53 protein-coding genes (1 of these 53 running past the window's edge) are annotated in these 57671 nt (G+C 70.0%); 31 read left to right on the forward strand and 22 right to left on the reverse strand.

Annotated features, from left to right (window positions below; genetic code table 11):
* Positions 1-182 precede the first annotated feature (182 nt).
* The 7 genes from BLV39_RS24080 to BLV39_RS24110 all read left to right on the forward strand — a co-directional run bounded on the left by BLV39_RS24080 (position 183) and on the right by BLV39_RS24110 (position 6569).
* The gene (locus BLV39_RS24080; RefSeq protein ID WP_090797789.1) at positions 183-644 is read left to right on the forward strand and encodes a hypothetical protein; all 462 of its coding nucleotides are present in this window, start codon (positions 183-185) and stop codon (positions 642-644) included.
* 156 nt (positions 645-800) lie between these two features.
* Complete coding sequence (locus tag BLV39_RS24085; RefSeq protein ID WP_090797792.1) at positions 801-1010, forward strand: hypothetical protein; 210 nt, start codon at positions 801-803, stop codon at positions 1008-1010.
* 156 nt (positions 1011-1166) lie between these two features.
* Positions 1167-1898 carry a hypothetical protein gene (locus BLV39_RS24090; protein WP_090797794.1) on the forward strand — a complete coding sequence of 244 codons (732 nt, stop codon included), beginning with the start codon at positions 1167-1169 and terminating at the stop codon, positions 1896-1898.
* Positions 1899-2092: 194 nt separating this feature from the next.
* Positions 2093-2530, forward strand: a complete 438-nt coding sequence (locus tag BLV39_RS24095) for a hypothetical protein (protein ID WP_143049856.1) — start codon at positions 2093-2095, stop codon at positions 2528-2530.
* 254 nt (positions 2531-2784) lie between these two features.
* On the forward strand, positions 2785-5250 hold the full coding sequence (locus BLV39_RS24100) for a NucA/NucB deoxyribonuclease domain-containing protein (protein WP_090797798.1): 2466 nt from the start codon (positions 2785-2787) through the stop codon (positions 5248-5250).
* A gap of 72 nt (positions 5251-5322) precedes the next feature.
* On the forward strand, positions 5323-5838 hold the full coding sequence (locus BLV39_RS24105) for a hypothetical protein (RefSeq protein ID WP_090797800.1): 516 nt from the start codon (positions 5323-5325) through the stop codon (positions 5836-5838).
* A 200-nt stretch (positions 5839-6038) separates the two neighbouring features.
* Positions 6039-6569, forward strand: coding sequence for a DUF3592 domain-containing protein (locus BLV39_RS24110; RefSeq protein ID WP_090797802.1), 531 nt, complete (start codon positions 6039-6041; stop codon positions 6567-6569).
* A 59-nt stretch (positions 6570-6628) separates the two neighbouring features.
* Here the strand turns inward: BLV39_RS24110 and BLV39_RS24115 are convergent, their stop codons facing one another.
* Both BLV39_RS24115 and BLV39_RS24120 read right to left on the reverse strand, forming a co-directional pair.
* A complete protein-coding gene (locus tag BLV39_RS24115; protein ID WP_090797805.1) occupies positions 6629-7279 on the reverse strand; it encodes a trimeric intracellular cation channel family protein in 651 nt (216 codons plus the stop codon).
* Positions 7280-7356: 77 nt separating this feature from the next.
* On the reverse strand, positions 7357-8052 hold the full coding sequence (locus BLV39_RS24120; RefSeq protein WP_090797807.1) for an alpha/beta fold hydrolase: 696 nt from the start codon (positions 8050-8052) through the stop codon (positions 7357-7359).
* A gap of 159 nt (positions 8053-8211) precedes the next feature.
* Here BLV39_RS24120 and BLV39_RS24125 point away from each other — a divergent pair, with 159 nt between their 5' ends.
* The gene (locus BLV39_RS24125) at positions 8212-8868 is read left to right on the forward strand and encodes a GntR family transcriptional regulator (RefSeq protein ID WP_090797809.1); all 657 of its coding nucleotides are present in this window, start codon (positions 8212-8214) and stop codon (positions 8866-8868) included.
* Between the two features lie 119 nt (positions 8869-8987).
* Here the strand turns inward: BLV39_RS24125 and BLV39_RS24130 are convergent, their stop codons facing one another.
* Positions 8988-11594, reverse strand: a complete 2607-nt coding sequence (locus BLV39_RS24130) for a DUF4062 domain-containing protein (protein ID WP_090797811.1) — start codon at positions 11592-11594, stop codon at positions 8988-8990.
* A 109-nt stretch (positions 11595-11703) separates the two neighbouring features.
* The gene (locus tag BLV39_RS24135) at positions 11704-13716 is read right to left on the reverse strand and encodes a tetratricopeptide repeat protein (RefSeq protein ID WP_176985058.1); all 2013 of its coding nucleotides are present in this window, start codon (positions 13714-13716) and stop codon (positions 11704-11706) included.
* Between the two features lie 632 nt (positions 13717-14348).
* Here BLV39_RS24135 and BLV39_RS24140 point away from each other — a divergent pair.
* Positions 14349-15890, forward strand: a complete 1542-nt coding sequence (locus BLV39_RS24140; protein WP_176985059.1) for a tyrosinase family protein — start codon at positions 14349-14351, stop codon at positions 15888-15890.
* Between the two features lie 179 nt (positions 15891-16069).
* On the opposite strand, the gene BLV39_RS24145 is transcribed toward BLV39_RS24140, so the two are convergent.
* Positions 16070-16861: a leucine-rich repeat domain-containing protein gene (locus BLV39_RS24145; RefSeq protein WP_204082656.1), complete on the reverse strand. Its 792-nt coding sequence runs from the start codon at positions 16859-16861 to the stop codon at positions 16070-16072.
* A gap of 250 nt (positions 16862-17111) precedes the next feature.
* Between BLV39_RS24145 and BLV39_RS24150 the strand changes: the two genes are divergently transcribed.
* From BLV39_RS24150 to BLV39_RS24195, 10 genes are all read left to right on the forward strand, one after another.
* The gene (locus BLV39_RS24150; protein WP_143049859.1) at positions 17112-17702 is read left to right on the forward strand and encodes an RICIN domain-containing protein; all 591 of its coding nucleotides are present in this window, start codon (positions 17112-17114) and stop codon (positions 17700-17702) included.
* A gap of 79 nt (positions 17703-17781) precedes the next feature.
* Complete coding sequence (locus tag BLV39_RS24155; RefSeq protein WP_090797821.1) at positions 17782-18336, forward strand: RNA polymerase sigma factor; 555 nt, start codon at positions 17782-17784, stop codon at positions 18334-18336.
* Entirely contained in the window at positions 18333-19022 is a 690-nt protein-coding gene (locus BLV39_RS24160) for a hypothetical protein (protein WP_176985060.1), read from the forward strand. The genes BLV39_RS24155 and BLV39_RS24160 overlap by 4 nt, the downstream gene beginning before the upstream one ends.
* Positions 19019-19765 carry an ATP-binding cassette domain-containing protein gene (locus BLV39_RS24165; RefSeq protein WP_090797824.1) on the forward strand — a complete coding sequence of 249 codons (747 nt, stop codon included), beginning with the start codon at positions 19019-19021 and terminating at the stop codon, positions 19763-19765. The genes BLV39_RS24160 and BLV39_RS24165 overlap by 4 nt, the downstream gene beginning before the upstream one ends.
* Before the next feature lie 50 nt (positions 19766-19815).
* Entirely contained in the window at positions 19816-21222 is a 1407-nt protein-coding gene (locus tag BLV39_RS24170) for a hypothetical protein (RefSeq protein WP_176985061.1), read from the forward strand.
* Positions 21219-21869: a hypothetical protein gene (locus BLV39_RS24175; protein WP_090797828.1), complete on the forward strand. Its 651-nt coding sequence runs from the start codon at positions 21219-21221 to the stop codon at positions 21867-21869. Before BLV39_RS24170 ends, BLV39_RS24175 begins: the two co-directional genes overlap by 4 nt.
* Positions 21870-22054: 185 nt before the next feature.
* A complete protein-coding gene (locus BLV39_RS24180; protein WP_090797830.1) occupies positions 22055-22471 on the forward strand; it encodes a hypothetical protein in 417 nt (138 codons plus the stop codon).
* Positions 22472-22635: 164 nt separating this feature from the next.
* A complete protein-coding gene (locus BLV39_RS24185) occupies positions 22636-23691 on the forward strand; it encodes a helix-turn-helix domain-containing protein (protein WP_090797832.1) in 1056 nt (351 codons plus the stop codon).
* 3 nt (positions 23692-23694) lie between these two features.
* Complete coding sequence (locus tag BLV39_RS24190) at positions 23695-24390, forward strand: DUF6348 family protein (protein ID WP_090797834.1); 696 nt, start codon at positions 23695-23697, stop codon at positions 24388-24390.
* A 218-nt stretch (positions 24391-24608) separates the two neighbouring features.
* The gene (locus tag BLV39_RS24195; protein ID WP_143049860.1) at positions 24609-25184 is read left to right on the forward strand and encodes an RICIN domain-containing protein; all 576 of its coding nucleotides are present in this window, start codon (positions 24609-24611) and stop codon (positions 25182-25184) included.
* A 3-nt stretch (positions 25185-25187) separates the two neighbouring features.
* Here the strand turns inward: BLV39_RS24195 and BLV39_RS24200 are convergent, their stop codons facing one another.
* The 3 genes from BLV39_RS24200 to BLV39_RS24210 form a co-directional block, all read right to left on the reverse strand.
* Entirely contained in the window at positions 25188-25493 is a 306-nt protein-coding gene (locus BLV39_RS24200) for a hypothetical protein (RefSeq protein WP_143049861.1), read from the reverse strand.
* Positions 25480-26595, reverse strand: a complete 1116-nt coding sequence (locus BLV39_RS24205) for a hypothetical protein (protein WP_143049862.1) — start codon at positions 26593-26595, stop codon at positions 25480-25482. Before BLV39_RS24205 ends, BLV39_RS24200 begins: the two co-directional genes overlap by 14 nt.
* 117 nt (positions 26596-26712) lie before the next feature.
* Entirely contained in the window at positions 26713-27573 is an 861-nt protein-coding gene (locus tag BLV39_RS24210) for an alpha/beta fold hydrolase (protein ID WP_090800508.1), read from the reverse strand.
* Between the two features lie 71 nt (positions 27574-27644).
* On the opposite strand from BLV39_RS24210, the gene BLV39_RS24215 reads away from it, so the two are divergent.
* Complete coding sequence (locus BLV39_RS24215; RefSeq protein ID WP_090797842.1) at positions 27645-28592, forward strand: threonine ammonia-lyase; 948 nt, start codon at positions 27645-27647, stop codon at positions 28590-28592.
* Positions 28593-28820: 228 nt separating this feature from the next.
* On the opposite strand, the gene BLV39_RS24225 is transcribed toward BLV39_RS24215, so the two are convergent.
* Positions 28821-29858, reverse strand: a complete 1038-nt coding sequence (locus BLV39_RS24225; RefSeq protein ID WP_090797846.1) for a YihY/virulence factor BrkB family protein — start codon at positions 29856-29858, stop codon at positions 28821-28823.
* A 111-nt stretch (positions 29859-29969) separates the two neighbouring features.
* The gene (locus BLV39_RS24230; RefSeq protein ID WP_090797848.1) at positions 29970-30917 is read right to left on the reverse strand and encodes a TIGR03619 family F420-dependent LLM class oxidoreductase; all 948 of its coding nucleotides are present in this window, start codon (positions 30915-30917) and stop codon (positions 29970-29972) included.
* A gap of 145 nt (positions 30918-31062) precedes the next feature.
* Here BLV39_RS24230 and BLV39_RS24235 point away from each other — a divergent pair, with 145 nt between their 5' ends.
* The 3 genes from BLV39_RS24235 (at position 31063) to BLV39_RS24245 (ending at position 34918) form a co-directional block, all read left to right on the forward strand.
* On the forward strand, positions 31063-31524 hold the full coding sequence (locus BLV39_RS24235) for a VOC family protein (RefSeq protein ID WP_090800511.1): 462 nt from the start codon (positions 31063-31065) through the stop codon (positions 31522-31524).
* A 156-nt stretch (positions 31525-31680) separates the two neighbouring features.
* A complete protein-coding gene (locus tag BLV39_RS24240; RefSeq protein WP_275414244.1) occupies positions 31681-33948 on the forward strand; it encodes a glycoside hydrolase family 9 protein in 2268 nt (755 codons plus the stop codon).
* 10 nt (positions 33949-33958) lie between these two features.
* Positions 33959-34918, forward strand: coding sequence for a hypothetical protein (locus BLV39_RS24245; RefSeq protein ID WP_090797853.1), 960 nt, complete (start codon positions 33959-33961; stop codon positions 34916-34918).
* Between the two features lie 38 nt (positions 34919-34956).
* Here BLV39_RS24245 and BLV39_RS24250 read toward each other — a convergent pair whose 3' ends face one another.
* Entirely contained in the window at positions 34957-35382 is a 426-nt protein-coding gene (locus BLV39_RS24250; RefSeq protein WP_143049863.1) for a DUF6210 family protein, read from the reverse strand.
* 176 nt (positions 35383-35558) lie between these two features.
* Positions 35559-35753 (reverse strand): putative signal transducing protein, encoded by a 195-nt coding sequence (locus BLV39_RS24255; RefSeq protein ID WP_090797859.1) that lies wholly within the window; start codon positions 35751-35753, stop codon positions 35559-35561.
* 101 nt (positions 35754-35854) lie between these two features.
* On the opposite strand from BLV39_RS24255, the gene BLV39_RS24260 reads away from it, so the two are divergent.
* On the forward strand, positions 35855-38422 hold the full coding sequence (locus BLV39_RS24260; RefSeq protein ID WP_090797862.1) for an ATP-binding protein: 2568 nt from the start codon (positions 35855-35857) through the stop codon (positions 38420-38422).
* Here the strand turns inward: BLV39_RS24260 and BLV39_RS24265 are convergent.
* Entirely contained in the window at positions 38389-39678 is a 1290-nt protein-coding gene (locus BLV39_RS24265) for a hypothetical protein (RefSeq protein ID WP_090797865.1), read from the reverse strand. The genes BLV39_RS24260 and BLV39_RS24265 overlap by 34 nt on opposite strands.
* A 14-nt stretch (positions 39679-39692) precedes the next feature.
* Positions 39693-41291: a hypothetical protein gene (locus BLV39_RS24270; protein ID WP_143049865.1), complete on the reverse strand. Its 1599-nt coding sequence runs from the start codon at positions 41289-41291 to the stop codon at positions 39693-39695.
* Positions 41292-41492: 201 nt separating this feature from the next.
* Between BLV39_RS24270 and panD the strand changes: the two genes are divergently transcribed.
* On the forward strand, positions 41493-41906 hold the full coding sequence (gene panD, locus BLV39_RS24275; protein WP_090797872.1) for an aspartate 1-decarboxylase: 414 nt from the start codon (positions 41493-41495) through the stop codon (positions 41904-41906).
* On the opposite strand, the gene BLV39_RS24280 is transcribed toward panD, so the two are convergent.
* The 3 genes from BLV39_RS24280 to BLV39_RS24290 all read right to left on the reverse strand — a co-directional run bounded on the left by BLV39_RS24280 (position 41903) and on the right by BLV39_RS24290 (position 45275).
* The gene (locus tag BLV39_RS24280) at positions 41903-42253 is read right to left on the reverse strand and encodes a hypothetical protein (RefSeq protein ID WP_090797876.1); all 351 of its coding nucleotides are present in this window, start codon (positions 42251-42253) and stop codon (positions 41903-41905) included. The genes panD and BLV39_RS24280 overlap by 4 nt on opposite strands.
* A gap of 26 nt (positions 42254-42279) precedes the next feature.
* Positions 42280-43593, reverse strand: a complete 1314-nt coding sequence (locus BLV39_RS24285; protein WP_090797878.1) for a D-alanyl-D-alanine carboxypeptidase family protein — start codon at positions 43591-43593, stop codon at positions 42280-42282.
* Between the two features lie 188 nt (positions 43594-43781).
* Positions 43782-45275 (reverse strand): tannase/feruloyl esterase family alpha/beta hydrolase, encoded by a 1494-nt coding sequence (locus tag BLV39_RS24290; protein WP_204082655.1) that lies wholly within the window; start codon positions 45273-45275, stop codon positions 43782-43784.
* Between the two features lie 109 nt (positions 45276-45384).
* Here BLV39_RS24290 and BLV39_RS24295 point away from each other — a divergent pair, with 109 nt between their 5' ends.
* Both BLV39_RS24295 and BLV39_RS24300 read left to right on the forward strand, forming a co-directional pair.
* Entirely contained in the window at positions 45385-48096 is a 2712-nt protein-coding gene (locus BLV39_RS24295; RefSeq protein WP_275414243.1) for a helix-turn-helix transcriptional regulator, read from the forward strand.
* Positions 48097-48164: 68 nt separating this feature from the next.
* Positions 48165-48716 carry a hypothetical protein gene (locus BLV39_RS24300; RefSeq protein ID WP_090797884.1) on the forward strand — a complete coding sequence of 184 codons (552 nt, stop codon included), beginning with the start codon at positions 48165-48167 and terminating at the stop codon, positions 48714-48716.
* A 2-nt stretch (positions 48717-48718) separates the two neighbouring features.
* Here BLV39_RS24300 and BLV39_RS24305 read toward each other — a convergent pair whose 3' ends face one another.
* On the reverse strand, positions 48719-50113 hold the full coding sequence (locus BLV39_RS24305) for an alpha/beta fold hydrolase (protein ID WP_239083499.1): 1395 nt from the start codon (positions 50111-50113) through the stop codon (positions 48719-48721).
* Positions 50114-50224: 111 nt separating this feature from the next.
* Here BLV39_RS24305 and BLV39_RS24310 point away from each other — a divergent pair, with 111 nt between their 5' ends.
* Positions 50225-51367, forward strand: a complete 1143-nt coding sequence (locus BLV39_RS24310) for a sensor histidine kinase (protein ID WP_239083498.1) — start codon at positions 50225-50227, stop codon at positions 51365-51367.
* Positions 51358-52035, forward strand: coding sequence for a response regulator transcription factor (locus BLV39_RS24315; RefSeq protein ID WP_425304722.1), 678 nt, complete (start codon positions 51358-51360; stop codon positions 52033-52035). The genes BLV39_RS24310 and BLV39_RS24315 overlap by 10 nt, the downstream gene beginning before the upstream one ends.
* On the opposite strand, the gene BLV39_RS24320 is transcribed toward BLV39_RS24315, so the two are convergent.
* Genes BLV39_RS24320 through BLV39_RS24330 form a run of 3 tightly spaced genes read right to left on the reverse strand, consistent with a single transcriptional unit; the run spans position 52030 to position 53767 of the window.
* The gene (locus BLV39_RS24320) at positions 52030-52479 is read right to left on the reverse strand and encodes a DUF3291 domain-containing protein (RefSeq protein WP_090797890.1); all 450 of its coding nucleotides are present in this window, start codon (positions 52477-52479) and stop codon (positions 52030-52032) included. The two genes, BLV39_RS24315 and BLV39_RS24320, sit on opposite strands and share 6 nt — an antisense overlap.
* A 21-nt stretch (positions 52480-52500) precedes the next feature.
* A complete protein-coding gene (locus tag BLV39_RS24325; RefSeq protein WP_090797892.1) occupies positions 52501-53109 on the reverse strand; it encodes a helix-turn-helix transcriptional regulator in 609 nt (202 codons plus the stop codon).
* A 10-nt stretch (positions 53110-53119) separates the two neighbouring features.
* Positions 53120-53767 (reverse strand): hypothetical protein, encoded by a 648-nt coding sequence (locus BLV39_RS24330; RefSeq protein WP_090797895.1) that lies wholly within the window; start codon positions 53765-53767, stop codon positions 53120-53122.
* A 230-nt stretch (positions 53768-53997) separates the two neighbouring features.
* Here BLV39_RS24330 and BLV39_RS24335 point away from each other — a divergent pair, with 230 nt between their 5' ends.
* Both BLV39_RS24335 and BLV39_RS24340 read left to right on the forward strand, forming a co-directional pair.
* On the forward strand, positions 53998-54537 hold the full coding sequence (locus tag BLV39_RS24335; RefSeq protein ID WP_204082654.1) for a hypothetical protein: 540 nt from the start codon (positions 53998-54000) through the stop codon (positions 54535-54537).
* Positions 54538-54630: 93 nt separating this feature from the next.
* Positions 54631-56574, forward strand: a complete 1944-nt coding sequence (locus BLV39_RS24340) for a GDSL-type esterase/lipase family protein (RefSeq protein ID WP_090797899.1) — start codon at positions 54631-54633, stop codon at positions 56572-56574.
* On the opposite strand, the gene BLV39_RS24345 is transcribed toward BLV39_RS24340, so the two are convergent.
* Positions 56555-57671: the 3' portion of a glycosyltransferase gene (locus BLV39_RS24345; protein WP_090797902.1), read on the reverse strand. 164 nt of this gene lie beyond the right edge of the window; 1117 of the gene's 1281 nt are visible here — the last part of the coding sequence; the start codon falls outside the window, past its right edge; it ends in the stop codon at positions 56555-56557. The genes BLV39_RS24340 and BLV39_RS24345 overlap by 20 nt on opposite strands.

Genomic DNA, 57671 nt, shown 5'->3' on the forward strand with positions numbered 1-57671 from the left:
AGCAAGAAGGATGCCCAGGAGGCGGCGGACTGGCTGGTCGACCGGTTCTCTCGGCTGGTGCCCGGACTGGCGGTGACCGCAAGCGTCGACGCGGGTGGCGGACAGTACCTCGTCGCCCTGGCCACCGGCCGCCGCTGATTCGAGGCCCCGGATCGTTTGCGGCCGCCTCGTACGCTGCCGTCGTGACACTTCGGGCTTGGTGGGATCCGCAGTGGTACAACTGCGACGCGCACCTGCGGGTCGGCGACCGGGATACGTTCGCCTTCTACTGGGACGAAGACGTGGCCGTCGACGACGCGCGCATCGGGTTCGACCCGCACCCGGAACGGCTGTTCCGCACGAGGCCGGGCTTCGACCTGGTCTTCGCGAACTCGGTCGGCCGCGCGTGGCACTACCAGCGGGCCACCGTGGAATCGATCGAGCACGCCACGTTCGGCCCGCTCAACGAAGTCGATACCGCGGGGTTCGGCGAATACCACTTCCGTTTCCACGACGGCCGTTGGGTGACGCTGGAAGCCGAGCAAGGCCCGGGAGCCGTCAACGGCACCAGCGAGGGCTTTCCCGTCGAGGCAATCGATCCAGACTGGATCCACACCTCGGGGTGGGCGCTTGTCGTCGTGCTCGCTGACGTCACGGAGGCATGAGCGGAGGATCTACGTACGGCGTCCATCACCCCGGACAGGGCTGACGCTAGTGCGTGCGCCGTCCACACTGGGCAGATGAGCGATTCATCGGGTCGGGCCGTTCGACCGAGTCTCGTCGGGCGTCTCTTAGCCTGGATCGGCATCGTCGGACACGTCGTGGTCTTGTTTCTGTACATGATCAGCGGGCTGGCCGTACCGGCCTGGGCGGTGGGTGTCCTGCTCGTCATCTGGGCGGCTCTGCTGGCGGTCGCGATCGCCCTGTTCCGAACCCGTCCGCCCTGGACCTTGGCGGTCCCGGTCGCAGCCGTGGCCATCTGGATCGCCGTCGTCTCGGCCGGCGACGCGTGGCTAGGGTGGACCGCTTAGCGGCAATCCAGAAGCCCTTTCGGGTACGGGACTCCGATCGCGCAAAAGATCCGACAAGTAGCGCTCGGCAGGTGGGGCAGTCACTCTCTGGGGCGTTGTCGCGGACTCGCCAATGCGTAACTGTTGCGTCCGGGGAATTCCCACGGAGGACGACACATGCCCGACGATCTGCGCAGCCTTGCGACGGCTCATCGCGTCCTGGCCGGCGCGAGCCTGCTCGCCATCCTCCTGGTCGTGCTGGGCTCCGTCGCGGCGCTCATCGAGATCATCAACGCGCCGCCCGGAGTGCTCCGCTGGTCGGCGGCCGCGATCCTTGTGACGGTGGGGCTGTGCTGGCTTGTCGCCGTTCTGCAGAGCCGGCTACGAGGGCATACGACGGTTCTCGGCTACCTGGGCGCGGCGATGATGACTGCCGGGGCGGCCCTGGCCGGATGGAACACCGCCGCGGCACCCTCCGTGCGGCCGGCCGCCTCGCCAACGGCCCGGGGCACGGCCACCATCGACAGCCCGCAGAGTGGCGCAGAGGTCGGGCCGTGTCTGGTCGACGTCCGGTTCCACGGCCAGCCTTCCCCTGGGAAGACGTTCGTCGTCGCGGCGCAGAACGCACGGTCCGGTTACTACTTCGAGACCGACCTGACACCGTCACAGGGCCACGTGTACTCCGGGCGTGTCCAAGCCGGCGCCAAGGCGCTGTCCACCGACGAGAAATACACCGTCAGCGTGTACGAGCACGACGAGGACCAGGTCGCCTATCTCGTCGGAGTGGTCACCGAAGTCGAGGACGAAGCCACGTACTGGCCGAGCCTTCGGCCGCCGCCTGGTCTGACCGCGCCGCTGGACAGCATCATCGTCCACCGTGCACGGGCCGATCCCGGTTGCGACAGCTGATCACCCTCCCGCGTGTTCGCGCTGGAAGCCAACTGCGTGCCGGTATGAGGCCGATCCAGGGCCGGCGCGGGTCGCCGATGATGACCGTGCCGGCATCGCTTACATAGCAACGCGATCCCGTGTGTCATCCTGCGGATATGGACGCTGATGCTGTTCGACCGGGATCGGAGCGCTCGGCCGTGGTGGAGGGTCTGGTGACGCCGGAGCGTCGCATGATCATGGTGCTGGGCGGGATCGGCGACTGGGACTTTCTGCCGGACTTCCGCGAAGACCGGTTGTGCTACGCGGGCAAGGACGTGCTGTATCTGATGAGCGAGTCGCAGTGGAGCCACGACGCGGTGGTCGTGTTGGAGTCATGGACGGGGGAGCCGCCGCCGGACACGGACGCGGAGGCTGTCGAGGAGACCACCATCTCGTTCACCGACGGCCGGGCGTATCTGACAATGATGGGAGTCCCGATCGAGGGCGACGTCCTGCCGCTGCCCGGCCCTGGGACCTACCGTGTGCGGGTGGCGGCGAGCGGCCGCGCCGAGCTCGTGCGGCGCCACGCCGAGGTCAGTCCGCCGCTGTGGTTGACGGGTGTCGAGCGGTTCCGAGTGTCGTTCTGGCTGGACCCGATGTTTCGAAATTAATGCATCTCCATGTGTGAAGATGACTGACCGTTCAGGGGATGGGACGGTCGGTGGGCGTTGGGACAGTGGGCTGGTCCGTCTGACGGACCGCTCAACGGGGGAGCTGCGGCGGTGTTGACCGCCTGATTGCTGAGTCGTGTTCACCTTCGTGGTGCCTTCCTGGGCGTGTCGCTGCTGCGGCACGCCTTTCTCGTCGTCCCGTGCGGGGCGAGACGCATCGAGGAGTGTGAGGCACCTTGCGTACACATCGGATAGTGCTCGCGGCCGTGGTGGTCGCGGCGCTTGCCGTGACAGCGGCGCCGTCGCCGGCGAACGCCGCCGCGGTGGCCGAGCCGTCGCCTGCGGCGCCGTCGCAACCGCGGCCGAAGCTGCCGCCAACGACGGTGTCGGCGACGCCGGATGGCGGCACCCGGATCACCGGCGTGCTGCCAGCGAACCGGGCCGCCAAGGCCGCCGACTACCCGGCGGCGATGGGCGACTACCGCGCCGACCGCGACAGGGCCATGGTCGACGACGCCCGGCAGGAGGCTTTGCGGCGGGCGGCAGAGTCGGGTAACGACTCGTTCTGGGACGCGGCGGCCAAGGACGGTCCAGGGATCCTGCGGGAGCGGTTCACGCCTCCGTCATCGCCGGAGAGTTCGTTCATCGAGGACTGTCACCAGCAGTCCGCGGCCGGCAGCGACACCGGATTTGTCAAGAACCGCATCGAGTGGTGCATCAGCGCCCAGGCGTTCGACCTGTGGCTGGACTCCTCCGGCAAACGCACCGGGTACATGATCATGGACTATGACCTGTTCGGGTACGGACGAGACGACGGGATCCGCAGCATCGTCGTGTACGCCCGCCCCACGTTGGTCCTCTTCGGCGAGAGCTACACCCCGCTGACCACGGTCGCGATGCGGATCGGTTGCGACGGCCGCAGCGAAGCGGGCTGCTTCGGCGGCGGTGTGCATCGCGCGACGATGGCCGAGTGGAAGATCCGCTCCTTGAACTCGGACCTGTGGTTCGGGTGGGAGATCGCCTCCGACGAGACCGTCTCGTCCCGCGCGGACCAGGCCTCGTACCACTGGTTCGACGAGGATTTCCTGTTCATCGACGGCCGTTCTGAGGAGCTCGGCGACTTCGGGATCCGCTGCGATTCCGCCACGTACTTCAGCGCCCGCGCACAGGCGTGCGTGTTCAACGATGTCGTCCCGCACCTGCAGTACTCGATCAAAGACGCCGACGGGAACTACACCAACCAGCGTGAGGTCGCCGAGCACATCCGTCAGGCCCAGGACAACCCGAACAGCACCGACCCACCCAAGCCCGACGGCGACAAGAACATCCCCGGCAAGTACACCGGGCGGTTCGATCTGAACTATCTGTCGCGGATCGACCCCAACAGCCAGAACTACCGGGACAACACGGCCGCGAAGAACGCCGCCTGCGCGCCGCTGACACCCGATCCGGCCATCGAACGTCCACAGTGCGACGAGTACCCCTTCGCCAGCACCCGCCAAGGTGCCGCGCACCCACTGTTCGACTTCTCCGTCAAGTACATCTCCGGGTCGCAGAACCAATCGGCCGGGGCCTTGCTCATGCAGTACTACCGCGACGACCGGATCCTCTTCGACGACGACGCCTTCTACGTCGAGATCCGTGACCAGGCCGGCGGCCCGGTCAGCGGCGCACCGATCGTGCGCGTCCTGCCCGAGGTCCACGGCGACGAGGGCGAGGCCATCCCCTTGCTGGCATCCGCGTCCGGTGCGGACCTGTCCGTGAACTGGACGGCCGAACCCGTCGCCGGCGTCGACGCCGGCGCTACCTGCTGGTTCAGCAAGGAGACCATCCAAGCGCCGACGATCACCTGCAACGACGACGGGGAGTTCCGGGCGACCGTGACCGTCAGCGACGGCATCCACGACCCGGTCCAGGCGTCCAGCCGGGTCATCGTCCGCAACGTCGCCCCGACGGTGCGGATCACCAACCCCCGCGACTGGGACCTGTTCCGCGTCGGCGCGCCGATCATCTTCGACGCCCCGATCACCGACCCGGGCACCAACGACACCCACGACTGCCAGTACTGGCGCGACGCCGGCGGCGGCTGGGACGACGGGTTCTTCACCGCCGCGAACAACTGCGGCCAGGTCATCAGCTACGACCACGCCGGCATGTACACCACCGACGTGGTCGCCACCGACGACGACGGCGGCCAGGGCGGCGGCGACCCCGTCATGATCGTCGTCTACGACCCGCTCGAAGGACAGGCCAACATCGACGGGTCGACCGCGACACCCTCCGGTGCCCTGGTCGCGAACCCGACGATCACCGACTGGACCTGGTTGCACTACGCCGGCGCCTACCAACGCCTCGGCGGCACAATCCCGTCCGGGGCCAGCAAAGCTTGGGTCGGGAACACCGCCTTCCGGCTCGAGGCCTCGGCGATGGAATGGCTGGTCATCACCGAGGACGGCAAGGTCGCCTCCCGCGGCACCGGCGCCGTCAACGGCCAAACCGGCTACACCTGGGTCCTCTACGGCTGGGACGCCTGCACCGGCTCCAACCGCCCCGGCTGCCAGAACATCAGCCAGGACCAGGCGCGCCTGGTCGTGTGGCGCACCGCCACCGGCCAGATCGTGTACGACCACTTGCCTGGCAGCAACGAATTCGACGTCGACCGCATCGAACCGAAGACCATGACTTCCGGCGCCGTCCAGATCCAACGCTGGCCCCGCTAGAGGAACCCACCCTCGTCCCGGGCCCGCCACGCGGGCCCGGGACGCACCACGGACATGCGGAGCCCATCACCGATGCGGACCATCGCACGAACCCTCACCACAGCCATCGCCGTCGCCGCGATGGCTGCGACCGCGTCGTGCGCGACCACCGCAGACGGGCAACCGCCGGCCGGCGACGCCACCACCTCCAGACCCACCCGATGCGTCTACAACCGGCCCGCGAACGCCACCGGCGACCCGTGCCAACCCCGCCCGACCAACGGCCCAGCACGGGCCGCGCTGACCACCAGCCAGCAAGCGTCCGCCGAACCCGCCCGCGCCGCGGCCGAACGGGCCATCACCGGTTGTGGCGGCTGCGGTGCCGGGGACCCGGTCGCCCTCGCCGAGAACATTCGCGCGGCACTCGCCGGTGCGGGGTTCGCCGACGCCATCGTGCGACCAGCCGGACCCGCCGACCCGGCACCCACCGGCAGCGTCATCTACGCGGTACCCGCCGGTGTCGCCTGCCTGCTCGGCTCCTACGAACCATCCACCAGACGACAGCAACTCGAGATTCAGGGACCTCTCACCCACGGCGGCTGCCTATGACTCGTGACGAACCTGAAGCCGGACCGTTGGAGTTCCTTTAGCGCTGGGCAACGGGCAGCCTGGAGCTGGTCCCCGACATGATCCGCGACGCCCTGCGGGTCCTCACCGCATCCTGGTCCGTCGCCGTCGAGTCCCGCGGCTGGTACGAGAGCGCGTACGTCGATCTAGTCGATCCACCGTCAACTCACTAGAGTCTCGCCATGATCGAAAAGCTGACCTGGTTGCCGTACCTCGTGACGGCCTTCGTCGTGGGTGTTCCGGCCCTGGTCGGCATTGGCTTGATCGTCACCACAGCGCTGCGCTGGAACAAACTGCGGACACTCGCCGGGTCGGGCCAGCGAGTGACCGCGCAGGTCGTGGACAACCAGTTGGAGTCGTGGTCCGGCGGGAGAACGAGGTTCCGGCCCGTGGTCAGGTTCCAGCCGGGCGCAGGGCCGGAGGTGACGACGGTGCTGACTGATCTAGTCGGGTTCCGATCCCACGTGGTTGGCACCAAGATCGAAGTGCTCTACGACCCGCAGAACCCGACCAAGGCGGCGCCGGTACGCGCGGGCGGCTGGACACTGATGATCCCACTGGCGTTCGGCCTGATGTTCCTAGTGTTCGGGTTTTGCGCGTACCAGATTGCCGACTCAGTCCTCGGCGTGTTCCACGATGTCGGCTTCCTCGACCCCGGGGGCCCGGGAGGTTTCTCAGGCCCAGACCCAGGCTTCAACTTCGACGAGTTCTGAGCGCCGTGATTCAAAACGTACGTGCTCGTCGGGAACTCGCTATCCCGACCGTTGGAAGGTCAGTTCGGACGTCGGGACTGGAGCGCACGCTGTTCGGGGAAGGTCCATCCGAAGTGGACTGCGGCCAGACGCACGGCGGTGGTCACGCCCAGGCAGGCCAGACCCGCGATCAAAGTGGGTGTGCCGAGTTCGGCGAGCAGGACGAAGGTCCCGGCGCCGGCCCCGGCGGCTACGGCGTAGAGGGTGCCGACCTGGAGGAACGAGATCGGCAGGTTCAGGATGACGTCGCGTAGCATCCCGCCGCCGATGGCTCCGATGACGCCGACGACCAGTGCCCCGGCTTCGCCGACGCCAAGGGATAGGGCCTTGGAGGCCCCGATCGCGGCGAAGAGTCCCATGACGACCGCGTCGAGCGTGGTGATGAGCCAGGCCGCTCGCGCGAACGCGGGGTGCAGCAGCATGCCGAGGATGGCGGAGGCGCCGGCCACCAGCAGGTACGAGTTGTTCCAGACCACGACAGGCGGCTGGTTGAGCATGATGTCGCGCAGGAGGCTTCCCCCGAGCGAGACGGCGAGCCCGATCACGATGACGCCGAGCACGTCGATCCGTCGGTGTCGTCGGCCTGCGGCGAACAGGGCGCCCTGTAGGCCGCCGAGTGCTGCGGCGAGCAGCTCGATCCACAGCGTCACCTGAAACGGGGTGATGGACATGCGGTCACACTCCGGGAAGGTCCGGGGCCGGCTCACGTACGCGTGCGAACCGGCCCCGGGGGTGGGATGTGGGTGTGTCAGCGAGCGCTTTCCGCGGCGGTCACGATGACGTCGGAGACGACGCCGGGCTGTGTCACGTAGAGGGCGTGGCTGGCCGAGACGTTGGTGATCTTCGCGCCGATGCGAGTGGCCATGTGCTGCAGCATTGCCTGGTCGAACGCCATGTCCTCCGTTGCGATGACGGCCCAGCTCGGCTTGTCGCGCCAGGCGGCGTTCTTCACGGGCGCCGCGAACACCGCCATGTTGATGGGCACCTGGGTGTCGCGGAGGAAGGCGGCGTCGGCGTCACTCGCGTCAGCGGCGAAGCCGGCCTTGAACTTGTCGTGGTTGAGGAAGCCATATCCGTCCTCGACGTCGATGACGAACTCGGGCGTCGGGGCGAATCCCTCGTACTGCTGGGCGGTGGTCTCGCCCGCGTCAGGCGCCAGCGCCGACACGTAGACCAGCCCGGCGACCTTCGGATGAGCTCCCGCTTCGGTGATCACGGTGCCGCCCCAGGAGTGGCCGACGAGGATTGTCGGGCCGTTCTGCCGATCGAGTACTCGCGTGGTCGCTGCGACGTCGTCCTCGAGCGAGGTGAGCGGATTCTGCACGATCGTGACCCGGTATCCGCGGTCTGTCAGCTTGTCGTAGACGCCGCGCCAGCCCGAACCGTCGGCGAACGCGCCGTGCACCAGCACGACGTTCCTGATCTCGTGACCGTTGGTGCTCATGAGGCCCGTCCTTCCGCTGCCGCGCCCGGCGCCAGCCGGAGCGGGGTTGAGGTGAGTCGGCGGTCGCCGCCTCCGATGTGCAATATATTGCACATCGCGGCGGTCATCAAGGCTGGGCGCGGAGTTGTGTAAGGACGCACAATGTGTGCAATATGTTGCATGCCGATTCCCTCGGGTGTCTCCGCCGTAGACCGGACGCTGCTTCGCGACGACGTCTACCGGCGCCTTCGCGATGCCATCGTCGACGGCACCTTCCTGCCCGGGGAGCAGCTCAAGGACGGCGAGCTCGCGGAATGGCTCGGTGTGAGCCGCACTCCCGTGCGCGAGGCACTGCTGCGCCTGGCGGGGAGCGGACTCGTGGTCGCCCTGCCCGGCCGATCGACAAAGGTCAGCACCATCGACCCGCGGGCGGTACGGGATGCCCGCGACGTCATCGCCGCCATGCACGAACTAGCCGTGCGCCATACCACCGGCCGGCTTTCCGAAGACGACATCGACCGCATGCGGGAAGCGAATCACCGCTTTGCCGAGGCAGTGACCTCCGGTGACATCGCCGCGGCTCTGGACGCCGACGAAGAAATACACCGGATCCCGGTCGCCGCGCTGGGCAACCATGCCCTCGCGGCCGTGCTCGACCAGTTCGATCCACTAGTACGCCGCGCGGAACGGCTGCGCTTCAGCACGGACGGACACGCGTCCGTCGAGCTGCACGCGAGGCTGATCGACATGATCGCAGCCGGTGATGCGCGGGCAGCCGCATCGGTGGCGTTCGACATCTGGCACACACTTGCGGCCGAAGACGGCGCCGACGGCTAAATCGCCAGGTCACGGGGGTTACGCGGACCAGGCCGGGATTCTCAACCGACGCAGCCGTACGCCATGCGATTGCGTCGTTTGCCGCAGCGTCATGAGCGCTCGTCGAGCGGCCGGGGGAATCAGCGATCCGCCTGCCAGGACTCGACACCGGATGTCCGGCGCGCAGCGGGTGCGGTGCTGTGCGGCTGATCAGCGAGCGAGTTTCGGCCGGCCCCCAAGCGGTTAGCCGCGGGTCGGCGCCAGCAGTTCTTCTGCCTCCGCCAAGGCGTGCTCGATGGAGAGGTCGCGGCCACGTCGATCATGGCGGTGAGATCCGCCTCGGCCACGGCTTCCGTGACTGCGTCAGCGGTTCGCTGTTCCAGTTGGAACACCGACGGCCAGGGAACCAAACCGATGGCGTCGCGGGCTGCGGCGGCCGCGCCGATGAGGCGGGCGGCGAGTTGGCTATCGCCAGTGTGCAGGGCGAGGGTGCCGAGGGCGCCCACGCATCGGATGAGTCCGTCGACGTGGTCGATGTCGCGATAGCCGTCGACGGCTGAGGCTAGGTGCGACCTTGCCGATCCACGGTTGTCAAGCACTAACGCGTCCATGGCCAGGTCGTAGTGCGCTTCGGCGCGAAGGTTTTGGTCGGCGAGCGCGTCGGCGATCTCGAGGGCGTCGTGGTGACGTTCTACCGCCTCGGCCGCGCGGCCGTCCAGGTTCAGCGATAGGCCATAGTGCGAAAGGACGTAACCGGTCACATGCGGGTCGTCTGCCTGTTCCGCCACCAGGAGGGCCTCCGCGAATTCCGCGAGCGCCCGTTCGTGTGCGCCGTGTGGGCGCACGATCGCGCGGGCCGAGAGAAGCAGGGCCATCCGGGCTGGCGACTCGATCGGCCGGCCGATGGGAATCATCTCGTCGAGTACCTCGGCGGCGGCCGGGAAGTCTCCGTCGTTGAGCAACCGGCTGGCGGTCAGCCACTGCCGGGCCAGCCGGTCACGCGGCGACCCCGTGTGCGGCAGCGCCTCGATCCGTTGCCAGAGCCCGGACGCCTGCCGCAGCAGACCGCGGGCCAGCAGCCACACCCAGACGTCGCCGAGTGCGCGCAGCAGTGGGCCGGCATCGTGTCGCGTGCGAGCCAACCATTCCAGCACGACCTGCAGGTTCGGTAGCTCGCTGTCGAGCCGTCGCAGGATCAGCTCCCGAGAGCCGAGGCTGGTGTCGGCCGCCCGGAGCACATCGAGGACGTGCTCGTGCAGCCGGCTCAGGGTGTCGTCCGCGGGGTCCCGGCGGGCGGCGGCGAACCGACGGATCGGTTCGAGAAGCTGGAAACCGCCCTCGCCGTCCATCCGCTCGACCGGGCTCACCATGCTGCTGTCCAGCAATGTGGACAGGTCGCGAACCGCATCGTCGGCGCCATCGCCGCAGACGGCGACGACACCGTCCACAGTGAACGGCGCCGCGAACACCGACAGCCGTGTGAGCAGCCGCCGTGCGGAGCCGGGTAACAGGTCATAGCTCCACGAGACCGTGCCGGTGAGCGTCTGTTGCCGGTGCGGCAGGTCGACGAAGGCGCCCGGTCGCTCGAGTCGCTCGTACACCTGGGTGAGCATCTGGTCGGGGGTGAGCAGGCGCATCCAGGCCGCCGCGAGCTCCAACGCCAGTGGCAGGCCACCAAGCCGGCGGCAAAGCTCGGCCAACGCGGACGCATTCTCGGCAGTAAGTTCAAACCCGGGCCGCACATCGCGTACGCGGTCGACCAGTAGCCGCAGCGCCGCAGGCTGGGCCAGCGCGGACACCCGATGCTCGCGCTCGCCGCGGATCCGCAGGCTCACCCTGCTGGTGACCAGCAGAGACAGTCGCGGGGTCCGGCGTAGCAGATCGGCCAGGGCGGGCGCCGCGTCCACCACGTGCTCGACGTTGTCGAGCAGGACCAGCAGGTGCCGGCTCGACAGTGCCCGTTGGAGCGCGTCGAGCGGACCTTCGTGGCCCTGGCCCACCACGCCCAGCGCGGACGCGATGGCGTCGGGCACGAGCCGGCCGTCGGTGACCGGGGAAAGGTCGACGAAGGCAACGCCGTCGCGCCAATGTGGCGCGGTGCGTTCCTGCGCGGCCAACGCCAGCCTGGTCTTGCCGATACCGCCGGCGCCGGTCAGCACCACGAGCCGGCGGTCGCCTGACACGAGGTCGTCAACAATCCGGGCGAGGTCCTCGTCGCGTCCGACCAGGGATGTCGCCGGTGCCGGCGGGATCGCGACGGCGCGGCCGTCTCGCGGCCCGGCGAACCGTTCCGCGAGTAACGTGGCCAGGTCGGTCAAGATCAGCTCATGGAGCTCATCGGCGTCGGTGAAGCGCTTGTACGCGGTCTGCCCGCGCGCCCTGATCTCGTCGAGCATCCGGCTCAACGCGGCGTCGCGGCCGGGCGCCGGTGACTTGACGTACAGCAGCCGGGGCAGCCCCGCTGCCCGCTCGAGCTCGTCCTGCAAGCCAGAGACGATCATCCCCGGACCGACCCATCCGTAGCTGTCTGCGTAGATGCCGACGAAGACGTCGGACTGCGCCACATAGGCCTGATAGACCGCTTGCGCGGGGTGCGGACGCGCGCCGGACTCGAACATCACGGGAGACAGCCGCAACTGCTCGATCGCAGCCCGGGCCGCGCGGCGCTCGGCGGCCAGCTCCACCAGAGTCGAGGACACGAAGACCCGCAGCCGATGGTCGGGCGTTCTGATGGCGGGTTCGGCCATACCGCCAAGACTTACCACGAAATCCTGAACCGACACATCGAGGCGCGGGTGTGTGTCGCCGATTGACCCGCCATGCTGCGGCGTCGTTTGGACGTACCTGGACCGGAGATCAGGATGGGTTGGCGCCGGCCGTAGACGCGGTGGCGGCTTCTCGGTAAAGCGGATGGCTCGATCCGAACTCCCGCTCGCAGTCTGCTGTCAGTGATCGTCCTTCGGCGAAGGCCAACGCCGGTTGGCCGAGCCGAGCAAGGAACCGAACGAGCGTCAGCCTCGTCGCCAGCGTGCGCCGGTGATGTGCTCCGAACAGTTCGGTTCGCTCGTTGACCAAAATGCGCAGCATGGTGACGGCAGCTTCGAGATGACCTAGTTCTCCGGTGGCCAAAGCGATCTGATGCCTGGTGCTGAAGATCCGTGGTTGCCTGCTGCCCAAGATTCGTATCTGGTCGTGGAGGAGCTCCTCGAACAGTCGCAGGGATCGACCCCAGTCGCCAGACGCGCCGATCGCTCGGGCGTGCTCGTACCTAATGTTGAGCCCTTGCGGCACGTCCTGGCCATACACGTTGGTCATGCGGAGGGCCAGGTCCTGTAACTCTTCGGCAGCCACGGTGGGTTGGCCGTTGTTATTGGTGTACTGGGCGGCGTGCATGCAGGTGACCATTGTTTGTAGATAGTCACGGCCCCACAACCTTTCCTGATCTGCGGCAACGGCGCGCAGGAGGTCGACGGCTGCTCGGGGATCTCCCGCCTCGCCGGTGTACCGGCCGTGGAACTCACGCGATGCCAGAGTCGATGGATGGTCTGGGCCGAGCGTCCTGGCGCGGTCGGGGATGATCTCGTTAAGTTCTGCGACGGCCGAGCCGAAGTGCCCGGCTTCGCCAAGGTAGCGCGCGTAGTCGTGGCGGGCCTGCAAGGTGTCTGGGTGGTCTGCTCCCGCCGCCGCTGTTCGTTGGCCGATGATCCCGTGAAGTTCGGCGGCGGCCTCGGCGGAACGGCCGGAGTTGCCTAACGCGATGACGTAGGCATAGGAGGCGTTGGCCACCTGGTGGTCACGCGCCCGGGCAAGCGCGACCATGCCGTGGTCGGAACGGTGGAGGTCGACGGCGGCCCAGCCGATGTCGTAGGCCTCCACGGGTTCGACTTCGCTGAGGAGTGCGGTCCAGCTCGAGTCTGGGACGGCGGGTAGGAATGGTTGGTCGATCAAGTAGTCGAACGCAAGAAAGCCGCCGTCGGCGTGGGCGGTCAAGAGGCTGCTTGATCCATAAACGGTGGTCGTCGCCCATGCGAGTGCTTCATCCATGGTCTCGAGCCGTCGATCCCGGTCCTCTGTCTGAAGGTAGAACACGTGGAGCTTGCCGAGCAGGTCGGTGGAGACGGGTCGGTGGAGACCCATGCGGCGGCAATCGACCGCGGCGGAGACGATCGCCGCACCACGTCGATGCTCGCCCATCGTGGCCGCCCGTCTCCAGTCCAAGACCAGCTCGGGCCCTGCGGCGAGCATCTCCGCTACGCCGTACCGGCTCGACATTTTCGCGGCATTTGTAACGCGCGGGTCCGCAGCCGATGAAGCACGCCGCAGTTCCTTGTCCGACCATGAGCGCGGGACCTCTATTGGATTCTCGGCCATGAGAAGGACCGCTCGACCTGCCCGCCAGGTTGCCGCATCGGAGACGTCCCGGTTGCGGGCGCTGTATCGGTCGTACTCGCGGACGCGCATCGTGGCGAGCACAACGACCTCTGCGCGCCGCCGGCCGTCGAGCAACGACCGCAGCGTCTCGACCGTCAGGCCGGTCGCGCCGAGGTACAGGTCGAGCTCGTCCAACCAGATCACATGACGCCGTCTCGGCGAGATCGCTTCGCGCAGGTCGTGAAACTCGTCGCCGGGCGAGGGAATGTGGAGCCAGTAGTCAGGCAGTGCCACGCGCATCGCCTCGTACGCCAGGCGAGACTTGCCGGCGGTCGATTCACCGACGATCAGGACAAAGCCCCCGCCGAGCAGTCGTTCGCAGACAGACTCCATGACATCCCGGGCCACGAACTCCGGAACACGATCCGGGCGACCCTCCATTTTGGCGACTTGGGCTGGGTGGACGCCGAGGCTCAGTGGATCACTGGCGTCGCGCACCCGGATCCGTGGCAGTCTCCGGGGCCGACGGCGGCCTCGCCGCACGACATCCTCAGCCCGAGCAGTGAACGCGCCAGCTAGCCCAGCACCTGCGGCCGTGGCTACCGCCGCGGCCCAGGGAGGAAGCCATGCCGCCGCGACAACGCCCACGCCGCCACCAGCTCCCGCAGCTGCCGCCAACGTGAGCCATGCCCGCAAATGTCGAGCCATTCCCAGGCCTCCCGACGATCGGTAGCCCTCAATGCCAGATCCTCAGGGTACGACGCTGGCGCCGGTGGGTAGCTTGCCAAACATTGCACAAGGGTTGTTATGGTGCGTGGTGCCGCGGCTCGCAGGTCCTGCCCAGCAGCTAGGCAGGGAGCCGATTGCTGATCGCGTGGAGTGCGCCGCGTCGGCTGATCTCCCTGATGAGGTCATCGCAAGGGGTGCCGAAGACCTCCAACTCGTGGACCGTGATGTCCGTCAGCAGGTGATCACCGGGCCTCCCGTTGGGCATGGCCCCAGATCTTGCCCGATACCTGCGTCCAGCGCTGGCGGCGAGCATCTCGCCGTCGTGCGGTCAGATCTCGGACCCAATCGCGCCGCAGGCGGATCGATTCCGCTAGAACGCTCGTATGGGCAGGCGTCGACTCTTGCACACACTGCCGCCAGCCGAACGGCAGCAGCTGGCCGAGTTGATCGCCAGCTACGTCAACGACACCATCGTGGAGATCCATCGCGCGGGACACAGTTGGCATCACGCCGGCAGCGAACAGTTCTTCATTGGGCACCGCGGATACCTCGACGGGCTCGAGTCCTACCTGCGGCAATCGGGAAACGCCCGGTTCGTGCCGCTGCCTGCGTGGGATCCCGACAGTTCGATCCCGGCGGAGTTCACCGCCGTCAAGCCAACCGACCGAGGTGCCACACGTCCAGCGTTGGCCGACCTCAGCCCCGGCCTCCCGAAGCCGGCGAACCTGGCCACTGGCGCGGTATGCGCGATCGCTACCGTGCGGGAGCTCTCGTTGTTGACCCAGCCCTGGCACGGCGCGGTGCACGGCCAGATCGGCGGCACGATGGCCGACGTGAACGTTTCGCCGGCAGCGCTAATTTTCTGGTGCTGGCACGCGTTCATCGACGACATCTACGACGACTGGCTGTCGTGCACCATCGAGGCGGTGGGCCGGCCTTGGGGCTACCCAGGCGGTGCGACCGCACGGGTCGTCTTCCGCGGCCACGACGCCCACCTGCACGAGATCGCATTGACGCAACAGTGGATGCACTTCGACATGACCGGCGTGCCTGGGGCGGTCCCACCGGCTGGCAACCCGATGGGTTATGCCAGCAACGTTCCGCGCGTTGTCTATCGCGGTGATGACGGCCGGCTCCACGAACTCGCGATCTACCCGGAGACGGGCGCTTGGGGCGATTTCGACATGACGGGTGTGCCTGGGGCGGTCCCGCCGGCCGGGGATCCGATGGGCTACGTGTTCGAGGTACCCCGGGTCGTCTACCGCGGTGATGACGGCCGCCTTCACGAACTCGCGATTTACCCGGAGACGGGAGCCTGGGGCGACTTCGACATGACCGGCGTGCCTGGGGCGGTCCCGCCGGCTGGCAACCCGATGGGTTATGCCAGCAACGTTCCGCGCGTCGTCTACCGCGGTGATGACGGGCATCTCCACGAGCTCGCGATCTACCCGGAGACGGGCGCTTGGGGCGATTTCGACATGACGGGTGTGCCTGGGGCGGTCCCGCCGGCCGGGGATCCGATGGGCTACGTGTTCGAGGTACCCCGGGTCGTCTACCGCGGTGATGACGGACGGCTCCACGAACTCGCGATTTACCCCGAGACGGGAACCTGGGGCGACTTCGACATGACGCGTGTGCCTGGGGCGGTCCCACCGGCTGGCAACCCGATGGGTTATGCCAGCAACGTTCCGCGCGTCGTCTACCGCGGTGATGACGGGCATCTCCACGAGCTCGCGATCTACCCCGAGACGGGAACCTGGGGCGACTTCGACATGACGGGTGTGCCTGGCGCGGTCCCACCCGCCGGAGACCCGATGGGCTACGTCGACGCCAATGGCACCGCCCGCGTTGTCTACCAGGGCACAGATAACCACCTGCACGAGCTGTGGCTAGCTGACAAGTGGTACCACTTCGACATGACCGTCACGACAAGACGCGACTGACCAGGACTCCTGCCGCCGCGTTCGGTACGACGCGCCAGAGCTCCTCCAAGGACGCAGGGACCATCCGCAGCTCGGCGACCTGATCGACCGCATCTGGCACCGGACCGCGGACCACGGTGGCGCCCTAGGCTAACGAAGATGATCAATCCGTGCTGCCCCGCGATGGTCGGATGCCGGGTTCACCAATCTGGCTTCGGCTGTTGGACGGTGCGGCCGCCCTGGTGCGGGATGGGTACGTAGCCGTCGGCCGGTTTCGGTAGCGCTCGTACGCAGGCGGTGGAGCACGCGTTCACCAGTAACGGAAGCACGTCCGTGGCGACGCACAGAGAGATCCACAGTTGCTGGAGTCTGGCCGGGTCGATCTGGCCGTCGCAGACGCTGCACGCGCGGATGGTCTCGACACCCCACACCTGCGGGTCCAGATCGTCGGGTGTTTGCAGCGCGGCCAGTGCCCCTCGCGGTTGCAGCCGAGGGAATGGAGGACGGTTCTTGAAGTTCCCGTACAGGGCGCGGGTGCTGACGGTGCTGTCGCGCAGGTTCGGGCATCGGGTCAGCTCGTACGGGAGCCAGTGCAGCGAGTACGAGGTGTACGGTTCGAACACTTCGAGGCTGGTCATCGCGCCGATCTCGGGTGGAATCCGTACCAGCGGGCTGCTGTAGAGCAGGAAATGTTTGACCCGGTCGAGCTTCGCGATCGTGGGTGGCAGCGTCACCAGGTCCGTCCGCTCGCTCGGCGAGAGGTCGAGCAGCGGTCGAAACACTTCCCGCCCGTCGCTTGCGGCCTCCTCGATCAGCTCGAGCAGCCGCCGCCATCCAGGCGAAGACGTGTCCTGGCGCTCACTGTGGAACCTGACCCGGGCACCCCGCTGGTCGAAGCATGTCTCCGCGGCTCGCACCGGGCTGCGGCCGGCCGCGTCGGTGGCAAAGCGGTTCGGGAGCAGCTGCGGGGTCGGCTCGGGCTGGTGGTCCATGGCCGCAACCTAACCAGATCTCGCCCACCGACCAGGCATGGATCAGCGGGCGGCGGCGAGCCAGGCAGTCGAGACTGCCGAAGCACGCCCGCCGACCCGCCGGTGATTGCGCCGGTCGTGTGTCACCCGGCGGCGCGATATCGCAGGTCAGTGGGTCGTTCGCCGGTCCCGGTATCGATCAAGCGGCGCTGGGGTCGCTCCTGCGTACGGTCCCTGGAAGTGCGATCGGCGACCCTAAGGAGAATCCCACGTGCGTAGGAACAAGGCAGTCCGCCGGGCGGTGACCGTCGTCCTGGCGGCCGCCGCGACCGTGGTCGCGACCCAGGCCCCCGCGCAGGCGGCACCGGTGATCGTGAAGACCACCCCGCTCATCAACCTGAACACCTACGAGTTGGGCAAGACCAAGGTGATGGCGGTCCTGAACGCCTCGACCGGGAACACCGCGCCGATGATCCAGGCGCCCTGGACCGACGACGCGCCGGACAACGACTGGATCGTGGTGGAGAAGGAGTCCACCGCCAACGTCTACCGGCTCAAGCCGCTGCACACGTATTCGCCTGACGGCAACGTGCACAACGACAAGTGCCTCGCGGTGAAGAACGCCGACGGCGGGAACAACATCCCGATCGTCAACGCGACCTGCACGTACGACGACACCGACAACGACGTCTGGTTCATGGAGTGGATCAAGCTCGACGCGCAGCGGGGCACCTACCAGATCCGCAACCAGATGACCAAGAAGTGCATCACCACCAAGAACGCGGCCACCGACAACGCCCCGCTGATCACTTTCGACTGCAACGGCGGCCACAACGGCTACTGGAACTACGGACAGGTGTGAGGAGAACCCAACCTGCGTAGAAACAAAGATTTTTGCGGCAAGGTGAACCGGTACGCGCCGGAACGCAACAGAGAAGACGATGGACGACGACGACTTGGTCGGTGCGATCGCCGGCGGTGATGACGGGGCGTTGCGGGAGCTGTTCTCGCGGCACGCATCCTGGATCGCCGTCCGGCTGCGTGCCGTGCTGCCCGCCGCCGATGTCGAAGACGTGCTTCAGGAGACGTTCGTGGCGGTATGGCGAGGCGCCGGCGGCTACCGGTCGGAGGGCGCCGGCGCCTGGCTCTGGGGGATCGCCCGCCGGCAGGCCGCGCTGTGGCTGCGCCGCAAGCGGCCCGCCGACTCACTCCTGCCCGCGCTGTTGGCGGCAGGCCAGGGTCGGACGGTGGACCAGACCGAGGCCGCGTTGCTACGAGCGGAGCTCGCCGACGCCGTCGCGGCGCTCGGCCCGGCGGGCAGCCCGCAACGCGAGACGTGGCGACTGATGTACGTCGAGGACCGGCCGGTGGCCGAGGTGGCCGAGCTGATGGGCGTTCCGGAGGGGACGGTCAAGAGCCGCGCGTATCACGTCCGCCGGCTGCTGCGCGCGGCGCTGCGGCGCAACGATCCGATGGCGCAGTGGGGTGGGCGATGAGCGACGCCGGCGATGTCGATCTGGATCGGGTGTGGGTCGGGGTCGCCGCGGAGGTGTGGCGGCGCCGTCCGGGCCCGGTGGAACGGCTGGCCGGCCGGCTGCTGCGCTCGCCAGGACTGGCGCGGGCGCTGGTGACCACGCCGTCACTGCTGCTCGGCTGGGTCGTCGCCACCGGGGTGGTGCTGCTGGCCGGGGTGCTGGCCACGGTGGAAACCGGGACGCCGTACGTCGCGCTGCTCGCGCCGGCGCTGGCCGCGGCGGGCATCGCCTATGCGTACGGGCCAGGGATCGACCCGGCGTGGGAGCTGTCGTGCAGCGTCGCCGTCAGCGATCGGCTGGTGCTGCTGGTCCGTGCGCTGGCGGTGTTCGGTCTGAACGCGACGCTCGGGGTGCTGGCATCGGCCGCGTCGGGCGCCGCCGCCGCGGTCACGTTCGGCTGGCTGCTCCCGATGACCGCGGTGTGCGCGCTGGCGCTGGCGGTGGCGACGGTCGCCCGGTCGGCGAACGTCGGCGTCGCGGCCGGTGTGGCCAGTTGGGTGATCGTGATCCTGGTTGGCCAGGCGTCCACCGGGCGGATCAGCGCCGCGGTGACGACCTCGGTGTTGTGGCTTCCCTACCTGACCTTCGCCTGCTGCTGCGCCGCCACGGTGCTCTACGCGACCCGGATCCCGAGAGGAACCCCATGAACGTCGTGACCGCCGATCTGACCCGCCGGTTCGGCCGGACCGTTGCCGTGGCCGGAGTGACCCTGGACGCGGGTCCGGGCGTGGTCGGGCTGCTCGGACCGAACGGCGCGGGCAAGACCTCGCTGCTGCGGGTGCTGGCCACGGTGATCCCGCCGTCCTCCGGCCGGATCCGGCTGCTCGGGCAGGACCCCGGCTCCTATCGGCAACGGCGGCAGATCCGGCGCAGGCTCGGCTATGTGCCGCAGAACCTCGGCTTCTACCCGGGGTTCACGGTCGTGGAGTTCGTCGAATACTTCGCGTTGCTCAAGGAGGTCCCACCGGCGGTCGTGCACCGCGCGGTCGCGTCCGCGGTCGAACGCGTCGACCTGGGCGACAAGGCCAAGGCGAAGCTGCGTACCCTCTCCGGAGGCATGCTGCGCCGGGTGGGCATCGCGCAGGCGATCGTCAACGAACCAGAGCTGCTGCTGCTGGACGAGCCCACCGCCGGCCTGGATCCCGAACAGCGGGTGGCGTTCCGGGCACTGCTGCGCGACCTCGGGCAGCGCGCCACGGTGATCGTGAGCACGCACCTGGTCGAAGACGTCGGCGCCGCCTGCGGGCGAGTGTCCTTGATGGACAAGGGGCGGATCGTTTTCCAGGGTACGCCGGACGAGCTCACCGCGCGCGGCGAAGGCACGGCAGCAGCCGGGGACGCCCCGCTGGAACGCGGATACAGCGCAGTGCTCGCGGCGGCTCGCTCGTGACCGCGGCCTCGGTCCCGCAGGCGCCCGCAGGTCCGGCCCGCCTGCCGCTGGTGGGGTCCATTCGGCTGCTTCGGCTGGAGTTGCGCCGCAGCATCATGCTGTGGCTGTTGCCGGTCATCGCCGCCCTTTTCTGGTTGATCACTTACCGCTCCGCGATGAGTAACCCTCCGATGTGGAACATCCGAGCGATGTCCATGCAGACCAGCATCCTGGCGGTCTTCGTGCCCACGATCGTCGGCGCCGCGGCCTGGCTGGGCTCGCGGGAGGCCCGACACGGCCTGACCGACCTGCTCTCCGGCACCGCCCGGACCCGGTGGGTCCGCCAGTTGGCAACCTGGGCCGCCACCACATGCTGGGCGCTGGTCGCCTACCTCGGCTGCGTGGCCGTGCTCTACACCGTCACCGCCCGCCAAGCCACCTGGGGTGGCCCGCTGTGGTGGCCGGTGGCGGTCGGCGCCGCGAGCCTGCCCGCGTCCGCGGCGCTCGGATTCGTCGCCGGGACAGCGCGACCCAGCCGGTTCACCGCGCCAGTGGTCGCCGTCACCGCGTTCCTGGCGCTCGAGATCACCGCCAACTTCATCCACGGCGACAACTCGCCATGGCAGGTGTCCCCACTGGTCGCGGGCCCATGGGAGATCGGACCCGACCAGGGCGTGGCGACGTTCTACCCCTACCTGCGCGACCTGCCGATCGTCCAACTGATGTTCCTCGCCGGCCTCAGCGTGGCGCTGCTGGCCATGCTGGGCCTGCCCGCCGGGTCCGGCAGCCGACGGATGCGCTGGTTCGCGGCCGCCCTGACCACAGGGGGCGTCCTCGCCACCGTCGCCGCGACCGCATTGGCCGGCACCGGCCGGCTCGACCCGCACGGCATGATCGCCATCCCCGCGCTGCACCGTGCCTCCAGTGACCGCCCCGTTCCCTACACGCCCGTGTGCGCGGACACGAAGATCCCCGTCTGTCTGCACCCGGCCTACGCCGTCCACCTGCCCACCGTGGTGGCGGCGCTCGATTCGGTCCTCGGCGAGCTCGCCGGCCTGCCGGGTGCGCCGGTCCGGATCGAGCAGGCGGCGGCCAGCTATCAGCAGGAGTCGCCTAACGGCGTACGGATCGGGCGGTCCGGCAAGGTCATGAGTGGCAACCCGCCGACCCTTCACCTGCTTTTGCCGATGCAGGGCGGACGGTCGATGACCGTCGGCGAGCTGAGCTCCGCGTTGCGCACGGAAACCGCACACGACATCGTCAACAGCGTCATCGGCGGCGACCGCAGAGACCTGAGCCCGGCTCAACAGGCGGTCCTCGACGCGATCCTGAAGACGTCGACACTGCGGCCCGGCACGCCCGCCGCCACGGCCGCCCAGCGGCTCGCCGCCCTGCCACCGGCCGCCCGCCACGCCTGGCTGACGCAGCACGTGGCCGCGTTGCGCGCCGGGCAGATCGCGCTCGCGGACCTGCCATGACCGTCGGCACCGCGTATCCGGAGACCACCGTGCCCGCGTTGCTCCGCCTGGCCCGGCTGCACCTGACCAGCCGCCGCGTCCCGGCGGCATTGGCCGCGATCGTCGCCTGCGCCGTCGTCCTCCGGATCGCCCTGCATTGGCGATGGAACGCCTACGGCGCGTTCCAGTTGCCGCTGATCTTCGAAGCCGGTTGCGCCGCGGTCATCGCCACCGCCAGCACCGGTCCGTTCGGCGAACCGGAACGCGTCGCCGGCCGATGGCTGCCTCTGCTGCGCCTGGCCACCACGCTGACCTTGACCGCCGTCGCCGCCGGCGCACTCGCAGCCGCCGGACTCGGCACCGACCTCGCCGGCGGCACCGGGGGATTGCTGCGTAACCTGGCCGGACTGACTGGCATCGCACTGCTCTGCGCGGTCTTCTTCGGCGGCGCGTTGGGGTGGACCGGGTCAACCGCCTACCTCGTGATCGCCACCTACGGCCTCTACACCCAGTGGCACGGGCCCGCACTCACCACACCGTGGATCTGGCCTGCCCGGCCGTCAGCCGACATTGGTGCCGCCCTATGCGCCGGCCTGGTGTTCCTCGTCGGCGTGGCCGCCATCGCATTCCGTGGCGCCCGCGACGCCAGCAGCGACCGTGACACCTGAACGACTCGGCAGGGCCTAACCCCGCGCCGCCTCGTCCGGCCCTGACCAGGCGGTGTGGCTGGCCGTGTTCGTATCCTGTTCGGCCCTGTTCGGGGCTGTTCGTAAACCTTTCAATCAGAGGCGAATCGCGCCAATCATCGTCGGCATCGACCACGTTGGTCGTCCTCGACGGATGGAGATTGCCGATGATTCGCAAGACGTCGCGCTGGCTCGGTGGTGCGCTGATGGCGGGGGTGCTTACCGTCGCCGGGCTCGTGGCCGCCCCGGGCGCCGCCTTGGCGGGGTACCCCGTGATGGTGTACTCGGCCGACCCCTACGAAGCCGGCAACGGCTTCGCGATCTACAGCAACTCCGGGAGCGGTTCGGTGTTCAGGGCGTGCGACGAGGGCGCGGCCGACGGTCGCCGCACCATCGGTCGGATCTGGTGGGGGTCTGGTCTCGCCAAGGTCACGGTGCATGCGGCGAACGGCAGCGGCACCTGCTCCGAGCCCTATTACGTCACCCTGGTGCCGGGCTCGAGGGTCTATGTCGAGGCATGCGAGCGCAACGGAGCCAACGGCGCCGACCAGAAGTGCCGAACGACCTGGGACATTGTGGCCTGACGGAGGACGGCCGGCCGGGGTTCCGTTCGCCCCGGCCGGCCGGGGTCCGCAGCCAGCGCGCCAGGTTCGTGCGATGGGCGCTGACGGGGGTAAGTAGGTCCAGAACCTTTGTGGAAAGATCGACGTTCGCTGCCGGCCGGTCGATCTCCTGGGGTTCCTCTTCGATGCCAGATTCCGCTACGCCCGACCCCACCCTCGCCCGGAGCGCCGCGGAATACGTGGCGTTGCTGCGTCAGGTCAGGGAACGGTCGGGCCTGACCTACCGGCAGATCCAGCGTCGGGGCCAACTCGCTGGTCGGCCGCTTCCGGCGAGCACACTTGCCACCATGCTCGGCCGCGAGACGCTGCCCAGGCAGGAGTTGGTGGTCGCGCTGCTGACCGCCTGTGGGGCAGGGCCGGACGAGGTGTCCAGGTGGATCGAGGCTCGCCGGCGGCTGGCGGCCCAGGGTGCCCGCACTCCCAAAAGCGATGACGCGCCGCGTCGACAGGATGACGGCGACCAAGAGCTTGAACAGGCGGCCTCCGACGAGCAGGTCGCCGCCCGCGACACAGGGGCACCGACCAGCGACAGCGGCGCATCGGGCCGGACGGGCGGAAGGCAATGGCTCCTGGTGGCCGCCGTCGCTGTCGCGGTAGCAGTGACCACCGGCCTCGCGCTGGTCGTCCGTGCCGTCGGCGACAATGGCGCAACCCGCGCGCCCGAAAGCGGGGCGCGGGCAGGCGGGACGAGCCTGCCGCCCGCCGGCTACTACCGCATCCGGGCCGTGCACTCCGACCGCTGCCTGTCCGAGCGTCACGACGGCCAGAACGGCAACGTCTACCAGACCGACTGTGACCGGATCTTCGTCGATCGCGCTCTCGACCCGGTGGGCGGCGGCTACGTGGTCCGCACCTTCCACCCGATCGAAGGGCCGGGCTGCATGGGCGTGCAGGGCCACAGCGAGGAGGTCGGCGGCATCGTCGCCGACGACTTCTGCGGGAGCGGCGCGGAGGAGTTCACGATCGAGGCGGTCACCACCCCACTGCCCGGGTTCCGGATTCGACCCACCCACTCCGGGCATTGCATCGGCGTGCTGGGCGGCGCCACCCAGGACTGGGCCCCGTTGCGGCAGGAGGCCTGCGACCCGGAGGCGAAGGGCCAGGTCTTCCACTTCGATTCAGTGCCGACACCGACTTCGTCAGGGACGAAGAGCAATGCGTCGATGCGGGTACGCTCATGAGCTATGGCCGAGCCCCAGCCGGTGTACCTGTCCGCTGAGCGTGTGCTGGAGATCGCCGCGCCGATGCTGTCCACAATGGGTCGGGAATGGCGGCTGGTCGACGGGCCGATGGTACGGTGCGGGTCGATTGGTGTGCGGATCTTGCCGCCGGACAGCGACCCCCATGGCCGCCTCGATTTCGAGATCCTGCTCGACGCGGACCGGCCGGGGGCGCCGACGATCGTCGACTGCGCCGGCGGCCTCGGCGCCGATCCATTGCAGGCGGTCCGCCGGGCGATCGGTGGTTTCATCTGCACGTCCCTGGCGACGGTGATCGAACTGTTCGAGCGGCAGGGGCGGCTGGCGAACCACTACCAGTCCGGCGAGGCGGGCGGGTTCCCGGGCTGGCACGCGATCGTCAGCGGCATGTACGGGTTCGCGGCGGACGGCTCGCAGGTGAAACAGGAGTGGTTCTACGACGCGATGCCGTGGTCGACTCTCGCGCCTGTCATCGCGACGGGCCTCGACCGGCCGTTGCTCAACGGCGTCAGCCTCCTGGTCGCTCAGGACGGTGATGCTGTCGACTGCGAGATCCGGATCAACGGCCAACGCCACGAACCGTCGTGTACGGCGCTCGCCGCGTTGGACTGGCCACGTACCGAGCGGTTCGGAATGGCGCGGACCTTCGTCCTGCTGGTCGGCCCGGAGCAAGCGGTCTGACCGTCGGCCACCGCCACCGCCGTCATCCCGTGGGCCGCTACCGCAGACGTACAACTGCCGGGATTCTGCCGGTCGCGTGCCGTTTGGTGAGCCATTGTCGCTGCTCAACGCGTCGCCCGTACCCTCCACTGTCGATCAAGCGGTGATGTGGTCCTCCGCCGTACGGTGCCCGAGAGTGCCTCCCAGGCACGACTCGTCGACGTCAAGGAGATCCCGACGTGCGTATTGGCAAAGCAGTCCGGTGGGGGACGACCGTTGTCCTGGCGGCTACCGCGACCGTGGTCGCGCTGGCACAGCCCGCCTCGGCCGCACCGTGGGTGGTTTATGCCGGGCCGCTCTTCAGCCTGCACACCCAGCAGGCGGGCACGCCTAGGGCGATGGCGGTGCTGAACGCCTCGACCGGGAACACCGCGCCGTTGATCCAGGCCCCCTACACCCCGGCTGCGCCGTACAACGACTTCATGATCCTGGAACGGGACGACACCACCGCCAACCAGTATCGGCTCAAGCCGCAGCACACCTACAGCAACGACGGCAACGTGAACAACGACAAGTGCCTGGCGGTGAAGAACGCCGACGGCGGCAACAACGTCCCGATCGTGAACGCCACCTGCACCTACGACGGCATCAACAACGACGTCTGGATCATCCAGACCGACTACGCGAGGGGCGCGGACCTCATCTGGAATCTGATGACCGAAAAATGCATCACAGTCCAGAACGCGGACCTCGGCAACGTCCCACTGATCACCTTCGACTGCAACCGGAACCCCAACGGCCTGTGGCGCCGCTAGGCGCTACGCCGACCGTTGCAGCTCCCAAGCGGCGTGGATCGCTGCGGTCACGGCGGCGGGGTCGGCGTCCGGCAGCCTCGCGACGACCATCATGTGTGCGTCGAACCGAGGTGGCACGAAGAACGTGGTCGGGTGCGCCCGCAGTACTTGTTCGCGTTCGGCGAAGTCGGTGCGGATGACGACTGACTCGTCGTCGATCTGTCGGGCCACCAGCCTTCCGTCCAGCGCCCATTTCAACCGGCCCGCCCGCGACGACTCGCGTACGCCGGCCAGTGACAAGGCAGCCCTCGACACCTCATCGATGTTCACCTGTGTCAGCGTACGGGTCCTGACGGGACCGGGTGGTGATGGCGTAGCCCACGGCGGTGACGCCCAGTGCCACCCCCCAGCCGACGAACACCAGCAAAGTGGCGGTCACCGCCCACCCCTGCCGCACCTCCGACCAGAGCGTGTCGCCGGCGAGCACCTGCCGCACGAGCACCGCGGCGCTCAAGATGCCGTAGGTGACCAGCGTCAGCGCCACCGTCCCGGCGGGGATCACCGCCAGGAGCCGGGGGACCGGTCGCCCCCGCAGCCCCGGGACCCAGCGTGGGAACTGCTGCCCCCAGCGCTGGATCAACCCGAGAACCAGCAGGCCGGCGACCGGCGGGACGAGGGTGATCGCCACACCGGTCCAGTTGGAGAGGCTCCGGTGGATGTCGTCCAGTTGCCGTTGCGGAATCCCGAACGGAACGCCGAGCACCCACAGTCCGTGCGGCACGGCCCAACCGAGCAGGGGCAGAGCGATCGCCGTGTACGCCCAGCGGCGCGTCCACCGCGGCACCGGCTGGTATTCGGCCTTTCGCGCTGCGCGGTGCGGAGCGCAGGCGTTGGCTAGCCCGGCGAACAGGAGCCCGCCCGTCGCCAGCGCGATTCGTGCGCCGAGGTCGCGCCAGTCCGAGGGGCGTCCCGCCAACGCCGCGGGGAGCTCGAAGAACAGGTGCAGCGGGAACGCGAGGACCAGGAGCAGCGCGGCCGCCAGCCAAATGCCGGCGATCGGGTATCGGCCCCGGAACCGGACCGCGCACACGACAAGCACCGCCAGTGCGGTGCCGACTCCCACCGCTCCCCACCCCGCCCAGAACGGCAGCGTCTCGACCCGGTTCGCGCCGCACCCGCCCGTCGGGTCGCCCAGATCGGTGCGGTCGCAGGCGGTGTACACCCACCGGCCACCCGCGATCCAGTGCGCCCGCAACGTCACCTCGGCGACGACGAACACGACGCAGGCCACCGCCCACCGCCGGACCCGAGGAGCCGTGCGATCCGGGACCCGTACGCGCTCGGGCCGTCCCCATTCCCGCGACGTCAGGTCGAGGAGATTGCGACGACGGCTGCCGGTGACCGGCGATTTTGGTCCTGCGGTGCTGGTCATCGCGGCTCTCCCCGACAGAGTTGGTGGCAAAGCGACCGACGTCGCCACCCTCCCAAGCGGCCCGCTCGCGGCCTTCCCCTGACAGCGGGAATCGCCTCCCCCGCCCGGGGGAGCGGGCTACCGGGAAGCCCTTGCCAGGAACGTGGTCACGGCCTGGGCGAACTCGTCCGGACCGTCCACCCACGGGCTGTGCGCGGCGCCTGCCTGGACGATGTGCTCGCCACGGGGGAAGAGCCCAGCCACCTCCGCCGCGGAGTCCGGTCGCGGGGAGCCGTCCAGCTCACCGGAGATGACCAGCACGGGCACATCCAGCTCAGCCAGTGCGGCGCGGGCGGCGTCCGCGCCATCAAAGGCGCCCGGTGCCAGGTATGCCTCCGCCAGCTCCGGGTCGAACCACTGTTCGCACGCGGCGGCGTGCGCCTGGGCGGCGGCATCCCAGCGACCGTAGGCCAGGCGGTCCAGCAGCACGAAGTCCGCGTCGCTCGCCTCGCCGGCCATCGCCCGATCGAAGGCGGGCTGGGCCCGCTCGTACCAGGGCTCGTTTCGGCGCAGCTCCAGCGCCTCACGACGCCGCTCGACGGGGAAGTCGACACCGGCGGTGCGAGCCCGGGCGCAGATCAGGACGAGTGAGCGCACCCGCGCCGGGTAACGGGCGGCGTAGGCCAGCACGAGGTCACCGGCGGCCGAGTGGCCGAGAAGATCCAACTGCTCCAGTCCAAGAGCGACGCGCAGCGCCTCGATGTCCTCGGCCTGCCGGTCCACCCGTACGCTGGCGAGGTCGGCGGGCTTGGCCGAGTCGCCTGTGCCGCGCAGGTCCAGCAGGACCAGCTCCCGCTGCGCGGCCAGCCCACCGAGGTCGCCGAAGTAGGCGGAGCGCATCATCGGCCCACCGGGCACACAGACGAGCGGTCGGTCACCCCCCGAGCCCTTCCGGTGGTACGCGAGGCGGGTCCCGTCGGGCGCGTCGAAGATCGGCATGAGCGGCATGCTTGCAGTCGGCGCGACAACCCGCCAGGCAATAAGCCCTTCACCTCGAGCGGAGCTGATCCATGACATCGCGTACGGTCGCCACTCCTACCTGGGCCGACCTCGAACGGGCCTGGGCGGTCGTCCACGCGACGCTGCCACCCACCCCACTCCTGGACGAGACCGGCACCGGCCCGGCGCTCAAGCTCGAAAGCCTCCAGCCGACCGGCTCCTTCAAGGTCCGCGGCGCGCTGGCCGCCCTCTCCGACCTGGACCCTGACACCGCGGTCGTCACCGCCTCCGCGGGCAACCACGGCCTCGGCGTCGCCTGGGCCGCGCGCCGCCTCGGACGCAGGGCCACGATCGTCACCGCTACGACCGCCTCGCCCGCCAAGGTCGCCGCGCTGCGCGACCTCGGTGTCGACCTGGTCCAGGTCGGCACGTCATACGACGACGCCGAGCAGCACGCTCTGCGGCTGGCGTCCGATGGGGGCCATTTCGTGTCCGCCTACAACGACACCGCCGTCATCGCCGGCCAGGCGAGCATCGGCTTCGAGCTCGCCACCCAGACCCCCGGCCCCGTCACCGTGGTCTGCGGCGTCGGCGGCGGCGGACTGGCCTCCGGACTCGGGCTGTGGGCATCCCGGCAACCCGGCACACGAGTCGTCGGCGTCGAGGCCGCGGCGTCGCGGGCCATGTCCGCGGCCGTGAGCGCCGGACGTCAGGTGACCGTCCACGTCGGAGACACCCTCGCCGACGGGATGGCCGGCAACATCGAGCCCGGGGCCGTCACCGTCGACCTGGTCGCCCGCCACGTCGACGACCTGGTCGCCGTCACCGAGGAACAGCTTCGGCACGCCGTACGCCACCTCGCACTCGACCGTGGCGTCGTCGCGGAAGGATCCGGCGCGGCCGCCGTGGCCGCGGTGCTCGCCGGCCTGGTCCCGACGACGAACCCGGTCGTGGCCGTCGTCTCCGGACGCAACATCACCGCACGGGAACTCGGCGACATTCTGCACGGGTCAGCCTGAACGAACGTGGTCAGCCGGACGCCTATTCGGCGAGGAACTACCAGCCGCACGACGTCGCCGGCCATCGCCCGCTTGCTCGACTGGGCGTGGCCCGGCGCATCCGGCGGCAGCGTCGACTGCCCGTACCCGCGTAGGTCCGGTGTCACGACGACGTGCTGTGCGGCGAGTCTGCGGGCGACCTCGTGCCAGGTCGTGTGCGTCCGGGGATGGCCGCGGCGAACATCGATGTCAGCCCCGGTCGAGCTTGCGGGTGTCGCGCAGGTCGACGTACGGCTCGTCGGTCTCGCCATGGCCGGCCCGGATCGCCCGGCTGCGCTGCAGCTCGGCGTCGAACTCGGCGCCGAGCAGGATGGCGATGTTGCTGATCCACAGCCAGATCAGGAAGACGATGACGGCCGCGAGGCTGCCGTACGTCTTGTTGTAGGACCCGAAGTTGCCGATGTAGAAGGCGAAGGCACCGGAGGCGAGCAGCCAGATCACCACGGCCAGCACGCCGCCCGGGCTGACCCAGCGGAAGCCGCCGTGCTTGGCGTTGGGGGACGCCCAGTACAGCAGGGCGAACAGCAGGCTGATGATGAGCACCAGCACCGGCCACTTCGCGATGTTCCACACGGTCACCGCGGCCGATCCGATGCCCAGGCCCTGCCCGAGCTGGTCGGCCAGCCTGCCGGTGAACACCACCATCAGCGCGGACAAGGTGAGCAGCACGCCGGTGAGCACGGTCAGACCGATCCGGATCGGCACTGTCTTCCAGACCGGGCGACCTTCGGGTACGTCGTAGATGACGTTGGACGCCTTCATGAACACCCCGATGTAACCGGACGCGGACCACAGCGCGGCCAGGAGGCTGACGACGGCGATCAGGCCGGCGGTGCCCTGCTGGCCCTGCTGGAGACTCTCCGCGGCGCCGCGCAGGATCGAGGCGACCGCGCCGGGCGCGATGTCGGTGACGTTGTCGGTCACGGACTGGACGGTGTCCGGCCCGAACAACCGCAGGCAGGTGACGATGAGAAGCAGGCCGGGGAAGATCGACAGCACGCCGTAGTAGGTCAGCGCGGCCGCCCACACGGTGATCGAGTCATCGCCGAACTCCTTGACCACCCGCTTGAACACCGCGAGGTAGGACTCCTTCGGCAGATCGCTGAGCTCGTCCGGCCCGCGGCTGGCGGTCGGCTGGCGGGGGAGACGAGCGCGGCTCGTGTCCGCCGGAGTGCGACCTTCCTCGGTCACGTGCCTCTGCGGTGAACTCTCACGATCACGGGCCATCGGTCCCACCTCCAGGCATGGCGATGCCCAGCCGGACGCCCGACAAACCCGATCACGTCACGAGTCGACTCTCCCAGTGGACCGTGGCAGGACGAGCGCGCCGCGGCCGGGTCAGGCGCGTTCGCGGATCTTCACCGCTGTTTCCAGCATCCGCGAAGTGTTGGTGAACCAGTCCTGCAGGTTCAGGTCCACGATGAGCTCGTCCGCGCCCGCCTCTTCGGCGGTGTGGATGTCGTCCATGACCTGGTCGAGAGTGCCGACGAACGCCGATCGGTCCGGTCCTGCCGGGCGGTCGGTGAAGGTGACGTTTCCGACTACGACGAGCTCCATCCGGCTGGTGTCCCGGCCATACCCGGAAGCCATCTCGCGGATCCGGTCCCAGTTCGCGCGCAGCTCCGCGGCTCCCGCCGGCCCGGGTGTGGTGAGCAGGGGCAGCCAGCCGTCCGCACGCCTGGCGATGCGTTGCATGGCCTTAGAACTGCCGCCGCGGCCCAGGTTGCTGGCGCCGCCGGCGAGCATCACGGGGATCTTCGACACGGGCTTGGGCAGCACCGCGGCGTTGTCGATGATGACGCGAGGGCTCCGGAAGGTGACCGGGTCCGGCCCCCACACGGCATCGAACACATCCAGCGTCTCGTCGAGGAACGGGCCGCGATCGGCTCGGGTGGCGCCGGTGGCCTGGAGTCCGTCGGTGGACCAGCCGGCGCCCAGACCCGCGACCACGCGGCCGCCGCTGATCTGGTCGATTGTGGCCAGTGCCTTCGCCAGTTGGACGGGTGTGTGGAGTGCGGCGATCAGCACGGCGGTGCCGAGGCGCACCTCTTGGGTCACCACCGCCGCTGCCGTGAGGACGGCCAGGGGGTCTGCGGTCTGCCGCCCGCTTTCCGGCCACGGCACGTCCGGTGGTGCGTACGGCTCGAGGGGTGTCTCGGCGAAGAGCAGTTGTTCGTACGTCCACACACTGGCGTAACCGGCCGCTTCGGCCGTTCTGGCCGCTTCGACCAGGTCGTGTCGCAGGTCGACTCCCAATCTCTGGGGCAGACGAAGTCCGAGTTTCACCCTGAAGCCTCCGATCTAGTCGCCATTGTCGTGTCACCGCGACAGGCCGAACCTCGAATCCGAAATAGTTGGGCCGCGGTGTCGATCCGGGAGGTTCTTGTTCGACGCGTTGGGGACAGGCGCCATCACAGGACAGGAGCAGGCGATGCAGAAGATCACCCCGTACCTCTGGTTCGACGGCAAGGCAGAGGAGGCCACCGCCCACTATGTGTCCATCTTCAAGAACGCGCGGGTCGTCGATGTGGCCCGGATGGGTCCGGACGGGCCGGTGATCACCGTGACGTTCGAGCTCGACGGTCAGCGGTTCGTCGCCCTCAACGGCGGCCCGCAGTTCGCGTTCACCGAGGCCGTCTCGCTCTACATCGGCTGCGCCGACCAGGCAGAGGTCGACGAGTTGTGGGAGCGGTTGTCCGAGGGCGGCGAGAAGGGTCAGTGCGGCTGGCTCAAGGACCGTTTCGGCCTGTCATGGCAGGTCGTCCCGCACGTGTTGGGGGAGCTGATGAGCGATCCCGATCCGCGAAAGGCGGGTGCGGTCGGGCAGGCGATGATGACCATGACCAAGATCGACATTCAGGGACTGCAGGACGCGTACGACACGGTCGCATAAAGGCCGGGAGGCGGGGCGAACACGGGGGCCCCGCCGCCTGACTGATCGAGCCATTGACATACGCAATGCCGGGTGCCAACATCGCAGGCAATGGGAGCGCTCCCAGTAATCTTATGACTTTCGATGTACCGTCCCCTGCCATCGGAAGGAACACCCGTGTTCTCGTCGAACCGTTGGCGGCGCCTGGCCGCCGTCGTCGTGGCCGTGTTGGCCGGCACCGCGCTGAACGGCTCACCGGCCGCGGCCGAAGGCCCCGAACAGATCGTCAACGGCACCTTCGGCAGCGGCCACGCACCCTGGTGGGCGACCGGCAACCTGACCCTGGACTCCAGCAGCGGGCAGCTCTGCGCCGACGTGCCGGCCGGCACGGTGAACCCCTGGGACGCCATCATCGGCCAGGACAACGTGCCGCTGGTGGCCGGGGAGACCTACGAGTTCCGGTTCTTCGGCACCGCCACGCCGGCCCGGGTCGGCAAGGCGCTCATCCAGCTCCCGGTCGACCCGTACACCCAATACCTGTCGGCGACCCCGGAGCTCAGCGTCTCCGGCAACGACTACACGTACACCTTCACCTCGCCCGTCGACCTGCCCAACGCGCAGGTGGCGTTCCAGATCGGAGGCAGCGCGACCGCGTGGCGCATCTGCCTGGACAACGTCTCGCTCCAGGGCGGCGCCGAACCCGAGGAGTACGTGCCCGACACCGGTCCACGGGTACGCGTCAACCAGGTCGGCTACCTGTCCAAGGGCCCGAAGAACGCCACGCTGGTCACCGATGCCACCACGCCGCTGCCCTGGCAGCTCCGCAACGCCGCCGGCGCCGTCGTGGCGCGCGGCACGTCGACACCCCGCGGCGTCGACGCCTCGTCGGGGCAGAACGTGCAGAGCATCTCCTTCACGTCGTACGCCAAGAAGGGCACCGGCTACACCCTGGTCGCGGACGGGGAGACGAGTCGGCCGTTCGACATCGGGACCGACTTCTACGAGCGGCTGCGGATCGACGCGCTGAAGTTCTACTACACCCAGCGCAGCGGTGTCGCGATCGACGAGGCGCTGCGCCCCGGCTACGGCCGTCCCGCCGGCCACGTCGGCATCGCGCCCAACCAGGGCGACACCGCCGTCCCGTGCCAGCCCGGCGTCTGCGACTACACCCTGGACGTCTCGGGCGGCTGGTACGACGCGGGCGACCACGGCAAGTACGTCGTCAACGGCGGCATCTCGGTGCACCAGCTCATGAGCGAGTACGAGCGCTCCCTGTACTCCCGCACCGGCGAGATCCGGACCCTGCGCGACGGCACGCTGGCCCTGCCCGAGAGCGGCAACCGCGTCCCGGACATCCTCGACGAGGCCCGCTGGGAACAGGAGTTCCTGCTCAAGATGCAGGTCCCGGCCGGCCGCCCGTACGCGGGGATGGCCCATCACAAGATCCACGACGCGGCCTGGACCGGCCTGCCGCTGTTGCCCCACGTGGATCCCCAACGGCGTGAGCTGCACCCGGTCTCGACTGCCGCGACGCTCAACCTGGCCGCGACGGCGGCGCAGGCGGCCCGGGTCTTCCAGCCCTACGACCGACGCTTCGCCCAGCGCAACCTGGCCGCGGCCAAGGCGGCGTGGGCCGCCGCGAAGGCCAACCCGGCGATCTACGCGGACCCGGCCGACGGCGTGGGCGGCGGCGCGTACAACGACGACGACGTGACCGACGAGTTCTACTGGGCGGCCGCCGAGCTCTACATCTCCACCGGCGCGCGGGAGTTCCGGGACGCCATCCTGGCCTCGCCGCACCACACCGCCGACATCTGGCGCGACCGCGGCTTCGACTGGGGCCACACCGCCCAGCTCGGCCGGTTGGCGCTCGCCACGGTGCCGAACGCGCTGCCCGGCCGGGCCAAGGTGCGGGCCTCCGTAGTCGCGGGCGCCGACCGCTACCTCACGACGGCCCGGGCGCACCCCTACGGCATCCCGTACGCGCCCGCGGAGAACACGTACGACTGGGGCTCGAACAACCTGGTGCTCAACAACGCGGTCGTGCTCGCGGCGGCGTTCGACATCACCGGCAAGGGCAAGTATCGCGACGGAGTGGTGGAGACCATGGACTACCTCTTCGGCCGCAACGCGCTCAACCAGTCCTATGTGACCGGATACGGCGAGGTGGCCTCCCACAACCAGCACAGCCGCTGGTATGCCCGCCAGCTCAACCCCGACCTGCCGAACCCACCCACGGGAACACTGTCCGGCGGCCCGAACTCCTCGATCCAGGACCCGGTGGCACAACAGAAGCTCCAGGGTTGTGCGCCGCAGTTCTGCTACATCGACGACATCGAGTCATGGTCGACCAACGAGCTGACCATCAACTGGAACGCCCCGCTGGCCTGGATCGCGGCCTTCGCGGCCGACCAGGACAACGGCGACGCCCGGGGCGGCCGTTAGCATCCCGACCATGACGCGCACCACGCCACCGCGGCCGGTGGACATCGCGGAGCTGTTCCCCGAGCTACGGGAGCATTCGGCGATGGCCACCCGGCTGCATCCCCGGCCCGGTGCGCCCACCGCCGCGGACAGCTCGGTGGGCGGTCCGCTGCTCTGGCCGGCCGACGAGCCGTGGCCCGTGTGCACGGACGGCGCCGCCCACTACATCCACGCCCTCAGGTCGCCGGCGACGGTCCGGCGCAGCCGCGAGATCTACGCGGCCGCGCGGGGCCGCGCCTTCACCGAAGAAGAGCGCGCGCAGCTACCCCGGCACGACTTCTCCGAGCCGCACCACCTCGTCGCGCAGCCGATCCCGTTCGTCCCGGTCGCGCAGCTCTATCGTCGTGACATGCCGGACTTCGCCGGTCCCGACGGGGCCGACGTCTTGCAGGTCCTGTGGTGCCCGCTCGACCATCCCGAGGACAACTACACCCCCCGGGTGCGGCTCTACTGGCGGCGCAGCGCCGACGTGGTCGCTCCGCTGGAAACGCCGCCCGAGCCGCCCGTGGTCAACGACGCGTACCTGCCGGTGGCGTGTGTGGTTCATCCGGAACGCGTTCGTGAGTACGAATACGACGGCCTGCTGCCCGAGGAGGTGTGCGAGCGGATCGCCGCCTGGGAGAAGGACGACGGGCCGAGCTACGCCGGTGACCTGTCCCTGGCGCCTGGGTTCAAGGTGGGCGGCTTCGCCAGCTGGTCGCTGAGCCTGTCGGAGCCGATGAACTGCGCCGAATGCGGCGCGGCGATGACGCTGTTGTTCACCGTCGACTCCGCCGAGTGGGACCGTGACCAACCCAGCTGGCGGCCGCTGGAGGAACCGGCGGACGCGTCGGCTGTCTTCACCGAGGTGGTGATCGGCCGCGGCTACTCCCTGTACGTCTTCCGCTGCCCGGCCTCGTTCGGCCACCCGCCGGCGACCGCCATGGAGTGAGGGGCTAGGGCCTGTGTCGAAGTCGGTTGGCGCCCCGTTTAGTCCGAGTTGATCCAGACGAGTAAACCGGGGCCGTCCGGAGTGATCACCGGTATCCATGCCTCGTCGGCCTCGCGGATCCGGCTCTCGTCCAGCCGCAGGGCGTGTGGCTCCTCGTTGTGTCCATCACACGCCCAGTAGGAGATGCCGCCGATGATCTGGTGGAGCCTGTTCCGCTCCTCGTTCGGCCATGGATAGTTCCACGTGCCGGCGCCACGGAAGTCCTTCTCGAACATCTGGCGAAGTGCGGTCAAAGCGTCGGCGCCTGCTATCGGAACGAGGAAGCCCTCCACCTGCCCTTGTCGACACGCCGTGCCGCCGTACTGCTGCTGGTAGAACACGCCAGTCTGGGCTTCCACGACCACGTGAAGCCACTCGCCGGCCATCCCATCAGGGTCCAGGAAGACGAACCGTCGAGAGCTCATGGTGCGAGTCTTCCTGGTAAGCGGTCATACGCCGAACGACATTCCAAACGGACGGACCGCGCCATGAAACAGGGCCGGAGCCTGCGCCAAGTGGATCATGGCTATTCGTTGATGGCGGCGAGGTGGATCGTGGCCTCGCGCCAGTTCAAGCCCTGGCACCGACTTCGGCGCACGCCCTAGTCGCCGACGTCCGCCAGAATGCGGCGGGCGTCGGCCTCGTCGTCCGGGGCCACCAGTACGCGTACGCCGTCCTGCTGAAGCTGTGGCTCCTGGCCGCCCGCGTCATCCGTCACATACGTCGCCCGCAGGCCGTGGCTGCGCAGCAGGCCCACGGCCAGCTCCGCCTCGACACGGCTCCTGACGATCGACACCGTTACCGGCACACCTTCCACGACAGCAACAGTAGGCCGCGCCGGGCCGGGCGTCTGGGCGAATCGCGTTCCGGCACCCGGGCCGGTGGGAGTATCGGGGGATGCGCAGCCGGATCCTCACGCCGGACCAGCGGCTGCGCGTGTTCGTCAGCTCGTCGCTGACCGAGCTCGCCGAGGAGCGGCAGGCCGTGGACTCCGCCGTGCGGCGGCTGCGGCTGGTGCCGGTGATGTTCGAGCAGGGCGCCCGGCCGTACCCGCCGCGTGAGCTCTACCGGGCATATCTGGGGCAGAGCGACATCTTCGTCGGCGTGTACGGCGAGAGCTACGGCTGGATCGCGCCCGGCGACGACCTTTCCGGCCTCGCGGACGAGCTCGACCTCGCGCGCGCGCTCCCGAGACTGATCTACGTCAAGGAGCCGGCGCCCGACCGGGAACCGCGCCTGGCGACGATGCTGGAACAGGTCCGTCGCGACGGCGGCATCGTCTACCGCCGGTTCGACACCGCGCACCGGTTGCGTACGCAGGTCGAGGAGGACCTGGCGGTGTTGCTCTCCGAACGCTTCACCGTGACCCCGCCGGCCACCTGGCCGGAACCGGCCGCGTGCGTTCTCCCGTCGCCGCCGACCCCGCTGATCGGCCGCTCGGACGACCTCGCCGCGGTCGAGGCGTTGCTGACCGACGCGCACGTGCCGCTGGTCACCCTCATCGGCCCCGGCGGGATCGGGAAGACCCGGCTGGCCCTGGCGGCGGCCGACCGGGTGCTGGACCGGTTCCCGGACGGCGTCCGCTACGTCGACCTCTCCGCGACCGCCGACCCCGCTCTGGTGGGCGAGACCCTCGCCCGCAGCCTGGGCGTGCGCACCTCCGGCAGCGTGCCGCCGGTCACCGACATCGCGTCCTGGCTGCGCTCCAAGCGCCTGCTCCTCGTCGTCGACAACTTCGAACAGCTCACCGACGCGGCACCCCTGGTCGCCGACCTCCTGCGTGCGGCACCCGGGGTGACCGTCCTGGTGACCAGCCGGGCACCTCTGCGGGTGGCGGGCGAGTGGGTGTACGCCGTCCCACCGCTGCCGACGACCGGCGACGACCCGACGACCTCCTCGGCGGTGCGCCTCTTCGTCGACCGGACGCGTGCGGTCTCCGCCGACTTCGCGCTCACCCCGGACAACGCCGCCGCGGTGGTCGAGGTCGTACGCCGGCTGGACGGCCTGCCCTTGGCCATCGAGCTCGCCGCCGCGAAGACCAGGCTGCTCTCGCCCGCGGCGATCGTCGACCGGCTCGGCGACCGGTTCGACCTGCTCACCGGCGGCGCACGCGACGCGCCCGAACGGCACCGGACGCTGCGGGACACCATCGCGTGGAGCTACGACCTGCTCGGCAAGGGCGAGCGGACGCTCTTCGACCGGCTCGGCGTCTTCGCCGGCCCCTGTGACCTGTCGGCGCTCGAAGAGGTCGCCGGCCCACATCCTGACGTGTTCGCCGGCGTCGAGGCACTGGTCGAGTCGAGCCTGCTCGTGCAGCGGGCCACCCCGGACGACGAGCCCCGGTTCACGATGCTCGACTCCATCCGCGCCTTCGCGCGCGAGAAGCTGCGCGACAGCGGCGACTGGGCGGCGGTGTCCACCGCGCACGCGGGCCACTACCTGCGGTTCGCCGGCGACGTGCAACCTCGGCTGAACACCTCCGCGGCCCCGCTGTTGCTGCGCCGGCTGGAGTTCGAGCACGACAACGTGGTCGCGGCGATGGACTGGTACCTCACCCACGACGACCCCGGCGCCGCCCTGGAGATCATGTGGGCGACCTGGGTCTTCTGGTGGCGGCGCGGGCACGTCGAGGAGGGCAACCGCTACATGTCCCAGGTGCTCGACCGCGTCGACCTGCTCGACGAGCCGCAGGTCGGGATGGCGTTGATGCTGGCCGGCGGCGTCGCGCTGGTGTCCGGGCAGTTCGAGCGCGCCGAGGGCGTACTCGAGCCGGCGTTGCCGCGGCTGCGGGCCGGCGGCGAGGGCCCGCTCGCGGCGCTCGCCGCGGTGACGGTCGCCCAGCTCGCCCTCGCCCGGGGCGACCAGGAACGTGCCGACCGCTATCTGCGCGAGTGCCGCGAGCTGGAGCCCGATGTCGGCGCGGGTTGGGAGGCGAGCCTGTTCCACAGCCGGCTCGCACTGATCGCCCTTCGCCGGGGCCGGCTCGACGAGGTCGAGGACGACCTGCGCGCGGCCCTCGGGGAGGCGGTCATGGACCAGCTGTCCATGGTCGTCGCCGAGTACCTCTACGCGATCTACGCGGTCGCCCGCGGCCGGATCGAGGAGGCACGGCAGCACCTCGTCGCCGGACTGTCGGTCGCCGCGGCAGCCGGCGATGAGGGAGGGCTCGGCACGTTCCTCACCGCGGTCGCGGACCTGGACACCCGCACGGGCGACCTCGAGCGGGCGGTCCGCCTGGGCGCCGCCGCGCAGGCACTGCGTACGCCGTCGAACGAGATGTGGATGCGCGGGTTCGTGTCGCCGTGGCCGGTCACCGGCCTCGACGCCGCCGCCGTCCGCGCGCGGCTGGGTGCGGCCGCCTACGACAGCGCCTGGCAGGCCGGCGAACGCCTCGGCACTCCGGGAGCGGTGGCCGAGGCGTCCGCGGCGGGTTACGGCCGGACCACGACGCGGTCGCAGCCGTAGAACGCCACCATGGCACCGGCGACCCGCACGCGTCCGTAGACGCAACCGGACGTGTCGCCCACCTGGAAGGCGTCGGATATCGGGTCGAAGTGCAGCATCGCGTCGGTGTCGCCGTCGCGGGTACGGTCGTCCGGCTCCTGCACGTTCTCGGTGTGGATGCGGCCGTGCTTCTCGCGCGCGCCGAGCCCGGCCAGGATCCGGGACGGTGAGCCGAGTCGCAGCGTCGACCAGTCGATGGTCGTCGCGTCGATCGCGACCGGGTTGCCGTACTCGCCGGCCCCCGTGCTCAGTACGCCGACCGGCAGGACGCCGGGGTTGATGTTGACGATGTTCTCGGCGCTGCCGGGCTTGATGTTGACGGTCGCCGGCACCGCGCAGGTCACGGGCAGCGTCGCGGACCGCACGTCGTTGCCGGGAACCGCGTCGACGACGGTCGGCAGCTTCGGCGCCACCCGGGTGGTCGCCGTCAACGTGGCCGTGCCGGGCTGCGTGCAGGTGACCGTGTACGTGCGGGTCAGCCGCTGCGGTGTGCCGACCGCGACCGGCACGTCCGTCGTGACCGGCGCCGCGTCGCCGATGGTGAGACCGCCGCCCGCCGACACCTCGCGGCGCACGCGGGCGTCGCTCGGTCCGTCCGAGCCGCCGTTGGCCACGGTGCTGGCCACCGTCACCGTGATCGGTTGCCCGAGGACGCCGAACAGCGGCGCCGACGGCTCGACCGCGGTCACCGACAGGTCGCTCTCGCGGCAGTCGGGGTCGGCCGGGTTGTCCTTGCAGAACGTGCGGATCGGTGCGGCCAGGTCGACGGTCACCACCTGCTGGTTCAGGCGTACGTCGGTGACGGTCATCGCGGCCAGGGACGGGCTGAACGGCACGATGAAGTTGCCCGTGCCGTTGGGTCGGATGCCCTTGCTGCCGTTCGGCCCTCCGTCCAGGCGCCACAGTGGACTCCAGGCGTTGATGCGGTCGAGCTCCGCACCATCCACATCGGTCAGTCGGAGGCGCAGGATCGGTGGTTCTCCGGAGTGCCCGCGGGCCCGCTGGGTGCTGACCGTGGTCGACAGGACGTGGGCCTGGGTGCGGCTGTCGAACCGGACGCGGGCGACGAGCGCCTTGGCCGGGTCGGTGTCGTAGTCGAAGACCGGCACGGGGATCGTCGCCGGGTCAGGTGGGGGAGCCTGTTCGGCGAACGCACCGCCGGCGGCGCCGACCAGCAGGATTCCGGCGGCCGCCGCGAGCAGGATTTTGCGTATCATCGCTGTCTCTCCTCTCAGCACTTCGCGATGCGGCAGTCGCCGAAGATCAGGTTGAACCGCCGGATGTCGGCCGCGTTCGGTGGACCGTTGTCGTTCATGACGTCGTCGTTCATGAGCCCGGTCGTCAGGTCGCCTGGCTCGGAGGTGTAGTAGACGTCGCCGTCCTCCTCCAGCGCGCGGCAGGCGTCGCGCACCCGGCCCAGGTTGGGTGCGTCGGCGTCGCAGCCCTCGTCGCCGGCCAGGTCCTCGTAGACGTTCGGCGCGACCTCGTTGTAGAAGTAGGCCGCGTCGCAGCAGTACTCGTCGGCGAGGCCGAACGGCACGTGACCCATCTCGTGCCGGACACCGCCCATCGCGTCCGGGCGCACCAGGTTGACGGAGGCGATGTGGTCGTCGGGCATCCCGAAGTCGCGCAGCGGGCCCTTGCGGTGCAGGATCACGCCGACGTCGGCGAAGGCGAAGATCTCGTCCCACAGCACCGGCAGGTCGTGGTCGTCGTCGCTGGAGAAGTCAACCGCCTTGCCGGAGTTGTCCTGCAACAGCCAGAAGTTGAACAGATCCTGGTTGGTCAGGAACGGGTCGAATCCGAAGACCCCCGTGTCGATCACCGTGGAGACGTCGGTCTGGAACATCGGGTTGAGGCCGATCGGACCTGGACCGGTGTACGTCTCGCGGTCGGCGATCAGTACGACGTCGATCCGGCTTCCCGGGCCGCCCGTGTAGAGGATCGGCACCGCGGGCTTAGGGAACGTGAAGTTCGGCGTCGGGTCACCGACCGTCGTGCGCCGCCAACCGGAGAAGATGGTCGTGGCGCCCGCGGTGAGCCGGCACCCGTAGGTGAAGTTCGGCGCGGCCGCCGTGAGAGTGCGGGTGAACGTGCCCACCCCCGATGTCGTCTGCCGATCTGTCGGGCTCAGCCAGATCTCCAGCGAGCTCGGCACCACGGTCGGCATGAGCGCCCCGTCGAGCGCCGTCGCGGTGATCGTCACGGTCTGGCCGGGCTGCGGCCACGCGGGTGAATGGGTGCAGGCGATCCGCAGCCCCGGTGCGCTGGCCGGCGGGTCGACGGCGATCGTGACGGTGAGCTCCGCCCGGTCGTCGCCGTTGCCGGAGCGCACGATCGGCGTGCCGCAGGCGACCGGAGCCTCGCCCTCGACTGACGCCTGGCAGGGCGCCACCGTCACGTCGGCGAGCAGGGCATTGGCGCCGGTCGGTGAGACGTCGTACTGGTTGTCGTCCAGACAGAACCCGCCGTCCTCGTCCCAGGCCTCGACGACGACGGGCAGGAACGCCGCGCCGTCGCGCTGGGGGAGCGTCGCCACGTCGAGGTTCGGCACGGAGAACTCCCAGTCCGGCTCGATGTCGCTGATTCCCTCGCGGTCGTCCTGGTCGTCGGTGTCCTCGTTGTTGAACGCCACCCCGTTGATCCAGACCTTGACGTACCAGTCGACACGGCCGCAGAGGCCCTCGTCGTCACTGGATATCGCCCTGATCCGGTTGACCGTGACCTTCGCGTTGACCAGCGGCACGGCGCTGGCGGGCGGGCTCACCACCACGAACAGTCCGGTTACGACGGCCAGCGCCGTCAGCAGGGTCATAATGCGTCGTCGCACGTTTTCCCCCTCCTCGTCGGGATCCCCGATGGGCCCCGCCCTGCGGAGGAGGTGGTGCGATCGATTGATACGGATCGTCGCCCGATCGTGGCGCGTGTCCTAGGTCACTGCCTCGCGGGCCGTGGACGGCGGGCGGAAATCATGCCGGAGCATTCAGCGTTCGTACGGGTGAAGTGATCAAGTGGGGAGAGGTCCGCAGCGGTGTTCAGGTCGATGATGAAGTCCAAGATCCACCGTGCGACGGTGACCCAGGCCGACCTGCACTATGTGGGCTCGGTCACGATCAGCGCGGACCTGATGGAAGCCGCCGATCTCCTGCCGGGTGAGCGGGTCGACGTGCTCGACATCGACAACGGATCACGGCTGACCACCTACGTGATCGAGGGTCCCCGCGACTCGGGGGTCATCGGCATCAACGGAGCGGCCGCCCGCCTGATCAGCCCCGGCGACAAGGTCATCATCGTCGCGTACGCGTGGCTGCCGGACGCCGAGGCGCGACAGTTCGCACCCCGGGTGGTCTTCGTGGACGACACCAACGCGATCGTCACCACCGGCGCGGACCCGGCGGACGTCCCTGACGGCTACGGCCTCGTCCCCGGCAACGAGCTGGCCTAACCGGTCACCCGCCAACCGCGGCGCCGCAGCTCGGCCAACAGCCTGCCGGGGCGCGCGGCCCAGAAGACCACGTCGTCGTGGTGACCGCGTACGACGAACTTGACGCCGTTGGTCAGCCAGGACACGCGACCGAACCGCGAGATCGAGATCAGGGTTTCGGGCGTGACGTAGAGCTCTCCGAGCAGGGACGAGATCGTGATGTAGCTGTCCGCGAAACGGATGCGGGCGAACGGCCACGTCGCGAACCGGTTGGTCGCGGGACGCCGAGGATCGGTGCCCCAGTGCTCGATGTGCGAGACGCTTCCCCGGACGCTGTACTCGTCGTCGGAGTCGCGCTGCGCCGTCATCCTCGGAACGTACCCGAGCAGCGCGGTCAGCGGTGGTGGCGAATGCGTTGCCAGACGCTCGGCGGCACCAGGTCGCTGCTGGTCTTCAGTGCCGTCTTGGTCGGCTTGCCGGTGCCGGCCTGGATGGTGAGCTGGCCGTGTGCGGTCCCGGCGGCCATGCGCGTCGGCACGGCCGGTAGCTGCGCCTCGACCTTGACCTTCAGGCCGGGCCAACCGACCACTTCGAGCTTCTCCGCGGTACGCAGGGTGGTCCCGGTGCCGAGCGGTCCCCGGACGGTGGCGACGTCGCGGCCGGCCTCGACCAGCGTGTGCGGGGCGAGCGCCTTCGTGGTGGACCGCAACACGGTGCGGGTCACGGCGAACACCCGGTCGAGCTGTTCGGGGGTCTGGGCGCCGGGCTGGCCGAACACCGCGCCGACGACGGTGAGCTTGCGGCCGGCGACCGTGACCACCGCCGCGAAGACCAGGCAGCCGAGCGCCTCGTCCGTCGAGCCGGTCTTGATGCCGACGACGCCGTTGTGGCCGACGAGCTCGTTGTAGTTCTTGACCTCGCCGGCGACCGGGATGACCGCGGTCTTCTGTTTGACGATCTCCGCGAACGCCGGCAACGCCATCGCCTTGGTGGCCAGGATGACCTGGTCCTTGGCGGTGCTGACGGTGTCCGGGTCGAGTCCGGACGGGTCGGTGTAGTGGGTGTCGGTCATGCCGAGCTCTTCGGCGGCCGCGTTCATCTTGTCGACGAACGCGTCGACGCTGCCGGAGTCCCAGGCGGCCAGGATGCGGGCCATGTTGTTCGCCGACGGCAGCAGGACGGCCTGCAGCGCCTGCCGCACGGTGATCTCCTCGCCGGCCTCCACCTTGACGAGCGACTCGCCACGGGCCCGCTCGCCCGGGTACGCGGCGGCCTGCTCGGCGCTGACGGTCAGCGTCGGCCCCTGTTCGCCGGCCTTGAGGGGATGCTCGGTGAGGATGACGTAGGCGGTCATCACCTTCGTCACGCTCGCGATGGGGACCGGTTTGTTCCCGCCGAACGAGCCCAGCGTCCCGAGCCCGCTGACCGCGATCACCCCCTGGCCCGACTTCGGCCAGGGCAGCTTCGGCGTCTTGCCGGGGATCGTCAGCGACACGGGCATGGCCAGCTCGACCGTCGGACCCGGCAACGGATGTCGCAGCGGGGCGACCGTGAAGAGTCCGCCGCCGAGCACGACCGCGAGCGTCAGCAGGGAGCTGAACAGCAACCCTTTGCGGCGCCGGCGCGGTTGCGGCGGGTTCGGCGGGGCGGGTGTGGCTGATGGGATCCGACTGAACACAACGGTCGGTGCCTCGGTCGAACCATCCATCGCATTGCCCTTTCCCTGACGAACGGCGGCACGGTAGCAGGATCAGGCAATGCCGCGAGATCCCGAACCGTTGCACGATGCTGCCAGGGCCCTGTCCGGAAGCCATCCCGGGAATGTCACGAACCAGTAATAGCCGGCGGCGGTGCCCCGGGCGCGTTCCCGGGTCACCGCCGCCGCATTGTCAGTGGTCAGTTCGCCTTGGAGGTCGCCAAGGCGTCCGGCGCCTTGCCCTTCTCGACCCAGGTCACCAACGCGCCCAGCGGGTCGGTCGGTGCGGGGCCGGGCCCACCACCGCAATGCGCGACGCCCGGGAGCAGGAAGAGGCGGTAGAAGTCGTCGACGTTCGTGTGGCCCATGAACCGTTCGACCCGCTCGCGGTAGTCGACGCTGCCCTGCGTGGGAATGAGCTCATCGGCCTGGCCGTGCCAGCTCAGCAGCTTGCCGCCGGCGTTGCGGAATGCGTACAGGTTCGGGTCGTCGGTGCCGATGACGCTGTTGAACTCCCGCTGCGACTGCCGGAAGATCTGCGCGAACCGCTGGTAGGTCAGCTTTGTCGTGTCGAGCCCAGGGTCGCGCTCCACGAAATACCTGACCCAGTTGTCGGCGACGAAGAACGGCGTGCCCGCCTTAGCCAGCCAACCGAAGCTCGCGCCCTTGTTCGGGCCGTACCACAGCTTTTCGCCGTTCGGCGAGACCGGTCCTTCCCAGATCTTGTTGACGACGGCGGCGTCGGCGGGCGAGATGGTGATCTGGTGACCCTCGCAGAGGACCTTGGTGCCGACCAGGCGGCGGGCGTCCCAGTGGCAGTCCCGCGGGTTGTCGATGATCCCGTCCGCTACGCCGTCGAGGCTGTCACAGGCTTTGACTGCGGCGGTGTTGAACGCTTCCAGCTCGCACTGGGTCGGGTGGTTGTCCTCCTCGTTGAAGACCACCTGCGGCCAGAGGGTGGCGACGGCGAATCGGTCCCAGTTGGTCGCGGGCGCGCCGGCGAGGATGCCCTGGAAGTCCTTCGGGTATGCCTGCGCTTCCTCGAAGCCCTGGCGGCCGCCGGTCGAGCAGCCGTTCCAGTACGCGTAGCGCACCGGGCTGCCGTAGAACCTCATCGTCACGTCCTTGCCGACGACCGCCATGTCGTGCGCGGACCGCGAGGCGAAGTTCTCGAGCAGCGGCTTGTCGACCTTGCCGTCGGCGGTCAGGGCCCAGCCGCTGACGTCGACGGGTGACTGGCCGACACCCGCGTCGGTGGCCGCAGCCACGTAGCCGGCCTTGACCGCGGTGACCAGCGGGGCACCGAAGTCACCGGCGAGGTACGCGCTTCCGCCGGTGGCCTGGAACCGTCCGGTCCAGTCGCGCGGTTCCTGGGGCAGCGAGATCTTGACGTTGACGTGGTCTTTCGCACCGGGGTGGGTGAGCGTGACGGTGATGTCGCACCAGGCCGGAACGTCCGTGATCGGAGCCGGCTGGGGCAGCGGCGGAGCGGCCGGGAAGGTGACCGTCCCACCGGCATGTGCGACCGCCGTCACATGCTCCACCTTCGCGCCGGGCGGGGCGGAGACCCGAACTGGCGCACACCGCGTCGCGGCCCCGTTGTCGTGATGCCGGGCGACGGCGTCGGCCGCGACCGGCGTCAGCGCGGCGGACAGCGGCACGACCGCCGCCATCAGCATGATCAGTCGTTTCATGTGCTTCACGGTCCCGGAAGCGACGCCGCCTCCGCGCCAGGGAGATGCCCGGGCATGGTCCCTGGGGATACGGGTCCCACGGTGTAGCTTTGCCTGCCGGGGGGCAGAGGTGGGGGGTTTCGAGCTACGCGGTCGGCAGCGGGAGCGGGGTGTGCTGGACCGCCTCCTGCGTGAGGTCCGCGATGGCCGGAGCCGGGTGCTGGTGTTGCGTGGCGAGCCTGGCGTCGGCAAGACCGCGCTGCTCGAGGATCTGCTCGACCGCGCGGCGGCCTGCCGGATCACCCGCACCGCCGGCGTCGAACCGGAGTCCGAGCTCGCGTTCTCGGCACTGCAACAGGTGTGCGCGCCGCTGCTGGGTCACCTCGACCGGCTGCCCGAGCCGCAACGGGTCGCGCTCTCGACCGCTTTCGGTCTGACCCCCGGTGACCCGCCCGACGGCCTGCTCGTCGGCCTGGCTGTCCTTGGGCTGTTCGCGGAGGCCGCGTCGACCCAGCCGCTGGTCTGCGTCGTGGACGACGTCCAGTGGGTCGACCGGATGTCCGAGGTGATCTTCACCTTCGTGGCGCGCAGGTTGGACGCCGAGTCGGTCGCGATGGTGTTCGCGTCCCGCAGTCCGGGCGACGAGCAGTTGCTCGCTGGCCTTCCGGAGCTGCGCGTCGACGGACTGTCCGATGCGGACGCCCGGGCCCTGCTGGGATCGGTGCTCACCGGCCCGGTCGACGCCCAGGTCCGCGACCGGATCGTCGCCGAGACCCGGGGCAACCCGCTGGCCCTGCTCGAACTGCCCCGCGGCCTCACCCCGGCCCAGCTCGCGTTCGGATTCGGCGGGCCGACCACGACGTCCCTGGTCACCCAGGTCGAAGCGGGCTTCCAGCGACGGATAGCGGCATTGCCGACGCAGACCCGCCGGGTCCTGCTCACCGCCGCCGTCGAACCGGTCGGTGACGTGACCCTGCTGTGGCGGGCTCTGGGGCAGATGGGTATCGAGCCGGATGCCGTCGCGCCCGCGCAGGCCGCCGGGCTGATCGAGGTCGGCACCCGGGTCCGGTTCCGGCACCCGCTGGTGCGCTCGGCCGCGTGGCGGTGCGCCGAACCGGACGACCTGCGTGCGGTGCACCGGGCGCTGGGCGAGGCGACCGACGCGCAACGGGACCCGGACCGCAGGGCCTGGCACCGGGCGCACGCCGCGCTGGGACCCGACGAGCAGGTCGCCGGTGACCTGGAGTGCTCGGCCGACCGGGCCCGGGTTCGTGGGGGCCATGCCGCTGCGGCCGCCTTCCTCGAACGCGCGACCGAACTGACCGCGGACCCGGCCCGACGCGCGACGCTGGCCCTGGCCGCCGCGCACTCCCGGTTCGCCGCGGGAGCCCCGGCCCTGGTCCCGGATCTGCTGGCCGCGGCCGACCTGGGCCCCCTGGATGCGCGGCAACAGGCCGACGTGCAGCGCCTGCGGGCCAAGGCCGCGTTCGCGCTCAACCCTGGCCGTCAGGCAGGTCCGCCGTTGCTCGAAGCCGCCCGCCGCCTGGAAACGCTGGATCCCGTGGCTGCCCGGGCGACCTACCTCTCGGCGCTGGGCGCGGCCGTGCACTCCGGCCGCCTCGGCGACGGCGACCTGCGCCGGGCCGCCGAGGCCGCCCGCGCGCTCGCGCCCGGCCAGGACGCCCCGGGCCTGCTCCTGGCCGGTCTGACGGCATGGAGCCTGGACGGGTACGCGCGGTCGGTGCCGATCCTGAGCCGGGCGCTGGAGGCACTGACCGCGAACGAGGATCCGCACCTGCTGTGGCTGGCCGCACCGGTCGCGCACGAGGTGTGGCAGGACGCGGCCTGGCTCAGGCTCACCGAGCAGGCAGTCGCGTCCTCCCGGGGCACCGCGGCGCTGTCGGTGCTGCCCGTCGCGTTGGCGTTCCGCGCCGGCGCCCTGGTGCACGCGGGACGTTTCGCGGACGCGTCGGACCTGCTCGACGAGGCCGACGGGCTGGAACGCGCGACGGGCCTGGCGGCCGGCCCGTCGGCCGCGCTCGCCCTGGCTGCCTACCGCGGCCAGGAGCTTGCGGCACTGGAGTTGATCGAGGCCACGGTCAAGGACGCCGACGCCCGCGGCGAGGGCCGACTCCTCGGCATGGCCGGCTATGCCAAGGCGGCCCTGTGCAACGGGCTGTGCCACTATCCGACGGCGCTGTCGGCCGCGCGGCAGGCCGCCGAGTACGAAGATCTCGCCGTGTTCCACTGGACTCTCGGTGAGCTGGTCGAGGCGGCGGCGCGCGCCGGGGAGCCGGCGGCGGCCGCCGAGGCACGCGAGCGCCTCGGCGAGCGCACCGCGGCCGCGGGGACGAACTGGGCGCTCGGCGCCCAGGCGCTGGCCGACGCGCTCGCCGGCCCGGCACGGCAGGCGGAGGAGCGCTACCGCGAGGCCATCGAGCGGCTCTCCGCCACCGACCTCGCACTGCCGCTGGCCCGGGCGCGCCTGTTGTTCGGCGAATGGCTGCGCCGGCAGAACCGACTGGTCGACGCCCGCACGCACCTGCGGCCCGCCCACGACGCGTTCACCACGATGGGCGCGGAGGGCTTCGCCGACCGGGCCGGCCGGGAACTGGCCGCGACAGGAGAGACCGTCCGCGGGCGCACCGCGGGAGCACGCGACGATTTCACCCCCCAGGAGGCCCAGATCGCCCGCCTGGCCGGAGCGGGTCGCACCAACCCCGAGATCGGCGCCGCGATGTTCCTCAGCCCCCGCACCGTCGAATGGCACCTGCGCAAGATCTACATGAAGCTGGGCATCGGGTCACGCCGCGAGCTCGCCGCGGCGTTGCGCGAGCGCTAGGGGACCGGGGATCCTGCCAGGGTCTTTCCCTGGGGTCTACGGGCGGGTGGTCGAGAACAGTTGGACCCATGTCCAACCTGTTCCGCATCTACCTTGTCCGTGGCCTCGTCGCGATCGCCTGGGCGGTGGCGTTCTCGACCGCGCACGAGTCCCTTTCCGCCACGTCGGTCGTCCTGCTCGTCGCGTACCCGTTGATCGATGTCGTGGCCACCCTGCTCGATACCCGACAGACTTCGGGCAGCCCGGCGCGAACGTTGCAGGTGTTCAACACCGGGCTCAGCGCCGCGGCCGCCGTCGGCCTGGGCGTCGCCGCGATCAGTGGCATCGGGGCGGTCCTGGCCACGTTCGGCGTGTGGGCCGTCGTCTCCGGTGCGGCGCAGTTCACGGTCGCGCTGCGCCGCCGCGCCGAGCTGGGTCGGCAGTGGCCGTCGCTGACCGCCGGCGCCCTGTCCGTGATCGCGGGCGCGACCTATCTCGTGCAGGCCGCGGACGCGCATCCGAGCCTCCAGGCCCTGATCACCTACACCGCCGCCGGCGGCACGTTCTTCGTCCTGCAAGCGGCCGGGCTGGCCTGGCGGCAGCGTCGGATGCGCTCGCGGGCCCTGTCCGCGCGAAGCTGACCTCACCCTTCGGCGAGGATCTGGGACATCGTGTCGACGAACCGGTCCGGCTGCTCGAACATGGGCCGGTGGCCTGAAGTGTCGAAGACGAACAGCCGTTTGCGTGGTGCGTCGAGCAGTGCGTACCACTGCGCGAACGGCTCGGCCAGGCCGCGCATCTCGTGGGCGCCCTGGACGAAGTACGCGGGCACCGCCAGCCGCGGGACGTCCTCGCGCAGATCGACGCTCTGCATGGACGGGTACTGCGTATGCCAGGTGTCCATCATGGAGTTGAGTGTGTGGACGCGGGCCAGCAACGAGTACTCGGCGGCGTTGACGTCGTCGATCGAGCCGCCCGAGCCCTCGTACACCGCGCCGGTGTTGGCCACGATCGGTTCGTAGGAGTAGAAGTCCTGGTACGGCGGCGGGCCTCGGTCGACCAGCTTCTGCTCCAACCCCTCGTTCCGCGTGCTGCGCGCCCAGGCCAGGATGTCGTCGTAGCAGATGCGGTCGCTCTCCGGCAGGTCGACGGCCTGACCCGTGCCGATGTACGCCCGGTACAGCTCCGGGTGCCGGGCCGCGGCGAGGGCGCCGAGCAGTGAGCCGCCCGAGTGCGCCAGCAGGAAGATCCGGTCCTGGTGGAACCGGGTACGCAGGTAGTTGGTGACCGCGAGCGTGTCGGCCACGCCGGTCTCCGTGCTCACCGGCGGGCTCCCGTCGAGTGCACCGTAGGATCCGCCGCCGCCGCGCCGGTCGAGGGTGGCGACCACGAACTGCCGTTCGAGCCCGCCCAGGCGCCGCCGCATGGAACCCATCTCCATGGCGCCCGGCGACCCCGGCACGAAGAGCAGCACCGGCGCGGTCACGTCGTGTCCGCGGATCAGCACGCTCAGGTGGTACGCGCCGGCGTCGACGGTGGCGAGCTCCGCGACGCTGCCGGGCAGGCGACTGCCGTCCTCGCCCACGATCGGCGCGGTGCGGGCGGGAATCGCGACCGCCACCGCGACCAGTGCGACGACGGCAGCCAGGAGCGCGACGGCGGTGTGCCGCAGCCGCCCGGTGAGTCCCGCACCGTACGCGGCTCCGACGATCATCGGCAGCACCGTCAGCAGGCCGTGCACGCCCCGGCCGGCGACCAGCGCGACCAGGCCGAACGCGCTGAGGTGGGGAGCGTCGACCGACGGCCCGCTGACGGGCAGGCGGGTCAGTTCCACGGCGGCCATGAAGGCGACCGGCGCGACCAGCATCGCCCAGCGTGAGCGGGTCGCCCTCCCCACGACCACGCCGACGGCCGCGCTCAGCGCGATCGACCACAGCGCCTGCGCCGGCGTCAGCGGCCCGCGCGGCGTCCACAAGGCGGCACCGACACCCCAGCCGATGGGCGCCGCGAGGACGATCCAGGGGTTCATGCGTCTCATGGGTTCCGAGCATGGGTGGGCGCCGGCGCGGGCACATCGGACAGAGGATCTGGTCGGACCCACGACTTTGGTAGGGGGACGGCGTCGATCCCTGACCCGTACGCTCGGCGCATGTCCGGTCTGCTCTTCGAGTTGCTCGTGCCGGGCAGCCCCGGATCCGCGAGCCGGGACCGGCTCGCCGACGGGATCGCGATCGGCTGCGCGCTGGCGTACGGAGGCCTGATGGTCTCGATCGGCGACGCCACCCGGCCGGGTGCCCCCGTGCCGTTGCCGGTCGACGTCGCGATCGGTGTCGTCGCCGCCTTCGGCCTGCTGGCCCGGCGACGTCGGCCGGTCGCTGTCGCCGCCGCGGTCATCCCGTTGACGGCGGTGTCGGTGCTGGCCACCGGCGCGGCCGTCGTCGCGCTGTTCACGGTCGCCGTGCACCGCCGGGCCAGGATCGCGTTCCTGCTCGGCGCGGCGTACGTCGCCGTCGTGGCCGTGTACTTCGTGCTGCACGACCGGCCGAGCTTCCCGCTCTGGGTGGACCTGGTCGCCCGCGCCGGACCGGCCTCGGCGGCCATCGGATGGGGTCTGTTCGTCGGGTCGCTGCGGGAGCGGGCGGCGCGCGTCGAGGCCGACCAGCGGCTACGGGTCGAGCAGGCCCGGCTGACCGAACGCGCCCGCATCGCGCGGGAGATGCACGACGTGCTCGCGCATCGGTTGTCGCTGGTCAGCCTGCACGCCGGTGCGCTGGAGGTGCGCACCGACGCCCGCCCGGAGGAGATCGCCCTGGCGGCCGGCGCGATCCGCGGCAGTGTCCACGACGCCCTCCAGGAGCTGCGTACGGTCATCGGGGTCCTGCGTGAGGGCGCGGCGGGCCGGCCCGAGCCGCCGCAACCGGGCTTCGCCGACCTGCCCGAGCTGGTCGACGGCGCGCGGGCGACCGGGATGACGGTCGGCTACACCTGCCGCGTGCCGGAGCGCGGGCCGTCGGTGGTCCTTGGCCGCACGGTCTACCGGGTCGTCCAGGAGGGCCTGACGAACGCCCGCAAGCATGCGCCCGGCGAGCCGGTGGAGGTGCTGCTCGACTGTGCCGCCGATGCGGAACTGCGGGTGCGGATCACGAACCCCGCCGGTCCAGTTTCGCCGCCGGGCGGTGCGGGGATGGGCCTGATCGGGGTCGGCGAGCGGGTCGCGTTGGTCGGCGGCCGGGTCGAGCACGGCCCGTCCGCTGGCGGCTTCCGCCTCGAGGCGTGGCTGCCGTGGACGTGAGCCGCAGGCGTCCGGGTCCGATCCGGCTCGCGATCGTCGACGACGACCCGCTCGTGCGGACCGGTCTGCGGATCCTGATGGGCGGGTCACCGGACATCGCGCTGGTGGCGGAGGCCAAGGACGGCACGGAGGTCGACGCCATGGTCGACGCGCACTGGCCCGACGTCGTGCTGATGGACATCCGAATGCCCAAAGTAGACGGACTCGTCGCCACGCAACGGCTGCGGTCGCGGCCGTCGCCCCCACAGGTGATCGTCCTGACCACGTTCAACGCCGACGAGCACGTGCTGGACGCGCTGCGGGCCGGCGCGAGCGGCTTCCTGCTCAAGGACACGCCACCCCTGGAGATCATCGCCGCGGTCCGCACGGTCGCCGCCGGCTCGGCAACACTGTCGCCGGCAGTGATCCGCCAGCTCATCGACCACGTCGCCGACCCGATCGCCGGCCCACGCCGCGACGCCGCCAGGGCCCGGCTGGCCACGCTCACCGATCGCGAACGCGAGGTGGCGGTGGGGCTGAGCCGGGGCTGGTCGAACGCCGAGATCGGCACGGAGCTGTCGATGAGCGTACCCACGGTGAAGGGACACGTCTCCCGGCTGCTCGCCAAGCTCGACCTGAACAACCGGGTCCAGGTGGCGTTGCTGGTGCACGACGCCGAGCTTCTATAGCTCCGGGGCGGGGTGCAGGTCGCGGAGCGTGAACGCCTCGGGCGACGGGCCGTTGCGGCGCAGCAGATCCAGCCGTTTGCCGGCCTCGTCGATGGTCGGCAGGGTGTCGGCGGGGATCCACCACAGCACCAGGTGATGGTCGCCTAGCGGGACGAACCAGTCGCGCCGCCGGCGCATCGGCTCCAGGTGCGCGCTCCGGTAGAGGAAGGCGCGCAGCGACTCGACCGACTCCCACACGGTCAGGTTCACGATGACGTCGGCGGCGAAGGGCCGCAGCGCGGTCGCGTCGCCGGAGTCGTCCCGCAGGCGCCAGACGTAGCCGGGTGTGCGCTCGGCGAGGCCGTTGACCTCGGGCAGCAGGGCGACGAAATCGGCGAGCGCGGGACTGTCGATTGGGGAGCGCAGCCGGGCGATGTTCAGTTCCGCGAGGTGATGAACGGCCATGCGGCGAGCGTACCGTCTATGTCAACGCTCGTTGTTTTTAGAATCGATCACGACGCAGCACCCGGTCGGACCCGGATCGAGCCGCACGTGCCCGCCGACCAGCCCGTCGAGCAGCGCCAGGTTCATCCCACAGACCAGACCGGGGTGCGTCTCGGCGATGGCGTGGAACGGGCAGTTGCGCAGCCGGATCGTGCGATCGGCGTCTTCGAACGGCTCGTAGCCCAGCGCCTCCAGACTCGGGATGACCTCGCCGCCGGCGAGCTTCGCACCCTGCTCGCGGGCCGCCGCGTAGGCCGCCGGCTCGATGCCGGCCCGATCGACCGCACTGGCCAGCACGTCGGCCAGCAGCCGATAGTCGCGCGGCGGCAACGTCACCGCGTGCTCGGCGGCCGACCGGCGGTAGAGCTTGGCCGGCCGTCCCGCCCCGGGACCGCCGCTGCGCGCGGCGTTGGCGGTGTCCAGCAGCCCGGCCTCGGCGAGCTTGTCGAGATGGAACGCCGCGAGAGTACGGCCGATCCCGACGGCCTCGGCCACCTCGTTGCGGCTCACCGCCGCGGCCCGCGAGACGACGAACTCGTAGACCGCGCGGCGCACGGGCTCCCGCAGCGCTCCGATGGCCTCCAGCGACATGCCGTCGACGCTAACGTGCGGCCCTGATCGCCCGGACGCCGAGCGTCGCCGCGGCCACCGCACCGAGCAGGAGCAGGCCGAGGTACGGGTCGACGAGCTCGATGCGGCTCTCGGCGAGCTGGGTCGCGGGCGGCAGCGAAAGCGGGACGAGCGCGGGGATGAGCTCGGGCGCGCCGACGGTCGCGACGACGTCGACCAGCATGACGATGCCGAGCGACGAAACGGTCGCGGTCAACAGCCCGGCGAGCACCGCGGCGCGGTCGCCGTGACGGTGCTGGACGAGTGCGGCGGCACCGACTGAGCCGAGCGCGACCACCAGCACCGCGGGCCCGACGCCGGCAGGCACCGGCGGCGCGACGACCACCAGCAGCGCCGCGACGGCGATCGTGGCCAGCCCGGCGGCAGCGGCGGTGAGCAGCACCCGCCCGCCGGCCGCGCAGCGGGGGGACGTCACGGCGACGAACCCGAACAGGTAGGACGCGAGCAGCAACGCGAGGATCCAGCCGCCTTCGCGCAGTTTCCGGCCGGGGTCGCCGGACGACGCGATCCCGGCCGCGACGGCCGCGGTGGCACCGACCGCGACCAGGCAGCAGCCGAGCCGCACCAGCCGCGCCACCGTCCGTCCCTCACCGGTGTGCGGCCACAGGGGTCTGGTCACGGCGCAAACCTTAGCCACTTTGAGTGATCCAGGGAACGCCAACTGAGGTGTGTGTCAGGTAGTGAGCCGGTTGTGGTCGAGCCGTTTCCGGCCCATTCGGTCGACCACGGGAGGAAGCTGGAAATTGGCCTCGACCACACAAGGGGGAAGCCATGTACGCGCGTTCTTCCACTTTCATTGCCCGGACGTCGTCGATCGACCGTGGCGTCGCGTTTCTCGACGGTGAGTTGATGACCGACCTTCTCGACATCGACGGCTGTGTCGGGCTGTCTCTTCTGGTCGACCGGGACACCGGTCGCTGCGTGGCCACCTCCTCATGGGAGACCCAGAAGGCCATGCGGGCCAGCGAAGGGAAGGTGCCGGCACTGCGGAAGCGCATGGCGGACGCCTTCGGCGCGACGGACCTGACGAACGACGAGTGGGAGGTCGCGGTCATGCATCGCCTCCACCGTGCTCCCGTCGGCGCCTTCGCGCGCATCAGCCATCTGCGGGGTGCGCCGCGTTCCGACCAGCCGACTCAGATCTTCACGTCCAACCTGCCGATCTTCGAGGGGTTCTCCGGATTCTGCAGCGCGAGCCTGTTGCTGAATCGCGACTCCGGCCGGATCGTCTCGAACGTGATCTTCGATAGTGCCGAGGCGCTGGCCTCGGCCGGTGAGCGATCCACCCAGCTGCGCACCAAGGCCGCGAACACGATGGACGCTCAGATCATCGAGGTGGCCGAGTTCGAGCTCGCGCTCGCGCACCTGCGGGTGCCCGAACACGTCTAAGCGTCACCCGAACAGCGGACTTGGCACCGCGACGCGGTATCAGGCGGCCCCGCTCTCGTCTCCTGCTTTGTGAGCGACAAAGGAGCGAGAGAGATGAGCGCTGTCGACGGCGCCGCCCTGCGGCGTCTGCTGGTCTTCGCCGCAGCCCTGGCGGCGTTGCTCGCCTTGGCGGGCTCGGGGTCGTCGTCGCTGACCATCCAGGTGCTGTTCACGATCTTTGTCATCGCCGCGACGATCTGGGTGCGGGGTCAGTACCTCGACAGCCTCGACGACAGGCAGTGGCTGGTCACCTGGAAGATCGGGCTCGCGCTGGCGCTGGTCGGCGCCGCGATGATCCTCTCCTACGTGTTCTGGCCGATGCGCGGCGTGGCGCTGGCCGGCGCCATCGTCGTCTACTTCGTGGCCGGATCCGGGATCACCTGGCTGCGCCAGGGCATGAGGTCCGACAGCAGGCGCCTGATCCTGGGCCTGTCGTTCACGGGCGCGGGCGCCGTGCTGGCGATCGCCGGGCTGTCCCTGCTCGGCCGGTCCACCGGTCAGGTGGCGGTGTACGCGGAGCTAGCCTTCCTCGGCCTGGCCTTCTTCGCGCTGCTTCCCGTGGGTGTAGCCCTGCTGTCCGAGGTGGTCATCCGTCGGCTGTGCGCGTCGGGACACCGGCTGCGGCTATGGACGGGCCTCGGCGGAGGCGCGCTCCTGCTGGTCTCGGCCGGCCTGCTGTTCGCGTACACCCGATCGCCCTGGTTGCTCGGCGTGATCGTCGTCGCCGCGCTGTTGATGGTCGCGCTCGTGTCGACCACCCAGGCCGACGTCGCGTTCGTCCTGGGCGTCATCGCGCTGCTCGGTGTGACCCCGACGCCCGAAGACCTGCCGACCGCACTCGAACCTGACCGCACGGCCTCGTCGCTGCTGGTGGCCATCGGTGACTCGTACATGTCGGGGGAGGGCGCGTCGAGGTACTACGAGGGCACCGATGTCGGCGGCGACAACCAGTGCCGGCGTTCGCCGTCCGCCTGGGCGGCGATGGCGGGCCAGCAACCACCGTTCGGGAGGCTGGAGTTCCTCGCGTGCTCCGGGGCACGGACGTGGAACGTCCAGTCCGCCACCCGACCGGTGCGACCCGAGGCTCCCTTGCCCGCCGCGGCCACCGGTGAAGCGGCGACCCAACTCGACCTCCACACGCGGGACTACGCCGACGCCGCGTCCGCGCCGGCAATGGTGGTCGTCAGCGTCGGCGGCAACGACGCCGGCTTCTCGACGATCGGCCTGATGTGCCTTGCGCCCGGGAACTGCGGCGACCAGGCCCACCTGTGGACCGACTCGCTGCCGCAGGTCAAGCTCGCGCTGCGGGACACGTACCAGCACCTCAGCGACGTGTTCCCGCGTACGCCGGTCGTGGTCGTCCCGTACCCGGACCCGATCCACCTCACCGGCACGTGCGACGACGTCGCGCTGAGCATCGGCGAGCGCCGCTTCCTGCACGAGTACGTGACCGGCGGGCTCAACCGGGTCCTGGCGGAGACGGCGGCCGAGTTCGGCTTCTACTACCTCGCGGACATGGAATCAGCCCTGGAGACCGCTCACCTGCAACTGTGCGACGAGCTCAACGGCGGGCGGCCCGGCCTGCACTTCATCGGCGTGCGGTCCGTCGCCGGCGTCGCCGAGCAGCGCTTCAACCCGAAGAACTGGTCGCACAGCAGCCTGCACCCGAACGAGCGGGGCCACGCCGCGATGCTGCGCACCTTCCAGACCTGGCTGCCCGACCTGGACACCATGCCGATCCGCACCACGTCGGTGGGCCGGTACGACAGCAGGCGCGCCGCGCCCGCCGCCGTGCAGGGGGCACCGCAGTGTGACCTGCTCGACACCACGACGGCGGGTTGCCGCACGCAGGGCATGCGGTGGGCGAAGGGTCAGGTGCGCGAGACACTGTGGACGTACGGGTGGCTGAGCCTGTTCCCGCTCGCCGGGACCTGGGCGGCCGCGGTCGCGTTCTTCGCCTGGCAGCGCCGGAGGCTCGTCACGCAATCCGGGCGATGAGGGTCGCAAGGCCCGCCAGCCCCGGGGCCGCGAGGATCTCGCCGCCGATGCGCTCGGCCGCCTTGCGGTAGTCCGGTTGGGCCAGGACCGTCCGGACGGCGGTGCCGACCGCCTCCGACGTCGGGGTGTCGGTCTTGAGGTTGATGCCGACGCCCGACCAGGCCACGCGGGCGGTGACCTCGATCTTGTCCTCCGTGGTGCCGGCCACGACCAGCGGGACGCCGTGCCGGAGGGCGAAGTGCACCCCGCCGTAGCCGCCGTTGGTCACCATCACGTCGGTCAGCGGGAGCAGGAGGTCGTACGGCAGGTAGGAGGCGACCCGCACGTTGTCCGGCAGCGGTCCCTCGAGCGTCTCCGCGGGCCGGCCGCCCGTGCTGACGACCACGAGCACGTCGTCACCGGCCAGCGCGTCGATCGTCGGACGGATCAGCGCCGTGTGGTCCTGGTTGGCGATGGTGCCCTGGGTGACGTGTACGACCGGGCGACCGGAGGACAGCTCGCCCCACCACGGCGGCAGGGGCTGGTCGCCGGCGCCACCGCGGCTGACCGGGCCGACGAAGTGCACGAGGCCGTCGCGGTCCGGGCGCGGATACTCGAAGCCCGGCACCGTGAACTGGACCACCGCGTCCGTCCATGATGGCCAGTCCAGCACGAAGCCCGGCAGGCGATGGCCCGTCGCGGACTGGTGCACCCGCTGTGCGTAGCGCTGGACGCTCCCGAAGACGACCTTCTCCACCGCGACGTTGAGCATCCCGTTGCGCAGCCGACCGATCGGGCCGGGCATGGGATGCAGACCGAGCCCGAACGGCGCGGCGTGCCGGCTCTTCAGGCTCAGCGGGACGATCCCGAGGCAGACCAGCGTCGGCCGGCTGGCCCGGGGGCGTCGGGCCAGGGCCGCGGCGCCGATGAACAGCATCTCGGCCAGCACCGCGTCGGTGGGCTCGGCCGCGAGCGCCGCGTCGACGGCGGCGATCTGGTCGGGCATCGGGCGCAGGAACACCTCGCGCAGGTCGTACCGCAGCCGGTCGAGGCCCTGGTGGTTCGTGCGGTCCGGGAACTCCCGGTCCAGCGCGGTGTCGTCGAAGTCGGCGCCCGCC

It is taken from the genome of Asanoa ishikariensis (genome assembly GCF_900107455.1).
Lineage (GTDB): Bacteria > Actinomycetota > Actinomycetes > Mycobacteriales > Micromonosporaceae > Asanoa > Asanoa ishikariensis.

Excerpts from the sequence above, each read along its gene's own strand:
- BLV39_RS24090 (WP_090797794.1), top strand. The coding sequence starts at position 1,167 with ATGCCCGACGATCTGCGCAGCCTTGCGACGGCTCATCGCGTCCTGGCC.
- BLV39_RS24105 (WP_090797800.1), top strand. The coding sequence starts at position 5,323 with ATGCGGACCATCGCACGAACCCTCACCACAGCCATCGCCGTCGCCGCG.
- BLV39_RS24110 (WP_090797802.1), top strand. The coding sequence starts at position 6,039 with ATGATCGAAAAGCTGACCTGGTTGCCGTACCTCGTGACGGCCTTCGTC.
- BLV39_RS24115 (WP_090797805.1), bottom strand. The coding sequence starts at position 7,279 with ATGTCCATCACCCCGTTTCAGGTGACGCTGTGGATCGAGCTGCTCGCC.
- BLV39_RS24120 (WP_090797807.1), bottom strand. The coding sequence starts at position 8,052 with ATGAGCACCAACGGTCACGAGATCAGGAACGTCGTGCTGGTGCACGGC.
- BLV39_RS24125 (WP_090797809.1), top strand. The coding sequence starts at position 8,212 with ATGCCGATTCCCTCGGGTGTCTCCGCCGTAGACCGGACGCTGCTTCGC.
- BLV39_RS24130 (WP_090797811.1), bottom strand. The coding sequence starts at position 11,594 with ATGGCCGAACCCGCCATCAGAACGCCCGACCATCGGCTGCGGGTCTTC.
- BLV39_RS24145 (WP_204082656.1), bottom strand. The coding sequence starts at position 16,861 with ATGGACCACCAGCCCGAGCCGACCCCGCAGCTGCTCCCGAACCGCTTT.
- BLV39_RS24155 (WP_090797821.1), top strand. The coding sequence starts at position 17,782 with ATGGACGACGACGACTTGGTCGGTGCGATCGCCGGCGGTGATGACGGG.
- BLV39_RS24160 (WP_176985060.1), top strand. The coding sequence starts at position 18,333 with ATGAGCGACGCCGGCGATGTCGATCTGGATCGGGTGTGGGTCGGGGTC.
- BLV39_RS24165 (WP_090797824.1), top strand. The coding sequence starts at position 19,019 with ATGAACGTCGTGACCGCCGATCTGACCCGCCGGTTCGGCCGGACCGTT.
- BLV39_RS24175 (WP_090797828.1), top strand. The coding sequence starts at position 21,219 with ATGACCGTCGGCACCGCGTATCCGGAGACCACCGTGCCCGCGTTGCTC.
- BLV39_RS24180 (WP_090797830.1), top strand. The coding sequence starts at position 22,055 with ATGATTCGCAAGACGTCGCGCTGGCTCGGTGGTGCGCTGATGGCGGGG.
- BLV39_RS24185 (WP_090797832.1), top strand. The coding sequence starts at position 22,636 with ATGCCAGATTCCGCTACGCCCGACCCCACCCTCGCCCGGAGCGCCGCG.
- BLV39_RS24190 (WP_090797834.1), top strand. The coding sequence starts at position 23,695 with ATGGCCGAGCCCCAGCCGGTGTACCTGTCCGCTGAGCGTGTGCTGGAG.
- BLV39_RS24205 (WP_143049862.1), bottom strand. The coding sequence starts at position 26,595 with ATGACCAGCACCGCAGGACCAAAATCGCCGGTCACCGGCAGCCGTCGT.
- BLV39_RS24210 (WP_090800508.1), bottom strand. The coding sequence starts at position 27,573 with ATGCCGATCTTCGACGCGCCCGACGGGACCCGCCTCGCGTACCACCGG.
- BLV39_RS24215 (WP_090797842.1), top strand. The coding sequence starts at position 27,645 with ATGACATCGCGTACGGTCGCCACTCCTACCTGGGCCGACCTCGAACGG.
- BLV39_RS24225 (WP_090797846.1), bottom strand. The coding sequence starts at position 29,858 with ATGGCCCGTGATCGTGAGAGTTCACCGCAGAGGCACGTGACCGAGGAA.
- BLV39_RS24235 (WP_090800511.1), top strand. The coding sequence starts at position 31,063 with ATGCAGAAGATCACCCCGTACCTCTGGTTCGACGGCAAGGCAGAGGAG.
- BLV39_RS24245 (WP_090797853.1), top strand. The coding sequence starts at position 33,959 with ATGACGCGCACCACGCCACCGCGGCCGGTGGACATCGCGGAGCTGTTC.
- BLV39_RS24250 (WP_143049863.1), bottom strand. The coding sequence starts at position 35,382 with ATGAGCTCTCGACGGTTCGTCTTCCTGGACCCTGATGGGATGGCCGGC.
- BLV39_RS24260 (WP_090797862.1), top strand. The coding sequence starts at position 35,855 with ATGCGCAGCCGGATCCTCACGCCGGACCAGCGGCTGCGCGTGTTCGTC.
- BLV39_RS24265 (WP_090797865.1), bottom strand. The coding sequence starts at position 39,678 with ATGATACGCAAAATCCTGCTCGCGGCGGCCGCCGGAATCCTGCTGGTC.
- BLV39_RS24280 (WP_090797876.1), bottom strand. The coding sequence starts at position 42,253 with ATGACGGCGCAGCGCGACTCCGACGACGAGTACAGCGTCCGGGGAAGC.
- BLV39_RS24285 (WP_090797878.1), bottom strand. The coding sequence starts at position 43,593 with ATGGATGGTTCGACCGAGGCACCGACCGTTGTGTTCAGTCGGATCCCA.
- BLV39_RS24290 (WP_204082655.1), bottom strand. The coding sequence starts at position 45,275 with ATGAAACGACTGATCATGCTGATGGCGGCGGTCGTGCCGCTGTCCGCC.
- BLV39_RS24300 (WP_090797884.1), top strand. The coding sequence starts at position 48,165 with ATGTCCAACCTGTTCCGCATCTACCTTGTCCGTGGCCTCGTCGCGATC.
- BLV39_RS24305 (WP_239083499.1), bottom strand. The coding sequence starts at position 50,113 with ATGAGACGCATGAACCCCTGGATCGTCCTCGCGGCGCCCATCGGCTGG.
- BLV39_RS24310 (WP_239083498.1), top strand. The coding sequence starts at position 50,225 with ATGTCCGGTCTGCTCTTCGAGTTGCTCGTGCCGGGCAGCCCCGGATCC.
- BLV39_RS24320 (WP_090797890.1), bottom strand. The coding sequence starts at position 52,479 with ATGGCCGTTCATCACCTCGCGGAACTGAACATCGCCCGGCTGCGCTCC.
- BLV39_RS24325 (WP_090797892.1), bottom strand. The coding sequence starts at position 53,109 with ATGTCGCTGGAGGCCATCGGAGCGCTGCGGGAGCCCGTGCGCCGCGCG.
- BLV39_RS24335 (WP_204082654.1), top strand. The coding sequence starts at position 53,998 with ATGACCGACCTTCTCGACATCGACGGCTGTGTCGGGCTGTCTCTTCTG.
- BLV39_RS24340 (WP_090797899.1), top strand. The coding sequence starts at position 54,631 with ATGAGCGCTGTCGACGGCGCCGCCCTGCGGCGTCTGCTGGTCTTCGCC.